General features: G+C 51.3%; 51 protein-coding genes and 6 pseudogenes (1 of these 57 running past the window's edge). 13 read left to right on the top strand and 44 right to left on the bottom strand.

The window, feature by feature from the left end; translation table 11 throughout:
- From BCM02_RS18660 to BCM02_RS18620, 9 genes and pseudogenes are all read right to left on the bottom strand, one after another.
- A protein-coding gene (locus BCM02_RS18660; protein ID WP_148930642.1) for a hypothetical protein crosses the window boundary here: on the bottom strand, positions 1-1,307 show its 5' portion. It extends 316 nt beyond the left edge of the window; 1,307 of the gene's 1,623 nt are visible here — the first part of the coding sequence; its start codon is at positions 1,305-1,307; the stop codon falls past the left edge of the window.
- Between the two features lie 206 nt (positions 1,308-1,513).
- A pseudogene (locus tag BCM02_RS18655) lies at positions 1,514-1,609 on the bottom strand (GNAT family N-acetyltransferase); the annotation flags it as partial.
- A gap of 46 nt (positions 1,610-1,655) precedes the next feature.
- The gene (locus BCM02_RS18650; RefSeq protein ID WP_148930641.1) at positions 1,656-2,963 is read right to left on the bottom strand and encodes an MFS transporter; all 1,308 of its coding nucleotides are present in this window, start codon (positions 2,961-2,963) and stop codon (positions 1,656-1,658) included.
- Between the two features lie 137 nt (positions 2,964-3,100).
- Positions 3,101-3,235: pseudogene (locus tag BCM02_RS18645) on the bottom strand (NAD(P)-binding protein); the annotation flags it as partial.
- Between the two features lie 80 nt (positions 3,236-3,315).
- Positions 3,316-4,704 (bottom strand): aminotransferase-like domain-containing protein, encoded by a 1,389-nt coding sequence (locus BCM02_RS18640; protein ID WP_148930640.1) that lies wholly within the window; start codon positions 4,702-4,704, stop codon positions 3,316-3,318.
- 46 nt (positions 4,705-4,750) lie between these two features.
- Entirely contained in the window at positions 4,751-5,593 is an 843-nt protein-coding gene (locus tag BCM02_RS18635; protein WP_148930639.1) for an MBL fold metallo-hydrolase, read from the bottom strand.
- Entirely contained in the window at positions 5,590-6,360 is a 771-nt protein-coding gene (locus BCM02_RS18630) for an SDR family NAD(P)-dependent oxidoreductase (protein ID WP_187434293.1), read from the bottom strand. The genes BCM02_RS18635 and BCM02_RS18630 overlap by 4 nt, the downstream gene beginning before the upstream one ends.
- Before the next feature lie 92 nt (positions 6,361-6,452).
- Positions 6,453-7,601: a galactonate dehydratase gene (gene dgoD, locus BCM02_RS18625; RefSeq protein WP_148930637.1), complete on the bottom strand. Its 1,149-nt coding sequence runs from the start codon at positions 7,599-7,601 to the stop codon at positions 6,453-6,455.
- Between the two features lie 198 nt (positions 7,602-7,799).
- Positions 7,800-8,573, bottom strand: a complete 774-nt coding sequence (locus tag BCM02_RS18620) for an NAD(P)H-dependent oxidoreductase (protein ID WP_148930636.1) — start codon at positions 8,571-8,573, stop codon at positions 7,800-7,802.
- A 139-nt stretch (positions 8,574-8,712) separates the two neighbouring features.
- Between BCM02_RS18620 and BCM02_RS18615 the strand changes: the two genes are divergently transcribed.
- Both BCM02_RS18615 and lspA read left to right on the top strand, forming a co-directional pair.
- Entirely contained in the window at positions 8,713-9,120 is a 408-nt protein-coding gene (locus BCM02_RS18615) for a winged helix-turn-helix transcriptional regulator (RefSeq protein ID WP_148930635.1), read from the top strand.
- A gap of 161 nt (positions 9,121-9,281) precedes the next feature.
- Positions 9,282-9,824, top strand: a complete 543-nt coding sequence (gene lspA, locus BCM02_RS18610) for a signal peptidase II (protein WP_246183448.1) — start codon at positions 9,282-9,284, stop codon at positions 9,822-9,824.
- 502 nt (positions 9,825-10,326) lie between these two features.
- Here lspA and BCM02_RS18605 read toward each other — a convergent pair.
- The 3 genes from BCM02_RS18605 to BCM02_RS18595 all read right to left on the bottom strand — a co-directional run bounded on the left by BCM02_RS18605 (position 10,327) and on the right by BCM02_RS18595 (position 12,207).
- Positions 10,327-10,530, bottom strand: a complete 204-nt coding sequence (locus tag BCM02_RS18605) for a hypothetical protein (RefSeq protein ID WP_148930633.1) — start codon at positions 10,528-10,530, stop codon at positions 10,327-10,329.
- Between the two features lie 31 nt (positions 10,531-10,561).
- On the bottom strand, positions 10,562-11,125 hold the full coding sequence (locus BCM02_RS18600; RefSeq protein WP_246183447.1) for a TetR/AcrR family transcriptional regulator: 564 nt from the start codon (positions 11,123-11,125) through the stop codon (positions 10,562-10,564).
- Between the two features lie 218 nt (positions 11,126-11,343).
- Positions 11,344-12,207 (bottom strand): NAD(P)-dependent oxidoreductase, encoded by an 864-nt coding sequence (locus tag BCM02_RS18595; RefSeq protein ID WP_148930631.1) that lies wholly within the window; start codon positions 12,205-12,207, stop codon positions 11,344-11,346.
- A gap of 153 nt (positions 12,208-12,360) precedes the next feature.
- On the opposite strand from BCM02_RS18595, the gene BCM02_RS18590 reads away from it, so the two are divergent.
- Both BCM02_RS18590 and BCM02_RS36635 read left to right on the top strand, forming a co-directional pair.
- The gene (locus tag BCM02_RS18590; protein ID WP_342791320.1) at positions 12,361-13,227 is read left to right on the top strand and encodes a LysR family transcriptional regulator; all 867 of its coding nucleotides are present in this window, start codon (positions 12,361-12,363) and stop codon (positions 13,225-13,227) included.
- A 391-nt stretch (positions 13,228-13,618) separates the two neighbouring features.
- Positions 13,619-13,834: a zinc-binding dehydrogenase gene (locus BCM02_RS36635; protein ID WP_148930629.1), complete on the top strand. Its 216-nt coding sequence runs from the start codon at positions 13,619-13,621 to the stop codon at positions 13,832-13,834.
- Positions 13,835-14,009: 175 nt separating this feature from the next.
- Here BCM02_RS36635 and BCM02_RS18580 read toward each other — a convergent pair whose 3' ends face one another.
- The 4 genes from BCM02_RS18580 to BCM02_RS18565 form a co-directional block, all read right to left on the bottom strand.
- Positions 14,010-14,204: a YgaP family membrane protein gene (locus BCM02_RS18580; RefSeq protein WP_148930628.1), complete on the bottom strand. Its 195-nt coding sequence runs from the start codon at positions 14,202-14,204 to the stop codon at positions 14,010-14,012.
- Between the two features lie 247 nt (positions 14,205-14,451).
- Positions 14,452-14,748: a hypothetical protein gene (locus tag BCM02_RS18575; RefSeq protein ID WP_148930627.1), complete on the bottom strand. Its 297-nt coding sequence runs from the start codon at positions 14,746-14,748 to the stop codon at positions 14,452-14,454.
- 131 nt (positions 14,749-14,879) lie between these two features.
- Positions 14,880-15,608 carry a hypothetical protein gene (locus tag BCM02_RS18570; RefSeq protein WP_148930626.1) on the bottom strand — a complete coding sequence of 243 codons (729 nt, stop codon included), beginning with the start codon at positions 15,606-15,608 and terminating at the stop codon, positions 14,880-14,882.
- 215 nt (positions 15,609-15,823) lie between these two features.
- The gene (locus BCM02_RS18565) at positions 15,824-16,267 is read right to left on the bottom strand and encodes a hypothetical protein (protein ID WP_148930625.1); all 444 of its coding nucleotides are present in this window, start codon (positions 16,265-16,267) and stop codon (positions 15,824-15,826) included.
- Positions 16,268-16,737: 470 nt separating this feature from the next.
- Here BCM02_RS18565 and BCM02_RS18560 point away from each other — a divergent pair, with 470 nt between their 5' ends.
- Positions 16,738-17,577 (top strand): SDR family NAD(P)-dependent oxidoreductase, encoded by an 840-nt coding sequence (locus BCM02_RS18560; RefSeq protein ID WP_148930624.1) that lies wholly within the window; start codon positions 16,738-16,740, stop codon positions 17,575-17,577.
- Positions 17,578-17,680: 103 nt separating this feature from the next.
- Here the strand turns inward: BCM02_RS18560 and BCM02_RS18555 are convergent, their stop codons facing one another.
- Positions 17,681-18,289 carry a TetR/AcrR family transcriptional regulator gene (locus tag BCM02_RS18555; protein ID WP_148930623.1) on the bottom strand — a complete coding sequence of 203 codons (609 nt, stop codon included), beginning with the start codon at positions 18,287-18,289 and terminating at the stop codon, positions 17,681-17,683.
- Between the two features lie 172 nt (positions 18,290-18,461).
- Here BCM02_RS18555 and BCM02_RS18550 point away from each other — a divergent pair, with 172 nt between their 5' ends.
- Positions 18,462-19,691 carry an MFS transporter gene (locus tag BCM02_RS18550; protein ID WP_148930622.1) on the top strand — a complete coding sequence of 410 codons (1,230 nt, stop codon included), beginning with the start codon at positions 18,462-18,464 and terminating at the stop codon, positions 19,689-19,691.
- Positions 19,692-20,053: 362 nt separating this feature from the next.
- Here BCM02_RS18550 and BCM02_RS18545 read toward each other — a convergent pair whose 3' ends face one another.
- Positions 20,054-20,494, bottom strand: a complete 441-nt coding sequence (locus tag BCM02_RS18545; RefSeq protein WP_148930621.1) for a GNAT family N-acetyltransferase — start codon at positions 20,492-20,494, stop codon at positions 20,054-20,056.
- 120 nt (positions 20,495-20,614) lie between these two features.
- Between BCM02_RS18545 and BCM02_RS18540 the strand changes: the two genes are divergently transcribed.
- The gene (locus tag BCM02_RS18540) at positions 20,615-21,997 is read left to right on the top strand and encodes an aminotransferase-like domain-containing protein (RefSeq protein ID WP_148930620.1); all 1,383 of its coding nucleotides are present in this window, start codon (positions 20,615-20,617) and stop codon (positions 21,995-21,997) included.
- Between the two features lie 173 nt (positions 21,998-22,170).
- Here BCM02_RS18540 and BCM02_RS18535 read toward each other — a convergent pair whose 3' ends face one another.
- The 18 genes and pseudogenes from BCM02_RS18535 to BCM02_RS18455 all read right to left on the bottom strand — a co-directional run bounded on the left by BCM02_RS18535 (position 22,171) and on the right by BCM02_RS18455 (position 41,429).
- The gene (locus tag BCM02_RS18535; RefSeq protein WP_148930619.1) at positions 22,171-22,371 is read right to left on the bottom strand and encodes a tautomerase family protein; all 201 of its coding nucleotides are present in this window, start codon (positions 22,369-22,371) and stop codon (positions 22,171-22,173) included.
- Positions 22,372-22,849: 478 nt separating this feature from the next.
- A pseudogene (locus BCM02_RS18525) lies at positions 22,850-24,593 on the bottom strand (response regulator).
- 347 nt (positions 24,594-24,940) lie between these two features.
- Positions 24,941-25,972, bottom strand: a pseudogene (locus BCM02_RS18520) (erythromycin esterase family protein); the annotation flags it as partial.
- Positions 25,939-26,088 (bottom strand): hypothetical protein, encoded by a 150-nt coding sequence (locus BCM02_RS36630; RefSeq protein WP_425466190.1) that lies wholly within the window; start codon positions 26,086-26,088, stop codon positions 25,939-25,941. The gene BCM02_RS36630 and the pseudogene BCM02_RS18520, both read right to left, overlap by 34 nt.
- Positions 26,089-26,173: 85 nt before the next feature.
- Positions 26,174-26,689, bottom strand: a pseudogene (locus tag BCM02_RS18515) (sensor domain-containing protein); the annotation flags it as partial.
- Positions 26,690-26,837: 148 nt separating this feature from the next.
- Positions 26,838-27,071, bottom strand: a complete 234-nt coding sequence (locus BCM02_RS36625; RefSeq protein ID WP_425466189.1) for a CBO0543 family protein — start codon at positions 27,069-27,071, stop codon at positions 26,838-26,840.
- 451 nt (positions 27,072-27,522) lie between these two features.
- Positions 27,523-28,062: a hypothetical protein gene (locus BCM02_RS18510; protein WP_148930617.1), complete on the bottom strand. Its 540-nt coding sequence runs from the start codon at positions 28,060-28,062 to the stop codon at positions 27,523-27,525.
- Positions 28,063-29,028: 966 nt separating this feature from the next.
- The gene (locus BCM02_RS18505; protein ID WP_148930616.1) at positions 29,029-29,625 is read right to left on the bottom strand and encodes a TetR/AcrR family transcriptional regulator; all 597 of its coding nucleotides are present in this window, start codon (positions 29,623-29,625) and stop codon (positions 29,029-29,031) included.
- Positions 29,626-29,689: 64 nt separating this feature from the next.
- Entirely contained in the window at positions 29,690-31,162 is a 1,473-nt protein-coding gene (locus tag BCM02_RS18500; RefSeq protein WP_246183446.1) for an NAD(P)/FAD-dependent oxidoreductase, read from the bottom strand.
- Between the two features lie 225 nt (positions 31,163-31,387).
- Complete coding sequence (locus BCM02_RS18495; protein WP_148930614.1) at positions 31,388-32,698, bottom strand: 6-phospho-beta-glucosidase; 1,311 nt, start codon at positions 32,696-32,698, stop codon at positions 31,388-31,390.
- On the bottom strand, positions 32,695-33,675 hold the full coding sequence (locus tag BCM02_RS18490; protein ID WP_148930613.1) for an N-acetylglucosamine kinase: 981 nt from the start codon (positions 33,673-33,675) through the stop codon (positions 32,695-32,697). Before BCM02_RS18490 ends, BCM02_RS18495 begins: the two co-directional genes overlap by 4 nt.
- A gap of 196 nt (positions 33,676-33,871) precedes the next feature.
- Positions 33,872-35,548: an extracellular solute-binding protein gene (locus BCM02_RS18485; protein ID WP_148930612.1), complete on the bottom strand. Its 1,677-nt coding sequence runs from the start codon at positions 35,546-35,548 to the stop codon at positions 33,872-33,874.
- A 59-nt stretch (positions 35,549-35,607) separates the two neighbouring features.
- A complete protein-coding gene (locus tag BCM02_RS18480) occupies positions 35,608-36,501 on the bottom strand; it encodes a carbohydrate ABC transporter permease (RefSeq protein ID WP_148930611.1) in 894 nt (297 codons plus the stop codon).
- Between the two features lie 243 nt (positions 36,502-36,744).
- Positions 36,745-37,698 (bottom strand): ABC transporter permease, encoded by a 954-nt coding sequence (locus BCM02_RS18475; RefSeq protein WP_148930610.1) that lies wholly within the window; start codon positions 37,696-37,698, stop codon positions 36,745-36,747.
- Positions 37,699-37,859: 161 nt separating this feature from the next.
- Positions 37,860-38,729, bottom strand: a complete 870-nt coding sequence (locus BCM02_RS18470) for an AraC family transcriptional regulator (RefSeq protein ID WP_342791318.1) — start codon at positions 38,727-38,729, stop codon at positions 37,860-37,862.
- 573 nt (positions 38,730-39,302) lie between these two features.
- Positions 39,303-39,896 (bottom strand): GNAT family N-acetyltransferase, encoded by a 594-nt coding sequence (locus BCM02_RS18465; protein WP_148930608.1) that lies wholly within the window; start codon positions 39,894-39,896, stop codon positions 39,303-39,305.
- A 64-nt stretch (positions 39,897-39,960) separates the two neighbouring features.
- Positions 39,961-40,494, bottom strand: coding sequence for a DUF1572 family protein (locus BCM02_RS18460; RefSeq protein ID WP_148930607.1), 534 nt, complete (start codon positions 40,492-40,494; stop codon positions 39,961-39,963).
- A gap of 29 nt (positions 40,495-40,523) precedes the next feature.
- Positions 40,524-41,429: a PhzF family phenazine biosynthesis protein gene (locus BCM02_RS18455; protein ID WP_148930950.1), complete on the bottom strand. Its 906-nt coding sequence runs from the start codon at positions 41,427-41,429 to the stop codon at positions 40,524-40,526.
- Positions 41,430-41,542: 113 nt separating this feature from the next.
- Here BCM02_RS18455 and BCM02_RS18450 point away from each other — a divergent pair, with 113 nt between their 5' ends.
- On the top strand, positions 41,543-42,418 hold the full coding sequence (locus BCM02_RS18450; protein ID WP_148930606.1) for a LysR family transcriptional regulator: 876 nt from the start codon (positions 41,543-41,545) through the stop codon (positions 42,416-42,418).
- Positions 42,419-42,558: 140 nt separating this feature from the next.
- Here BCM02_RS18450 and BCM02_RS18445 read toward each other — a convergent pair whose 3' ends face one another.
- Positions 42,559-46,698 carry a carbohydrate-binding protein gene (locus BCM02_RS18445; protein WP_148930605.1) on the bottom strand — a complete coding sequence of 1,380 codons (4,140 nt, stop codon included), beginning with the start codon at positions 46,696-46,698 and terminating at the stop codon, positions 42,559-42,561.
- Positions 46,699-47,175: 477 nt separating this feature from the next.
- Between BCM02_RS18445 and BCM02_RS18440 the strand changes: the two genes are divergently transcribed.
- On the top strand, positions 47,176-47,442 hold the full coding sequence (locus BCM02_RS18440) for a hypothetical protein (protein WP_148930604.1): 267 nt from the start codon (positions 47,176-47,178) through the stop codon (positions 47,440-47,442).
- A 104-nt stretch (positions 47,443-47,546) separates the two neighbouring features.
- Here the strand turns inward: BCM02_RS18440 and BCM02_RS18435 are convergent, their stop codons facing one another.
- From BCM02_RS18435 to BCM02_RS18425, 3 genes are all read right to left on the bottom strand, one after another.
- Positions 47,547-48,116 (bottom strand): SF0329 family protein, encoded by a 570-nt coding sequence (locus BCM02_RS18435; RefSeq protein WP_148930603.1) that lies wholly within the window; start codon positions 48,114-48,116, stop codon positions 47,547-47,549.
- A gap of 120 nt (positions 48,117-48,236) precedes the next feature.
- Positions 48,237-50,162, bottom strand: a complete 1,926-nt coding sequence (locus BCM02_RS18430; protein ID WP_148930602.1) for an FtsX-like permease family protein — start codon at positions 50,160-50,162, stop codon at positions 48,237-48,239.
- Complete coding sequence (locus BCM02_RS18425) at positions 50,149-50,916, bottom strand: ABC transporter ATP-binding protein (protein ID WP_148930601.1); 768 nt, start codon at positions 50,914-50,916, stop codon at positions 50,149-50,151. The genes BCM02_RS18430 and BCM02_RS18425 overlap by 14 nt, the downstream gene beginning before the upstream one ends.
- Positions 50,917-51,104: 188 nt before the next feature.
- On the opposite strand from BCM02_RS18425, the gene BCM02_RS18420 reads away from it, so the two are divergent.
- Positions 51,105-51,776 (top strand): response regulator transcription factor, encoded by a 672-nt coding sequence (locus BCM02_RS18420; RefSeq protein ID WP_148930600.1) that lies wholly within the window; start codon positions 51,105-51,107, stop codon positions 51,774-51,776.
- The gene (locus tag BCM02_RS18415) at positions 51,773-52,804 is read left to right on the top strand and encodes a sensor histidine kinase (protein ID WP_148930599.1); all 1,032 of its coding nucleotides are present in this window, start codon (positions 51,773-51,775) and stop codon (positions 52,802-52,804) included. Before BCM02_RS18420 ends, BCM02_RS18415 begins: the two co-directional genes overlap by 4 nt.
- Positions 52,805-53,003: 199 nt before the next feature.
- Here BCM02_RS18415 and BCM02_RS35335 read toward each other — a convergent pair whose 3' ends face one another.
- Positions 53,004-53,144 (bottom strand): hypothetical protein, encoded by a 141-nt coding sequence (locus tag BCM02_RS35335; RefSeq protein ID WP_187434291.1) that lies wholly within the window; start codon positions 53,142-53,144, stop codon positions 53,004-53,006.
- Positions 53,145-53,505: 361 nt separating this feature from the next.
- Between BCM02_RS35335 and BCM02_RS18410 the strand changes: the two are divergent.
- Positions 53,506-54,178: pseudogene (locus BCM02_RS18410) on the top strand (IS110 family transposase); the annotation flags it as partial.
- A 518-nt stretch (positions 54,179-54,696) separates the two neighbouring features.
- Here BCM02_RS18410 and BCM02_RS18405 read toward each other — a convergent pair.
- Positions 54,697-55,704 carry an HAAS signaling domain-containing protein gene (locus tag BCM02_RS18405; RefSeq protein ID WP_148930598.1) on the bottom strand — a complete coding sequence of 336 codons (1,008 nt, stop codon included), beginning with the start codon at positions 55,702-55,704 and terminating at the stop codon, positions 54,697-54,699.
- Positions 55,691-56,044 (bottom strand): PadR family transcriptional regulator, encoded by a 354-nt coding sequence (locus tag BCM02_RS18400; protein ID WP_148930597.1) that lies wholly within the window; start codon positions 56,042-56,044, stop codon positions 55,691-55,693. Before BCM02_RS18400 ends, BCM02_RS18405 begins: the two co-directional genes overlap by 14 nt.
- Before the next feature lie 303 nt (positions 56,045-56,347).
- On the opposite strand from BCM02_RS18400, the gene BCM02_RS18395 reads away from it, so the two are divergent.
- The gene (locus tag BCM02_RS18395; RefSeq protein WP_148930596.1) at positions 56,348-56,905 is read left to right on the top strand and encodes a hypothetical protein; all 558 of its coding nucleotides are present in this window, start codon (positions 56,348-56,350) and stop codon (positions 56,903-56,905) included.
- A 118-nt stretch (positions 56,906-57,023) separates the two neighbouring features.
- On the opposite strand, the gene BCM02_RS18390 is transcribed toward BCM02_RS18395, so the two are convergent.
- Positions 57,024-57,476, bottom strand: coding sequence for a hypothetical protein (locus BCM02_RS18390; protein WP_148930595.1), 453 nt, complete (start codon positions 57,474-57,476; stop codon positions 57,024-57,026).
- Between the last annotated feature and the right edge of the window lie 195 nt (positions 57,477-57,671).

Below are 57,671 nucleotides of genomic sequence, written 5' to 3'. Positions count from 1 at the left end.
TAGAGATGTTGGAGTTCGCCATAAGCGCGGTTCTGTTCCCGGCGCCACGTTCCCGCGGGCAGCACCCCGACCAACCGGACCGGCTCCGCTTGCGGGGCGTACAGTCCCAGCGCCGTATGCTTGCGCAGCATCAGTTCCCCGCGATCGCTCGCATGCCGCGGGTCGCCTTCGGCATAACCCGCGCCGGGCGAGAAGAGATACAGCCGGTTCGCGCCCTCCGCCTCGGACAGCGGCAGCGTAATCTCCCACCGGTGCTGCTCGTTGTCGAACTCGGCGACCCGCTCCAGAATTCCGCCTGTCGCCGCATGCGCCGTGCGGTAGATCGTCTGATGCAGCTTCGCGCCGCCATCGGCCGGGACGATCGCGTACGCGATCTCCTCCTGTCCGGAGCGCCATGCCGTTCGGCTGACCTCCTCCGAGCCGGCGACATGGAGCAAGCCGGCGAACTCCGCGCGGGGCAATCGCCGCGGAAGCTCGAAGTCCCCGAACTGCACATAGTCGAAGGCCACGTTCCGGTCGCGCGGCAGATCGACGGGCAAACTGCGCATCCGTCCGCCGATCCACGCCCCGTTCAAATAATGCCGCGCCCGGTACAGCCACAGCTCCTCCAGCAGATCGGCGATTTCTTCGCGAATCCCGTCATCCTCGACGACATAATAGGCGCTCGAGAACGCCTGGACCCAATGCCAGAACCACGGCAGCGCCCCGTATTCGGCCATTCCCGCCTCGCGAATCCGCGCAAGGGTAAGCTGCAGATCGCGCCGGCCGGCAGCGAGCAAGTCCGCGTCGCCGTAACGCTGTCCGAAGAGCAGCTTCGCCGCGGTATATTTGGCCTCATGATGATTGAAGCTCTGCACGGTCCGGCGGAAGAAACCGCTCTCGTACATGCGGCGAATCGCATGCTCGAACGCGCCGGACAGCTGCTCATCCATGGCGTCTTCATAGCGGTACTGCCAATAGACCATTAAGGCGCTCATCAGCTCGGCAGGCAGCGTATGGATGGGCGCCAGCTCCGGGCGCTCCCCCAGATGCAGCGGCCAATGTCCATAAGTCGGACTTTCCGGATTCCGATCCTGCAGCTCGAGCACGTGCATGAACACGTTGCTCGCAAGGTCGGCCGCCTCGCGCCGGTCGAAGGACGCGTCCAGTCTCTCGTCCGCGGCGGCTGCATACAAATAAGCGGCATCATAGAAATTGTTGCGGATGTCGTTATGATGCCATAGCCCGCTGTCTTGCAGAGGCCTCTCCCAAGCTTCTTCCGCCATCTGCAGCGTTATCCGGCTCATCCGTTCGGTATTCGTGTGCATGCCCATCCTCCACTCGATAGATTTGTACCTATTCTATCAAAAAACAGGACGACCGGATGGCGCTTTGTCAGTCGGCGTTCCCTCTAATTTAGCCAGCGCGGGGCTAGCCGAACAGCGAACGATTCGGGGATTGGCGAACAATGGTGCCATTTTCGCGAGAGGACTAGAATTTGTAATACCAAAAAATCGCTTTCTCGTGCGCGGTCGGCCGTTCCCACTCCCTTGTTTCGTAGATGCCGGGCCACCGCAATATCTTCTATAAGCGCAAATCCATTCCAGTTGGCACGGAGTTTAATTTGTCCATGCAGAATCTTGCCTCCTCGCTGCTTGGAAGTTTATTTAACCCGCCTATCCCTTCCGCCGGGACCACAAGACGACCGGGATCAGAAGCAAGGACAGGAAGCCGCCCGCCAAGGAGAGCGCCGAATAGCTGGACTGCGCCACCACCATGCCGGACAATGCGCCGCCGGACGCTCCGGCCAGCGCGATCAGCACGTCCACGGTTCCTTGCGTCTTCGCGCGGATGTGCGGAGGCGCGGCATCGACGATCGCGGCCGTCCCGCTGATCAAGCCGAAATTCCATCCCAATCCAAGGAGAGCGAGCGCCAGAACGAGAAGGACCATGGAGTCGCCGGGGGCGAAGGCCGCGAGTAAGCCGGCCAAGAGCAAGGTAACGCCGGAGGCATAGGACATCGGCATTCGTCCGTACTTATCGACGAGAACGCCCGTAAGCAGCGAAGGCAGGAACATGGCCGCAACATGGATCCCGATCACGATGCCAACCTCGCCCAGTCCGTGCCCGTGATGCTGCATATGAACCGGCGTCATGGTCATAATGCCGGTCATGACGATTTGGGTTAACACCATCACCGACGCGCCAACGATAATCCCCCGTTTATTCACGCTCGCTTCCGGCGTTCGCGATTGCCGCGCGCGATGCGGACGATCTTGGCTATGCTCCGCTTCCGCGATCGCTTGGGCCACGAGCAAAGGATCGGGACGCAGGAAGAGGAGCAGCGCCAAACCTGCTGCCAGATATGCGACAGCCGCCAGCATGAACGGACCCGTGAGCGCGGGAGCGCCCATAGACGCGGCTAATCGACCGGTAATCGTGACGAGATTCGGACCGGCAACCGCGCCGAACGTCGTGAAGACCATCGCGGCGCTAATCGACTTGGCCCGCTGCGTCGGGAGCGCCAGATCGGTGCCGGCGTATCTAGCCTGCAAGTTCGTCGCCGAGCCCGCTCCGTACACCAACAGCGAGACGAAGAGCAGCGCGATATGATCGAGGAGGGCTGCCAGGACGACGCCGACGGCGCCAAGGCCGCCCGCCAAGAAGCCCGCGGCCAGACCCGCGCGACGACCCGAGCGCTGGGATAGGCGGCCGACGAGGAGCGCAGCCGCGGCGGAACCTAACGTAGACAAGGCCGTCGGGATGCCGGCATAGCCATCCGTGCCGAGCATATCCTGCGCTAGCAGAGCCCCTACCGTGATGCCGGCGGCCAGTCCCGCCCCGCCGAACATTTGAGAAGCGATGACGATGATCATCGTTCTTTTGTACAAACGACGTTGTTTCTCGGGGGAATCCGCGTATTGCCTAAGCCATTCTCCCCTGCTTGATCTTTTTTCTTTACCCAGTGCCGACTGATTCGACATGTAACCCTCCCCTATCCTGTACCCTTATCAATCAACTGCCTTCGTAAATATGGAGAACGGCGCGAAACCGGGCGGAGGCCGTCATCATGTTGTCATAGGCTTCGCCGGCTCGTTCCAGCGGAAAGGTGGCCGAGCGCCGATGCGCTCAAGACTCTGCCGCCGATCCGATCTCTAGCCTCGAGCACCCTGCACGGGATGCCCTGCGAGGTTAGCAAAGAAGCGGCGCGCAGGCCGCTTAGACCCGCGCCGACAATAACGACAGGATCGTTCATCATAGTTCCTCCCTCAAGATTTGCCCCATCATAACACGCACAAAAAAACCATACAATATTATAATTGTATGGCAAACAATTTAAGCGAGCTCGCTGAGCAAGCTTTGCAGTATCTTCAATCCTTCTTCCAGTTCCTCCGCGGTTGCCGGCGCGCAGACCGCAAGCCTGACCGCCCGCTCCGGAGAGTGATTCCCGACTACGAAACGGTCGGCCGCATACACTTGTACCCCTCGCCGCGCGGCTAGCGCTTCGAATTCGGCGCCGGTGACCCCGCCCGGTAATCGCAGCCAGCGGAAGATGCCCGTATCCTCGCCCATGCACGCATAGTCTCCCAAATACCGGTTGACGGCTTGGTTACGGCGAATGTTTTGTTGCCGATGTCCCTCGATCAAGACGTCCAATTGATTCGAGACGATCATACGGGCGGCCAGTTCGGCAAGCAGCGGCGATACGGAAACGTTTAAATTGTACAGCGCCTTTGATAAGCGCTCCTTGAATTGGCTCGGTACGGCCGTATACGCGAGACGCAGCCCCGGCGCGATCGATTTGGATAAACTCGCGATGTAGATCGTCTGTTCCGGCGCGAAGGATGCGATAGCAGGAGGCGGTTCCTCATCAAGAAGACTATACGACGCGTCCTCGATTATGAATTGATTATAGGATTGGGCGATTGCCGCAATCCGTCGTCGATTCGCTGCCGACATCCGGCCGGCCGTCGGATTATGATAATCGGGAATCAAGTATAGGCCTTTGATATTTTCGTTCCTGCACGCATACTCCAGAGCGGCCGGACTCATTTCGTCGTTCTCCGATTTGATCGGGATGATCTGCACGCTGAGCATGGCCGCAGCCGTCTTGAGGCCGGGATACGTATGCGGATCGGCGCCAATGCGGTCTCCGGGCTTACATAGACTCGCAAGGGTGGCCGCGATCGCATTTTGACTGCCGCTCGCGAATAGAATCCGATCCACGGTCGTCTCCAGCCCGCCTCTTCGGATTAGCTTGACCGCCGCATCCTTCTGCCACAGGCTCTCGCCTGGCCGGGCATACCCGAACCACTTGTCGTAATCCGCCTCTTGCAGCATGCTTCTCAGCTGGAGCATCAGCGGCTCATAGGACACCCGATCCGGCAGCGTGGCGCCCATCTCGATCAAATGCGCCGGCTTCGCGTCTTCCAGCAAATACGAATTCGACAACGCATCGTACGCGACGAACGTCCCGCTGCCGACCGCCGCGCTTAATAAGCCTTTCAGCTCGCACATCTTGAACGCTTTGGAAATGGTGCTTAAATTCAAGTCCAGAAAATCGGCCAGTTCGCGCTGCGATGGAAGTTTCGTGCCGGGCACTAAAACGCCGCTGAAAATATCCTGCTGCAGCTGCCGGGCTAGCGCACGGTAAATCGGCTTCTTGGTTTTATCGATGGATGGCTTCCAACTCATCGGGTAATCGTCAAAAGAGTTAATCGGCATTGATCGGCATCCTTTTTGTCACATGGCTCGTTTATGATAAATTCTACTAACGCAGCGCCGCGGCCGAAACATACGCGTACCGCTCGAACCGGGCCATGACATGGCTCTTCCGCGTCGGATACCGGTCGTACAGATAGTCGACGAAATAACCGGGGTGCTCCGAATTACCCGCGAACATATCGTAATGCAGCGGAACGACGGTATCGAAGCCGGCCGCGACCGCGAGCTCCGCCGCTTCCCGGTAATTCATGTTGCCCACGATATTCTTCGCATTGCGGAACGGGTCCCGCCCGTTGATGGGCAGCATGCCCAGATCGATCGATTCGGCTTGCAGCGCTTCGATCAACCCGGGGTAGACGGTCGTGTCGCCGGCGTGGTACAGCGTAACGCCATTCAGTTCGATCACGTAACTTACGAAACGATGGTCCAGCTCTTGATCGTATTCCAGCTCTTCATGCGCGGCGGGCAGCGGCTTGATCCGGAACCCCGGGCCCTCCCACCATGCATTCGTTCGAGCCCCGATCAGCTTGTCCGGTTGGACGCCGAGCCGAAGCATCGTTTCCCGGCAATATCCCGGAGCCATATATACCGTATCGCCATGCGTCTTCGCCAGAGCGGCAATCGTATCCGAATCCAGATGATCCGAATGTTCATGCGTAATGAGTACATATTGCGCATTCGTCATTTGCTCCGGCGTAATCGGCGGCTCGAAGGCCCGATGCGGCGACGGGCTCAAATACGGGTCGACGTAGAGGACCACGTCTCCTCCTTTCACGACGATGCTGCATTGGCCCAGAAACCAAATCGCCAGCATGCCATAAGGAACGCGCGTCTCGTCGATCTCCCGGATCAGCGCTTCCCCGATCCGCGTATGCGGTGTGTTCGTCATAAACCTATCCCTCCGTTGATGTGCAGCTCGGTGCCGGTCACTTGACTGGATTCATCCGACAATAAATAGACGGCGCCATACGCGATATCTTCCGGCGTTTGCATGCGGCCGGAAGGAATATGAGACGCTGCCTTCCGCTGTAATTGTTCCGGGCTCACGCCCTTGCTCTGATGGAGTTCGATTTCGCCTTCCGAGGCTACCCAACCGACCGTAATCCAGTTCGAGCGAATGCGATCCTCGCCGTAATGGGCCGCAATGTGACGGTTTAACGTCAGCATGGCCCCTTTCGAGCAGGAATAGGCCGCCAAATCCTTCGGGCCTTTGTAGCCGTTCGTCGAACCGATATGGACGATGGAGCCTCCGCCGGATTGCCGCATGGACGCGATGGCATGTTTGGCACAGAAGAAGGCGCCTTTCATATTAACGGCGAAGATCGAGTCGAACAGCTCCTCCGACGTATCCAGCATGGAGCCTCGAGGGAAAACGCCCGCGTTGTTGACCAGCCCGTCGACGCGGCCGTACCGGTTCACCGTTTCCTCCATCAGCCGCTTGCACGCCGCTTCCCGGCCGATATCCCCCTGGACGAACGAAGCCTCCGCATGATGGGATGCTTCGATCTCCCGTACAACGCGCGCGCCGTCTTGTTCATTCCTTCCTCCAAGCACAATCGTAGCACCCTCTTGGGCGCACAGCAATGCGATTCCCTTGCCGATGCCCTTCGTTCCGCCCGTGACGACAATGACCTTGCCTTGAAGCCGGCTTCCCAACGTTCCCGCCACCTTTCCTCTAAGCGCTCGCCAATTCGTCGCTCTACCGACAAATACCCGCTATCGCGGCTGACGAACATCCGTTGTCATCATCACCACTCCGCCACCGTACCGTCCTGATGTCTCCATAATGGATTGCGCCAGCGATGACCGGTTTGGGCCATCTTGCGGACCACGTCTTCATCCACCGAGATCCCAAGGCCGGGTCCGCTCGGAATGCGAACATGACCGTCTTGGTAATCGAATACCGCCGGGTCGGTCAAATAATCGAGCAAGTCGTTGTTCTCGTTATAATGAATACCCAAGCTCTGCTCTTGAATAATGGCATTATAGGCGGTCGCGTCGACCTGCAGACATGCGGCGAGCGCGATCGGTCCAAGCGGGCAGTGCGGAGCAACGGCCACGTCGTAGGCTTCCGCCATCGCGAATATTTTCTTGCACTCCGTAATGCCGCCGGCATGGGACAGATCAGGCTGGATAATATCCACGTAACCGCTCTGCAGCAGCGCCTTGAAATCCCATCTGGAAAACATCCGCTCGCCGGTCGCGATCGGCGTGCTCGTATGCGTCGCGATATCCCGAAGCGCCTCGTTATGCTCCGGCAGCACCGGTTCTTCAATAAACATCAGCCGGTAAGGTTCAAGCGCTTTCGCGAGCGCCTTCGCCATCGGCTTATGGACGCGGCCGTGGAAATCCACGCCGATGCCGAAATGCGGCCCCGCCGATTCCCGAATCGCGGCGACGCGTTCCGCTACCCGATCGATCTTCTCGTAGGAATCGATGAACTGCAGCTCCTCCGTCGCATTCATCTTCACGGCTGTAAATCCGGCCTGCTTCTTCTCGAGCGCGGCCCGGCCCACATCGTCGGGTCTGTCTCCGCCGATCCAGGAATAGACGCGGATCGTATCGCGGCAAGCCCCGCCCAGCAATTCATGAATCGGGGCATTGTAATATTTGCCCTTGATATCCCACAGCGCCTGGTCGATGCCGGCGATCGCGCTCATGAGTATAGCGCCGCCCCGGTAGAAACCGCCGCGGTACATGACCTGCCAGTGGTCCTCGATCCGCAGCGGATTTTTGCCGATCAACGCGTCCATGAGCTCGTCCACGGCGGCCTGAACGGTATGCGCTTTGCCCTCCACGATCGGTTCACCCCAACCGACGATCCCCTCGTCCGTCTCGATCTTCAGAAACAGCCAGCGCGGCGGCACGATAAACGTCTCATAGCTTTTGATTTTCATCGTCTAATCATCACCTTCACCTAGGATACTCCATGTATTATAGTCCCTCCCCTACGATTTGTTTGTCGCATTCTAAAGCAGACAGGCGCTTATTTTGTCGGAATGATAGCCTTCATGTAGTTGGAGTTCTCCTGTTGCTTCAATGAAACAGGGAGCAGCGCCGCGGCGATCTGCTCCCTGAAGCACCGTACGTCTGCGCTATTGCGCAATGTGAGCCAACAATCCGGTCTGTCCGACAGCGACATGGTCTGCGAGTATGTGACGGTCTGGGTAGTCCCCCTCATTTTGACGCCGGAAGGGGATTGGCTCTTCTTCGAAGAGACGCACGAGACGTGAACGCCAAGCTTCCTTCGCTGCGTCTACGCTAGCTGCCGTGATGCGACCGGTTCCGTAGACCGCATGGGTAGGGAGCACATCCATGCCGGAGAAGAAGAGCGTGCCGTGGGTGATCGGGAACAGCAGTTGCTCAAGCGGCCCGTTGATGCCTCGCGGTGAATAATCGATCTCCGGTCCTCCGACGGTCACGGACAGCATGACCCTCTTTCCTTTCAAGCCGCCATCGCCGTAACGATAACGATTACCTTCATCTTGGTAGCCATAGGCCAACCCATAAGCGAACACCCGGTCAACCCAGCCCTTGAGGATGGCTGGCATGCTAAACCACCAAAGCGGAAATTGCAATATCACGGCGTCGGCGGCAAGCAGTTTCTGCTGCTCGGCTGTAACGTCTGCCGTCTGTTGGCCTGTCGAATAGGCGTGCCCCGACTCTGCCATAAAGGACAGTCGATCGGAATTGGCTCTGGCCGGGAAGTCGCGTTCATCGAACACGGCCTTCCAGTTCATGCCGTACAGATCCGACGACGCGACTTCGTGCCCTTGCTCCTGAAGCGTCCGCACAGACACCTCAACGAGCTGGCGGGTCAACGACGTTGGTTCGGGATGCGCATAAACAATCATCACATTCTTCTTCATGATCTCACGCTCCATTTATTTTGGTGTCCTGCATTTACTGCGTGGCTCATGAGTTATCGTATAATGTATAATATTTTTATGGAAGTACGCACATTAATTGTATATAGTATCAAAAATTATACCATTGGGAGTGAACAACATGAGAAATCGAAAAATGGGAGTCGATTACTCTTCCGCCTCTGAAGGAGATCCAACGGAGACAGCATTAGAAATAATCGGGAATGAAGGATGTCCGGTCGAGACAACATTGAATGTCATTGGCGGGAAATGGAAAGGGATTATCCTTTTTCATCTTATCGACGGCAAGAAGAGGTTTAACGAATTTCGAAAACTACATCCTTGCATCACCCAACGCATGCTTACTTTACAGTTAAGGGAGTTGGAACGAGATGGAGTCATTCATCGCGAGGTTTATAAGGAGGTCCCTCCAAGAGTAGAGTATTCTCTGACTGAGTTCGGCCAAACGTTGGAACCCATCATTTTACTTATGAAGGACTGGGGGCAGAGGCATAAAAACAGTGTTAGTTCAATCGTAACGCCTCATTGACGCATGTCTGATTCATTGTCTTTCGTTTCTCCGAGGGCGGGGCTCGGTTTCTGGCCGGAAGGCTTCCGGTTGGCTTGCCCGCTGGGTGTATGGTACAATAATATGGAATATTTTTGCAGATCAAGGCCATTGTCCATGTTGAATGAATGGGGGGGAACGTAGTGAAAAACTATTACTACTGGGTTGCGCTTGTCGTTCTTGTGTTGGACCAGATTACGAAGAGAATCGTCTCTGGCGGCATGGAGGTAGGCGATCAGATATCCGTGATCGGCGAGTTCTTCAAAATTCATCTGTACAAGAACAACGGAGCGGCATTCAGCATACTGCCCAACCAAAGGTTGTTCTTCATTGTTATGACAATCGCCGTCGTGATCGGCATCATCTGGTACATTCGGAAGAACCGGAGCTCGGGCCGAGCACTGCTTATGGTCTCGCTGGGGTTGATCCTCGGCGGCGCGATCGGAAACTTGGTCGACCGGGCGCTATACGGGGAAGTTGTCGACTTCTTCAAGCTGACATTCGGCAGCTATATCTTCCCGATCTTCAACATTGCCGACATCGGAATCACGATCGGCGTCGTACTCATCCTGCTCGATACGATGTTAGACGCGAAAAATCAAAGAGCCAAGGCTCCAGGGAACGGAGACATACAAAGACGGCAGCCGATCGAGAGGTCATCTGCCGTCGTGTCTGGATTCAGGTAACGTTCTCTGTTAGTTGAATGATTACACTCTATTTTGGGAGAATACATACCCGAGTAAGCTTAATCCTGACAAAGTCAGCCAAAACAGACCTATATTATACAGGTCATGAGTATCAACTTCCCAAAACAACATGTATGTGATTCCATTCAGTTCGGAATCTCTAATTAAAGAAACATAAGACAAATTTATTAGGGAAAAGAAGAGTAAGCAACAAAATAAAAACTTGAGCCTGTACTCTTCTTTCTTAACAATACCGACCAAAATTGCGCTAATCAGAATGATATTAAGGATAATTCCCGTAGTACCTCCTCCTTTAAATGACTAACACTTACACAAAGTATTTTCTCGTCTATGATACTACATATTAGAATTTCCGTGTCCGTTGCTTCAACAAAGACAGCCGATCAGACTGATCGGCTGTCGCTGTGATATATTGAGCTATTCTCTCCCGATAGTCGAGTCCCCTTGCGTACGTGCGTTCACGTTTCATCATCGGATACCCTCAAACCTTCTTTTTACTTTTCGAAACGCCCAGAATGAAAATGCCGATGATAATAAACAAGATATTGGCATAAAGCTCCATGTTATCCGGCAGATTTTTGTACAGAAGAAATGAACCACCCGACCCGTGAACAAAACCAACGATGATTCCACGAACGCCTAAGCCAAAAAAAATGACGCCGAGGATTAATAAAAGTGTTTTCATTCGATCGCTCCTTTTTATACAAGTTGAACACTCAAACCGGAGATTTGCGGGTTGCCGCTTCAAACAATTGGATCAGTTCGTCGGCGTACTCCTTCATATTAAAATCAGGGTTTAGGACTAACTGCTGACTCGCGAGATCAATGGCACTTCGAATCGTCATGGCCATCACTTGAGCACTTGCCGGCATAATAGGCCGGAAGCTTCCGTCCTCTTGGCCCCATTGCAGGATCTCGATCAGCGGCGCATATATCGCGTTATCTGTCGGCTTGTGATAAATCAGCTTTCCCTCTTCATCTCGTAGATTCATTACGATGTCGGCGACGGCTGCCACATGCTGTTTGTGAGCAAGAATATATTCTAAATTCGTCTCAATATAGCTCCGCAGCATGGTAGAGGCAGTAGACTCCGTTGCAATCTTGGACATAAACGACGCGCCCTTCACGTACAAATCCTCTACAATATGCTGCATGAGTTCATCCTTGCTGGGAAAATGATACGTAATTACCCCCTTGCTAACCCCAGCGCGTTTAGCAATTTGCCCAATCGATGCCTGTGCATACCCAATATCGCATATGGTTCCAATTGCGACTTCCATGATTTGCGCTCTTCGCGCTTTTTCAATAAACGACTTTTCGTTATTATTAGTACTCATGGATAAATTTTAGCACGATCGTACTAATTTTTCAATGACAAATCAGTAACCCTTGTCTTATAAGTTTCGAAAAGGCGCAAAGCCGGTTATGCGGGAGCATCGAGCCTTCCGCATAACCGGCTATTTCGTCTTGCATTCGAAGCACGGGGCGTTTTGTGGCCTTATCGCAGTACTTTCATAATTGCGGCGAGTTCCTCGTTCTCATAACCCGCCGCTTTCGCTTTCGTATAGAGTCCCATTGCAAAAGTCGGAAACTCGGAATTAATCCCGGCTTCGCGAGCATGTTTCAACCATAATTCAGCGGTTCCCATACACGTTTTGACCGTGCTTTGAGCGTGGTCATAGCTCCCTGTTTGAATGACCGTACCCTCGTATTTAATCATCTGACCGAATACCGGAGAAATATCGGCGATCAAGGAGCCGAACGCCTCTACAGGGTGACCCTCTGCTTCCATAATGCGAGCACCATGAAAGAAACCAAACATCGCACCGAACATCGCGGAGAGCGCAGCCAGATCCCACGCAGACGCTGCCCCCACGGATTCGCCCATATACATCAGGTTTCCGGCAAGTATCGTAAGAATGGGCTCGCTCCGGCGGAATGCCGCCTCTACCCCCGAGATGAAGATGGGCGTGTCCGGCATCCCTATTTGAGCTGGCGTCGCCATGATGGCGCCATCCAAATACTCCGCCCCTTGCTCACGCGCCCATGTCTCGCTGTTTCTGGCATCTTGCGGAGTTCCTGTGCTAAGCTGCACCAGAACCCGGCCTGCCAGGGCTGCAGCCGCCTCAGCGGTTCCAAGCAGGGAATGTGATATTTCGTAGTTGGCGACGCATACGATGACAATCGGGCTTGCGCTTACTGCGTCAGCAATTTGGGGGGCAAAGGCCGCTCCCTCCGCTACGAGCGGGTTGACTTTCTCGCTAGTCCGGTTCCAGACCGTAATGCGTAACCCTTTCTGAAGCAGCGTCCTAGCCAGCGCTGCCCCCATCGGACCTAAACCGATCACCGACACATCACTCATCGTATCCCTCCTCTTTCTAAGTACAGCGAATTTCTATCCCCCGTTGGATTCGAATGTCCATCGGATAGGTTCATTGTAATTCGGGTTTGGCTATACGTATAATGATTGATAATTATGGATGTATCATTTATTTTGATATCATCTTGGAATGGGGTGACCAGTTTGGAATTAACCGATTTAAAAGTGTTTGTGGCGATCATCGAGGAAGGGAACATATCAAATGCAGCCAAGCGGCTCGATTATGTACAGTCGAATGTGACGGCACGAATACGCAAATTGGAAGACGAGCTTGGGACATCGTTATTTCACAGACATCCGAAGGGCGTTACGTTGACCGAAAAAGGAGCCCTTTTCAGCGAATATGCGCATACCATTTTGAACTTATCCGCCGAAGCCGTTAAGATGGTGCAGGAAACCCCCTACCCAAGCGGTCCGCTGGCGATCGGGGTTGTGGATACGGTGACTTGTCTTAACTTCATGAACACATTGGCGGAGTATCAACAGCGATACCCTGATGTTTCGCTCTCGATATGGACCGGCAACTCGCCGGAGCTCCTCGCAAAGGTATTAAATCATCAACTGGATGGCGCATTCGTCTTTGGCGACGTGCAATCCCCTCATTTGATCGCCGATCAGATCCAACGCGAAGAAATCAAATTAATCACGCGGCAACATCACGATGAATATCCGGATTTAGCGAACACAAAATGGGCCGTTTCACCCAATCAGTGCCCGTTCAGACAAATTTTAGAGGAATGGTTGCGTAGCGAGGGGATATCGCTCGTGAATACGATTGAGATTAGCTCATTGGAAACCATCGTAAGCAGCGTGCGATCCGGGCTTGCGGCCACTTTGCTGCCTGCGTCCGTCTTGACCGGAGAGTACGCTGACTTTGGCATTTATTCGATCCCCCAAAAGTTCAGATATTCCCAAACAAGTCTTGTCCGCCGCAAAGACAGGTATGCCAGCAAAGCGTTCACGGCATTTGCCAAGTTGATTCGTGAGTCGCTGGCTGAATGAACAACACTTGATTTGGATCACCGGAAGTGCTAGTCCCGCAAGTCGGACTGTCCAGACCGAAATATGCAATTGCGGGAACCGAATTTGCCGGAGAGGTCGAAGCAGGAGGCAAAGAAGTAAAGCATTTTATAGCAGAGGATCGCAGCGCCAAAAACTTCGGCGCGCATGCGGAATTAGCCAGATACTATGGCGCGAATTAACCGGCGTTTGCTCGGCTGCCAACGAAGCTCTCGTAAGAAAAGCAGGGGCCGATTATGCTATAGATTATTACCGAGAGGATTTTACGAAGGCGGATAAAGCGTAGGATGTTATTTTTGATGCGGTCGGCAAAAGCTCCTTTGTACATGCAAACGCGTACTTATGAACAAAGGGATCTATCTGTCTTGTACACATGTTGTGGACTTCCTTGTTTAAAAGCAAACGGGCTATTTTCGCAACAACCGGCCTTTTGCAAAACAAAGCGAATTTGGCGTTTCTCTTGGAACTCGTAAAAAAGGGAGCGATTAACGCCGTGATCGATCGTCGATATCTTCTGGAACGCCTGCCGGACGCTCACATGTATGTTGAGACCGCACGTAAAAGAGGTAACGTGATTATTAAAATTTAAGATAACCTATTCGTTCAATGAAAAAGTGAGCAGCGCCGCGGTGGTCTGCTCACTTTATATTGCTGAACTATCGTTCCCCTATGGTTCAATGACCAAGCTTCTCTGTGATACGGTTCACCGCGCTGACTGTAACGGCAAGTCTTATGGCCACCCTTTATGGGGTGCCCATAAGTTCTTAGAGTGAGAGCTTACACGAATTACGGCCCAACAATTTATTCATGAAGCAGAACCGTGTAACCCCCGTCCATAAAGGAAATATTCCAACAAGTCCAATAAATCGAACAGATCCTGATAAGAAAACCAATAGCGAGAGTATTCCTAGCCCCAAAATGATCCGAAACCCACGCTCAAAACCGCCAACATTCTTCATACCACGGTTACTCCCTTCCCTATCAATGATTGGCCTGATCACAATATACATGTTAATGGCGTCTCGGTCTGTGACATAATCACAAACACATCTCCGAACCCGCACGGTATATTACACAGCCATATAGAGGGAGCGCGTGATAAAGGATGGTATGGTTACATCGTTGTATTGAGCATAACTCGTTACTTCAATGAAAACGGCTGCCGCATTGTTCATCAAGCTATCGTTCTCCGATAGCGTAATGGTGCTATCGAAGTTTCTCAAGAAGTTGTTTTATTTCACTAATTTCTTCTGATAGCTGACTTGCCAAAATCTTATTTCTCTGGTCATTCCGGTCCTTAAAATTCATCCCTCCAAAAAACTCAATATGAACCATCACTATACGATTTTTTATTGCTGACTCTTCATCTGTACATTTTCTATCATAGAACTTGTTTATCCAGTCTAATTCTGATTGGGGGAATCCGATATGTTCTATGCTCATCTCAAATATTTGCAGTAGTTCTAGTGCTTGATCCTTAAATGACTTTCTTGTCCGTGCCATATACAACCCCTCAAAAGTTCATATTCTACAAGTAACCATTCGACCAGTCATCGAATTATCCTGCCCGTTACTTCAATGACAATATGGCTGGTTGCCTCTGATGGATATATCGTTGGTTCAAGCTTAGCCACTTAATGATTCATTAAATTCAAATACAATTCAAACCGGGAGGTAAGCCATCCTTTTCTAGGATTATTGACGAAAGATAATATACTTCTTTCGGGACGTAATAGTTGAGCGATTGACGTTCCCCCTATATCACGGACAATTGGTACTCCGTCCTTTGTCACTTCCCAAGCTCCCCCTAAGAGGTTTTTAACAATCTCACCAAGAATGAATGTGGAATAAAGCAAGGTATCATTGTCTGATTGTTTTATGAGCAGCTCTTCTAAAATTTGAATCGTATCAGACCGATTAAGGTCTATATTATTTTGCTGTATATAGTTCATTGTCTTGACTTGTACTTTTGGAGAGAGCAGCTGATCTAAATTTTTGATTTCTTTTATTCTATCTGCGGCCTCCACATTATTCTCAAACCATGCAATAGCATGTGTTTCCGTTACTTCAATAACATGATCTAGGATTCGTTTGACGTCCTGTTCGTTTTCAAATATATACCACTGATCTACGGTTTCCCCAATTAAGGAACGGCCACAAGTGCTTTTTCCAGCTGTGTAATAATTAACTCTAATAGCATTTTTGGTCCAATCACTCTGTTCAAACTCAATGTATTGCGGTTTGAATCCGTTCAATTCTCTCAAAAACATGCAGGTAGGTTTGCCTGGAATCTTTTCATGATGAAATCCTAGACTTGCAAAAGCACCACTCACGTGGCTATTTATCATCTTTATTACACTCATTAAAGCACCCCCGACGTCAGCTCGCATATTCAATGACCAACCCTTAGTAGGGCACTCTTATTCTAACATATATTGGAACTAAACTGCCCGTTAGCGCAACGAAAAAGCAGCCGGTCTTCGTGGCCGGCTGTTGCTGATTGTATTGAGCTAACGTTACCCGTTTAGGTTAATGGATAAGGCTCCGTTTGTTTCCTCACTCATCGCATCAACCCGAATTACTCTCTTTCCGATGAATCCTTCAACGGATATGGCAAAATGATCGGTTGATAAGAGATGATTTCTTCAACTATTTCCTCTGATGAAAGCCCATCATGACTTCGATCCAATTTTGAAAACCATTCAGGATCAGCTACGCTCCGATTGATATCAAAATACCATCGGAAGAAATCAGGGTCATTGTATTCACAGGAAATCATTCTGCCAACCAACTCTGTGATTTCCTTCTTAGTTAGCTTGGGCGGCAGGACATCAGGAACGTAGTTATAAATCATATCCATAATGACATGCGTAGACGTATCTTTATCAGCTTCAAAAATGAACTTAATCGCCTCTGGATAATACAAACTACTTTTTATTCTTTCGATAATATCAGGATTTTCTTCTCCTTCACGGATCGCATTGATCAACTCAGCTAATTCATCAGCATCCAGTTCTATCACTGCTTCTCCCCCTTTGTCCATATCCTATATGTATACCATTTTTTTGAGCATGAAAAGAATACACGAAGATCCCTCTTATTCGTATCCTTCCATTCATTGCGTGATACTACTCTATTGAATGCTGCCCGTTACCTAGTGAAGTTGCCGGTGGTGCCAGCAGCTTCGTCCTGGTTGCTTATCCAACTATCGTTCCCAGATAGCTCAACCATGACAGCCCTCAATCCTTATCCTTATCTTTGTTGTTGGCCGGCGTTGGCAGAAGCTTCCGGACTCCGCCACTTGAACAAAAGTCTTCAGTTGCTCAATCATTCAGGAAGGCTCCTCCTTTTGCGTAAACCATAAGTTAATACCATGCTAACTTATTTGAAATTCCGCACCAAGCTGCTAAGCCGTAACATTAGAGAAGAACGAAAGAGAAAACAGAAGCTTGAAAAATACTACACACAGAAACTGTATTGGAGGAGAATACGATGGAAAACAAAGTCTGGTTCATTACAGGAGCCTCTCACGGATTAGGGCGCATTTGGGCGGAGGCCGCACTCTCTCGCGGGGATAAGGTTGCCGCGACCGCGCGCACACCGGAAAGCATCGCCGAACTTAAGGAACGTTTTGGAGACGCTGTTCTCCCCTTAACGCTCGATGTAACCGATTCCCGGCAGGTCGAGCATGTCGTTCAGCAGGCTCATGCGCATTTCGGCAGGCTGGATGTCGTCCTAAACAATGCCGGTTACACACTGGTTGGCACGACTGAGGAGGCTAACGAATCCGACGTCCGCGAACTCTTTGACGCCAATTACTTTGGTATGCTTCGTGTCATCCAAGCTGCTCTGCCTCTGCTTCGACTACAGGGCAGCGGGCACATTCTCGGCGTCTCAAGTGCCATGGGGATTGTTGCGGCACCGCTCATCGGCTTCTATTGCGCTTCCAAATGGGCAGTCGAAGCACTGCACGATAGCCTTGCTCAAGAGGTAAAAAGCTTCGGCATTAAGGTCACGTTGCTCGAGCCGGGCGCCTTTGCAACCGACTTTGGAAGCCCCCTTTCCATGAAGACATCACAGGAATTGGAAGTCTACGCTGAACTTCGAAATCGGGTGTCCGTTCGGTTATCGACAGAAGAACGAGGCGATCCGAATGCGACGGCCGAAGCGATTCTTCAAATCATAGACGCCGAGGACCCACCTCTGCGGTTTGCGGTCGGCGCAGGGGTCTTGCCTTTAGTGCGCGGAGTCTATGCTGATCGTTTAGCCACTTGGGAGACATGGGAAGCTTTTTCGAACGGAGCGCAAGGAACGCCGATAAGCCGACGTTAGATTTGGAATTAGCAGAAAGCATGGAAACAGGGTGCAGCTGCCAAGGCAGCCCGTCCCCTGTTTTTTGCAATGCTTCCAACTGAGCCGATACGCAGACTTCCATTCAACTCTTCTGCCCGTTACTTAGTGTGGGAGCGGTGAGTAACGACAGCGCTGAGTTGACGCAGTTATCGATCCATTCCCGATTAGGATTTGATTTCTTTAATACGGTTATTCCGATAAAAGCTGCCACAAGGGAATGAGCTATTGCCCTGCAGTTGACCGATCCATCGATCTCTCCGGAGGTTACCCCCCGTTCAAGCGTATCTTCAAATATCGCTGCCAAGTATTGTTGATGCTCTCGTGTTAAAATTTCAAACTTCGCATCGTGCGGAGCTAACTCCACCATTGTATTAATGCAGAAGCAACCATTCCGCTCATGCGTTCCGTTAGGTAAAGCCCCTTCCAGAAACAAGAGCTCGAAAGCAGTCTTGACACTAGTCATTTTGTTAAGCTTCAAGCGAACGGATTTAGCATGTAATTGGTTATAAGTACGAAGCGCTGATTCAAACAAAGACAATTTGTCTCCGTATGCAGCATATAAACTAGATTTCTGAATCCCCATGCGAGATGTCAAGTCACTTAGCGAAGTAGCCTCGTACCCTTTTTCCCAAAAAACATGCATGGCTTCTGTCAGTGCCTTTTGTTCATCAAACTCGCGAGCTTTAGCCATAACGCCTCCCAATAAAAAACCGATCGGTACATTAAACGTGATATATAAACATAAGTATATGATACCGAAGCGTTTCGTAACAGTCAATATTTCGTTGACATCATTGAATTTTCATGAGTTAATTAGACTCGAAAATAAAAAACCGATCGGTACAAATGAGGGAGGTTTATCAATGTCAAGTTCCCCGAAGCTCCGTGCGAATTACAGGGAGTCAGAAGCTCAACTTTCGAGAGCAGCGCTTTTACTGTATTCGGTCATCTGCGGTTCGGCTGTAGCCACGGTTTATTATTCCCAACCTTTGCTTGATGCGATTGCTTTAGAATTTGGCATCCATAGCACGATCATCGGCACGGTAGTAACAGTGACACAGTTGTGTTATGCGTTTGGGCTGTTTTTCCTGGTTCCGCTAGGGGATTTGCTTGACCCGCGCCGGCTTGTAACCGGGATGCTGGTGTTGATAGCGATCGCTTTAAGTATCGTTGCGTTAGCTTCGAATACTTGGTTTCTGTTCATCGGCATGGGAATGGTTGGGTTCCAAGCTGTAGTTGCGCAAGTCCTTGTTGCACTTGCCGCTAATCGGGCACCGTTGCACAGTCGTGGCCGGGCCATTGGGGTCGTTACGAGCGGTATCGTACTAGGGATTCTACTTGGCCGCACCTTCTCAGGCACCTTAGCGGATATAGCCGGATGGCGATCCGTTTATATAGTCACGGCAGTAATCATGATCTGCATGGCTTATCTATTCCTGACCGTTACACCTGCTACACGGCGTCCGCCAAGTCAAAACACGTATCGGGGAATGCTTAGCTCCTTGAAGGATTTATTCGTTCAAATACCGCTATTGCGAATTCGCGGACTACTTGCCTTCTTCATTTTTTCGGACTTTAGTATTTTATGGTCCTCAATGGTATTGCCGATGAGCTCCCCTCCACTTTCGTTCAGCCACAGCGTCATTGGATTGTTTGGCCTTGCTGGTATAGCGGGGGCGTTGGCCGCCAGCAGTGCGGGACGAATGGCAGACCGGGGGTTAGGGCAACGGACGACGGGCATCGCTTTGTTACTGTTAATGTTTTCTTGGCTACCAATAGGGTTGCTACAGCATTCCATGTTGCTATTTATCATAGGTGTCGTTATGTTGGATTTCGCGGTGCAGGCGGTTCACGTTACGAATCAGAGTATGATATTAAGTGTTCGTCCAGAAGCGAGGAGCAGGCTAACCGCAGGGTACATGATCTTTTATTCCTTTGGAAGCGCAACAGGTGCAGTAGCGTCAACCTGGGTGTATTTTTGGGCGGGGTGGTTCGGCGTGTGCATACTGGGGGCCTTGATTAGCATGATAGCGGTGTTTTTTTGGGCATGTACTTTGAAAATGTCCTACCGCTCTACTCATGCACAGCAATGATGTGGAAGCCGGCCTTTTCGAGAACATTCGTATAGCCTTTGAAACTCTTTCATTTTACTCATATTCTCTTCCTCCCGATATATCATATTTGGACACCCAATGCTAACAAGATTAATACCATATATCGGAAATCCGCTGCCCGTTAGCGCAACGAAAAAGCAGCCGATCAGAGTGACCGGCTGCCGCGGCGTCATATTGAACGTTCTCCGTTAACTCAACGCCCACTGCTCCATATAATTGTTTATCCATTTGGCCAAACAGTCTCAGATAAACGGTCATAAAGCGCCACGTTGGATACTCGAATCCTCTTTCCCGTTCCGCTGCACCTTTGCTCCTGGATCGGTTCAAGATGCCCTCTATAATCAGTTAACAGAGCTTAAATTGTTCCAACACTTAGGGTCATGTACTACCCGCTGCATGGTGTCCACAGATTTGAAATTATACTGCTCATAAAATGTGTGCGCATCTTTTGTGAAAAGTCCGGTTGTCTTCACTTGCAAATCCGGATGTTCCACTATACAACTCAACAGCCATTTACCAAGTCCTTTCCCACGAAAATGAGGATCAATAATGACATCACAAACCCAAGCGAAAACGACATGATCCGTAATAACTCTTGCAAAACCGATCTGTTTCCCATCTTCAAACAAACCAAAACATATGGAGTTGCGCATACTTTGAACAATAACATCCTTGGGTCGCTCTGAAGCCCAGTAACTATTAGACAGCAGCTCATATACTGCATCTGTATCCATTCTTTCAAAACCGCAACAAATTAAATAATGATCTTTGTGCCATTCCATATTTGAACCTCCTTGTTTTTTATATCTATCTCCGTACACTTAGAGTATACTAACACTTCGAAAGTTAATATATGGTGATTATATTCATCTGTACAGGTACAGAAAAGAGGCCTCTCGCTAATGGATACAAAATACAACCAAATCATGGATGTAATTAAGGGACAAGTGATAAGCGGACAGCTGGGAGCTGGGAATAAACTTCCTTCTATTCGACAATTGTCCGAACGCTTTAGTTGTAGTAAAAACACGATAATACGAGCTTTTAACGAATTAGAAAAAGAACATTTGATTTATTCTGTTCCTAAAAGTGGATATTACGTTGTAAATGAATCTCAATCGACTAAATCCGATATCATGAACAAGAAGATCGATTTTTTGTCTGCTGGTCCGGATAAAGAAGCAATGCCCTACCTTGATTTCCAGCATTGTTTAAACCAAGCGATCGACATGTATAAAGATGAACTGTTTAATTACTCGGATCAACAAGGGTTTTACTCGCTTCGCCTCCAACTCGTAAAACATCTACAGGATTTACAGGTATTCACTGTTCCGGAGAGATTGTCTATTGTATCGGGATCGCAACAAGCTCTTAATCTGTTGGTGTCCATGCCATTTCCGAATGGAAAGGATAATATTTTACTCGAACAACCTACCTATTTTGGTCTTATCGATTCCGTTCAACTCCATAATAAAACCGCTTTTGGAATTGATCGTACAAGGGATGGCATTGATTTGAATCGCTTAGAGTTTATATTCCGAAACAATCAAATTAAATTTTTTTATACTGTACCAAGGTTTCATAATCCACTCGGATACAGCTATACAAACGAACAAAAGAAGAGAATTGTAGAGCTAGCACAAAAATACGATGTTTACATCGTTGAAGATGATTACTTGGGTTCACTTGATCCAAACCCGAAATCCGACCCCATGTTCGCTTATGATCCTTCCGGCAGAGTCATTTATATGAAGAGTTTCTCCAAAATCATGCTTCCTGGATTAAGACTTGGAGTAGCGATATTGCCTCATTTAATGGTTAGCACATTTTTGAGATACAAATTCAGCGCAGATTTCAATAGCTCGGCTCTTTCTCAAGGAGCATTGGAAATTTACTTAAAGAACGGTATGTTTAATGCGCACATCAAAAAAATCAAAGAACGATATCAAAGAAAAATGCAGTTACTTCAGGATGCATGTGAGCGATATTTACCTTCTGATACTTCCTATTCAAAACCTACTTCAGGATTTTATTTAACCGTATTTCTTCCTGAACTAATAAAGGCTAAACAAATGGTTCATTTATTGTTACAAGAGAATATCTTTGTAGATGATTCAACAAGGATGTTTTTACCCGAATACAGAAAGGAAAATATGCTTCGTTTGAGTGTTTCTCAAGTTGAGGAAAACCTGATCACGCAAGGGGTAGAACAAATTGCTCGGTGTATCACTCTCATCCATGAAAAGAAAGGTGTATATTTTCAAAGTCCCTCTTCTTTAATATGAACAGCTTACCTTTTTCAACTCGGAAAAAGGACAAGTTATAAGTAAAGCTAAGATTTAAGTTTCATGGCAAGTAAAGAAAGAGCAGCTGCCGCGATGGCAAGCTGCTCTGTGGCTCTAAGCTATTGTTCTCCGTTACTCCAACAAGCGAAGGAGAGTAGCTGCGACGACGGTATTCATTTTTCTCTCTTTCGGTAGTCATCAGTTAGAACACCTTCAAATCCCCAATTTTCCTCTTCGATCTCCTGTATAACGATATGAATATGTTCAGGCTTTTTGCCAAGAACAGTTACAAGTGTTTCCGTAAACTCCTTAACTATCTGCGCCTTTTGCTCGCGATTAGCACCTTTGGTTACCTGTAAGTTGATATATGGCATGTTAACTCCCCTTTGCTATAACGAATTAATCATCATTATACACTTCTCCGACAATCAACTATCGTCTCCTGTAAGCTGAATCAATCCTTCTCCAAAACATAGGTCCAAATTAGTTTAGTTCCTTCAAAAACGTAAATCCTTTCACATCGAGGACATCTCCACCAATCGTTTTTCGGTAACGGGATATCATATACGGAGTCCAATTTTAGAACTTCATCGAACTCAGAATCAGTAAATACTCGTAACTGTATATCATTTGGACATGCGCTAGTAGAAAGCAAATTACCACATTTACAAGCTAATTTAGCCAACAATAACACCTCGATTTTAACAATAATGGTTCTTACCATATTAACACATATTTGAAGTATCCTGCCTGATTCTCGACGACGGAAGGAGCAGCTGCGCGGCGGCACACTGCTCCTAGAGAAGTCTGAACTAACCCCTTCTTTTCGCCGGAATGCATACAAGTCCTAACTTAATGAATGATCCCGATATCCAGTGCTTTCTGGGAAGCCTCTTCCCTATTGTGTACGCCTAGCTTGATATAGGCAGAGGAGGCGTAGTTTCTGACCGTACCGTCCGACAAATTCAGTTTGGAGGCGATCGTCTTGTACCTCAGCCCTTTGGCAACAAGCTGCAAGATTTCGACTTCCCTGACGGTCAGCTCATAGTCGGCGGCAGCTTTCAATGGCGGAGATTGGCTGCTCCCATCGAATTCGGTGAACAAGCCGAATCGTATCCGCCACCTCAAGCGGTGCGGCCGATTTCAAGAGGAAACCGTCCGCGCCGTGACGCAATAAGTCCAACGCTTGGTCCGTATCCTGAAACGTCGTAAAAATCAATACACGGATATGCGGCCATTGCTGCTTGATCAATTTGGTTGCCTGTACTCCGTCCATGCGCGGCATATCTAAATCCATAAGCACCACGTGGGGCTGAAGCGTTTCGCACAGGTCGACGGCTCGCTCGCCATCCTCAGCCAATCCGACTACGTCGAGATCTTGGTCATCGTCAAACAATGCCCGCAGACTTTCCCGAATAATCGGTTGATCGTCGGCAACCAGCAGACGAATAAGTTCTTCCGCCTTTTCCGCTGGTCTGGGCAAATTACAGACGACAAGCGTCCCATCTCCCGGCCTCGTATAGATGGACACTTGACCTTGCAGATTCATCGCCCGCTCCTTCATCGCGTTCATGCCAAAGCCCTCTCGCCATTCTTCCATCCCTCTTCCGTTATCCTGCACCTCGAGCCTCGTATATTGCTGCGCGAATTGCAGCGTAACGGTAATTCCCGTTGCCTGGCCGTGTCGAACCGCATTGGTCAGCGACTCCTGCAAACAGCGGATGAATGTCATTTTCGCTTGCCGGGACAGCGGGTACTCCTCGCCGTACGCGCTAACGTTCACGTCGACTTGGGCATGCGCTTGAAATTCATCGCCAAGCTTTTGCAAAGAATTGACCAAGGAGAGCGGTTGCTGCGCAGACTCCATTTGATGCAGGTATCGCCTCACTTCCTCGATACTATTGCGGCCCAGCTCCAACAAGGAATCCAGCCTCTTCGTACCGGTCTCGGTAGCAAGCTCGGAACGCAGCGTTTCCATTCCCATGATGATGGATGTATAAGCATGACCGACGGTATCGTGAAGTTCCCTCGACAGCCGGTTTCGTTCTTCTGCCAGCGTAATGCGTTCGATTTGGGACATATATTGCTCAAGCACCTTATTTTGCTTGCGGATCGTTGTATTCTGCCGATGATTGACGATCAACAAATGAAAAGCGAATCCCATCACATAAGCAAGTCCATAGTAGGTGACCATGAACCAATAGCCGTTGCTTGGCGCAACCGCATGGAAAATTCCCGGCAATATAAAGACGGTTGCCGGGGCCGTCCAACGATAGGACTGACGAGCGCTATTCGCCGCGGTAAGAAAAGCGGATACCAGGAATGTAAGATAGGCTCCCGGAAATAGCGAAGTTAAATGAATGCATAGTCCGCCAAATAGCAGGATTTCCGTGAATAGATAATATTTATAGTTCAGCTGCAAACAAACCCATGGAATAGAGAAAGCGGCAATCTCTAAAAAAATGACGATCCACAGAGGCAGCGCCAAACCGTCACGAAAACTTATCGTCGTAAAGATGAGTGAAAAGCTAGTAATAAGGCGGAGCCCCAGCATAATCCAATCATACCAAACCCATTGTTTCACCATATCCAACAAGTCGTTCCACCACTAAGCAGCATCTGTTTTGTTTCCCATCCTATTATAGTCTAAACCTTCATGCGGGCACGACCATTGCATGAACCTATAGACGGTTTATAGTGTCATATCCGCATCATGCGGCTTTTTGCGTCAACCCTACCAGTGTAAAAATGTCATATGACATTTTCGGCTGTGCTCTATCGCCTAGGGGAGATGGCAAACAGCAAAAGATGGACGCTATCGTATAGCGGCCATCTTGAACATTATCTATCTACAATATTAACCTAAATGGAGGGTATAGTTTCCCCCGCCGCACGCGCATTGGATTTGAGCAAGGAACTTTCGACATTGAGGTAACGATTTTATTAATTCAGTTGATATGGATTCACGTTCTGAATGTGAACGAGGATATCGAATGTTTGACCTAATGATACATCAACCGCTGTTGGGATATCCGGACCTACGGTAGTTATGCCGGCGAAAAAGGGATGCTGCTCGTTTAGCCACGTTTTTGTCACCCCGCTTGCCTTACGTAAATCAACAACAAACTGGTCGTAATCGACTTGTCCAAACGTATGGTTGTAACTATTCGGATCATCTAATTTTAATGTTCCATAGGGCCCGAATTGTTGGCTACGGTTATAAACATTGTAACGTCCTTCAAAGACAGATGTTCCAATGGATACATACCGTTCTCCATAATGTTCGGCCAAATGCTGCCCCGCTACTTTAGGGTATATGAAAGGGATCAAATTCGTTTTCGACACGTGTCCATTATGGCCCCACACGATTGTTTTGCCTACCTGTTCTTCGGTCCACTTCGCATTTTCATACATGGCAATATCATGTTTCAAATAGAAGTCTTCCGGGTTATCCGGATAGGAAGCGGCCATTGTCGTAAATTGCTCGATAATCCGAGCATTTTGTTTGATCCACGCGAACTCTCGGGATTTTCCATTCCGTTTACTTTTATTTTGTTCTAGTAACGCGCTGATTTGTTTCGCATCAGCAACATATCGCTCTTTATATTCTTTCTTAAGGCCGCCAAAGGTATCGATATCCTTCGTTACCGGAATAAGGACTTTCATCTTTTTTTCGAAACGAGTTACAAGTTTTGGATGATGTTTCTTTACATACGCGATGATATTGTTATACACATTCTCATTTACGGTTTGGATATCCATCCCGATGATCCGTATTTTGGATGCATGCTTCGGATCCGCATTATATTGGCGCATCCATTGAAGCAAATTTATGATTTCTTTCGTGTTAAATATAGGCGTTAGATATTGGCTGGGGTCCCCTTTACCCGTAAGAACATAGCGATCGAGTCCCAATGCTCTGTCCCATCCCTCTTCTAACACTAGGGCGTTAAAGCCCATTTCAAGTACCAAATACAGGGAATTGTAATAGAAGCTTCTGCTTTCGAAGTCGCATTGGTATTCCCCATAAAACTAGTCAGTGTCAATGTAATCATCGAAGCAGCAATTGCGATAACGATTTTCTTGTTCATATAATCCTCCTAAAATACTGTATGACTTGGTTGGATACGTTATATTTCAGTTCAGGTACAAAGGCAAAGACAGGCGACAAAACAGCTACCGGTTGAGCTCCCTAATCATGCTGCGTGTATAACCGCCTATTTTTTTCGCCAAACCATCAGCCAGCTTGGAGCTAAATGCTGCAAGCACGACTCCCACAGCCATGAAAAGAAGGGCATTCGCAAACGTGTCGACCTCTATGAAAATGAAATTCATCTTGATGTGCCGATACAACAGCGGTGCCAACAGGCACGCAAAGGGGACTACATAGATGACGGCCGCACAGGCGAGACTAACGAGTCCAATCAAAAACTTTCGCATTAACCAAAAGACGGCGCGCCAGTTGCGGCGGTCCGTAAGTTCAAATTTGGATTGAGCCCAGACGGATGCGCCTGTTGTTCCTTTGCTCTCGTAAGGCTCTGTCGTGATATCCGTATACAATTTCGTCTGCGTCCGTTCGAATTGAATGAACGTTGTCGTCGTTGACAATACGCGTGTAACCAGGGGGATGCCGATTACTGTGAATGCAAGACTTAAACCGAACGACAAAGCCACCATGTAAAAGCAAAAGTATATTTACCCACCCAGGCTACTTCATCGGGTCTTCGCTATCCCACTCTCTCGCTGATCAGAAAGAGGACAAAGTAAATGGGGACGGAATAGAGCAAGTTCCAATGAACCAACCGATAAAACCCGAGCCATAGAAAAAATGTTTCTCCTACTATACTAGTGAGCGAAAAATGGCTGCTTTCCAGTACGCCGACAGCTGCGGTTTAACTTGAATGAGGAACATGATTAATACAGGGAGAAGACAAAAATCCCATGGTACATAGCTTGGAATCGTCGGTATGGCGAGTCCTGTGTAATACCATAGACCAAGTATAACTCCGTTAAAATCGAGCCATGAGGAAATGATGAGCGCCGTAAAACTCGCAAGCAGTAACTGTCCGCGCATTTTCTTATCGTGACAGCACGCCCTTCCCGACCTCATTTAGCTTTTCAGGATCTTGTATAGGTTTAATGTTCATTAGACGGCTTCACCTCAATTACCAAAAAGCGTTATTTTATTTAGTTACTATTTCCTAAAATGCCTTTTTAAACACATTACTGTAGTAAGGAAAACTGCGCGTAGCGTAACGAAAAGAAGCCGATCCTCATGGCCGGCTTCCGCTGTCTGTATGGAGCTAGCGTCTCCATTTGCACGACAAAGGCCGCCGATCTATCCCATCGGCAGCCTCGTTTTGTTGGGTCATTTCGCTATCGCACCTGTTACGGAGCTGTGTTACTAATCTGCTTTAGAAAACCATTCTTTGAGGCTGTATCAATTAACTGCTAAATATCTTGACTTGCTGTTAACCCCTGCACTATTGATATCGATTCAACATAACCTCCTTTACATGATTGGATCACAGTTGTTGATTGCACAGCAGGCACCCGTGGCAAGACAAGTAGATCCGATGTACAGCGCACTTGGGAAAATCAACCGGTATTGTAGGGCGCGAATCGCCCTCATCCGCTGACGACCACTCCGCGTATTCACCCGGGTCGACGTCCTCCAATTGGAACGCATCAATTAATAACCGGAAGTGTTTCAGCATGCGGAGCGCTGACTCTTCTGCTGGTACGTACTCTAATTCGGACCACCGGTGTTTATTTGCGGCCCGGTCAATGACTGACAATAAGAATGCTTTATGTTCATGAAAATCTTCCACTGTCCAAGGCATTTCATCAATGCTGAAACTTACGGTCCCGATGCCGACGACGGACTGGTCGCGTTGATTAAGCCAAATGATGAACTCTTTTTCTCTATCCGCGATGGCGCTGTCAGAGCCGCTCAGGGCAAGTAAGTCGAGCAAAAGGGAAGTGGCGCCATTTGACATGTACAGGTCAGGCGGCTCTCTATCGATCCCCGTTAAATTGCGTTTCAGATCGATTGTATTGGCCATCTAGCCAGTCCCCCCAATAAATTCAAAAATGGTTGGTTGAGTTAACGTTTCCCGTTAGATGAATAATTTTTCCTCGGATTTTTATATTTAAACAAAAGGATTACTTGAGCAACTAAACTTAGAAAAGTACAAATACAAAATAGTATAAAGGTAAACTGGTGCAGCCAATATTTTTCGGTCGCATCGTTCATATCATTTCCAATGATGTATTTAGAAGTGCAAAAGTAACTTAAATGATGTCCTAGTAGGAGTACAATTATCGTCGCTATATATTCGACAAGGAAGAATTTCTTGTTCCCTTTCCGAGCGTTAGAAAAGTTGGTCAGAACAAGTAAGCTTGGTAACAGTAGAAGAATACCCAAGAGAAATAACAAACTACTCCACCAAACAGGAACAATGTATGAATGAATAAGTGATACCAACCAAAATACTAAAATGAATGGCAAGTTAGTTTTTATCAAGGTTTTTATTTCACACACCACCCTATAGACAATGAGCTATCTCTAGAACAATACCACGCTATGCTGCCCTTCGACAGAAGGAGCAGCAACCGCGTTTTGAAAATGCTCCTCCATCTGACTGATCCAAATAAAATCCAATTTCCTTGTCATTTTTATAGGTTATAGCAGTGTATTGTTTGTATTTTACTTATTCGACAACTTCGATGTTGTTCGAGCTAATAAAATCTTCAATAACTTTATCACTAGGACTGTCTGTTAATGCTCGATTGACATCCAGTAAGAACAACCCAGAGCGAAATGGATACAAAGGTTATCTTTATTCGAATAATGGTTAACCTCCAAAATCCAGTGTATTATGATCCAGGACATTCTCGCATCCAGTTAGACGCTCGATTGCTAACTTAAGTTGCATTGCCCCGCCTGTTAACGCAATGAAGCTGCCGATCATGTCGGCAGCTTCGTCCTGGTTGCTTTCACTTCTTATGCTCCTTCATATAAGCGAAACCTAAAGGGGGCTAATTAACCGCAGCAGCATATCTACCTTCGGCATCCGATAGTCCTCCATCCCGTTCGAATGGATCACCATGATCCCGGAGAGAACCGTTAAATAACAAGCAATTAACTCTCCGGGATCCCCTGCCCGTAATTCACCGGCTTGCTGACCTTCTTGGAATATCGGAAGCAGGACATCGATATACCGCTCCATTGAATATTGCTCCAGAAGCTGCTTGACTTGCTCCGGTACGCCATCGGACGTACGCGCTTGGTGGATAAGCATGAAGTACGGGGCTCCGCTTACATCCAGAATTCCTGTCGTCAACGCCCTGATTTTCTCGATAGGCGTGCCCGGTAGTTCATAGATGCTTCGGATACCCATCTCCGACTCGGACATCGCCTCTTGCACGAGAGTCGTGAACAACTCGTCTTTCGATTTGAAGTAATGGTAAAGCAATCCGCTGCTAATGCCCGCGGTTTCAGCGATCATGCTCATCTTGGCGCTAAGAATGCCTTTACGGGCAAAAACCTGTATAGCCGCCGCCTTGATTTGCTCTCGTCGTTCGTCGCGGATCTGAATCAATTGTTCATCGTTTAACGGTGCCACTATCTCGAGCTCCTCTACCTGGTTGTTTGATTCCTCCATTATACCAGATCTTATCGCGGCCTTTTTACTCAAAAGGAGCTTCCGAGAAGCGAGGCAGCAGTTCCTCCAGCATCTCCTCGACCGTCTCTCCGTTTGCCGCCTTCTGTTGTAGATCGGACAGCAGCACCTTTCCTTCATCCGAGTCAGATAGAACCTCGACAACCATTTGCGGATTGAAAATGTGACGAGGGGATACGGTTAGCGTATTCACAGCCCAATAGAGCCCGTAAAGCCGCCAATCCGGCTTGCTCGTCGCTTGTTTGAGAAACAGCTCCATATATTCCCGGCTAAAAGCATTGCCCGCGCTCGAATCCGAACCATCGTAGGCAACGCCCTCCCATCGAAGGTCGGCCGTACAGTTCAGCCAGAACGCCGGTTCGATCGCTTCTTTCATGCGTTGAAGCGCGTTCCGCTCCCAATCCGGACGTTCATTGTCGCGGCGTTCCAGCAGGCAGGAATTCAGTATTTCCGTCGCGATCGCGGCAACGGTCATCCCTTGACCGAAAATCGGGTCATAGATACAGTAAGCATCTCCCAATACCAGCAAACCCGCAGGCCAGCGGGACATCTGCTCATAACGGTGACAATACAGCTCCGGGACTCGGAAGCCTCTAGGAGAAGTGATCGGTTCCAGCTCGCGCACGATTTCTGATATTTTGGGACTCGGCAGCTGGCTCAAGGCGTGTTCGAATTCGTCGGCATCCGTCGGAGGGTAGTTCCCGCCCGGACGGTAGAGCAGCACTTCGGCCGTTCCGTGCTCAATAAAGGAGAACACGCCTGTATAGGTACCGGCGGCAGGCTTTCCTTGAATGTTGATGACATCCCACTGGTCGATTAGGGTAGTTAGATGCGGCGGCACTTTATATCGGCGGGTGCTGTATCCAAGCGAAACCTTCAACCGATCCGGTTGAGGGACTTCGTAATCCAAGTCTTCCAGCCATTCCGAAAGTTTGGACGACCGCCCGCTCGCATCTATAACGAGATCAGCTCGAATCGCTTTCTCCTGAAGGGATTGATCGCGATCTCTAGCTTGAATACCGGTCACGACTAACCGATCGGAGGTCGTCAATAACCCGATGACATCGTGCTTGGGCAGGAAGTCTACGTTCGGAATCGCGTATACGCGCTGGCGGATAACCCACTCCAACACGGCCCGGCTGAATTTGTAATCATCCCGGTCATACTTCATCTCCAGACTCCCGTGTTGGTTCATGAAAAACAGGGCTTTGTTCAGCGATGAAGGGGAGCCTTGTGCCGCCAAATCCTGCTCAAACCCGGGAAAGAGTCGTTCCGTGATTGCTTTGCCTCGCGCCGTGAAGCGATGCGGATGGAAAGCCTGCGGCGTACCCAGGCGAAGACCAGGCTCGGATGGAAAATCGTCCTTCTCGACGATTACGACCTGCGCGTAATGATCCGAGAGTACGCGCGCAGTCATTAGTCCCGCCATACCTCCACCGATAACGATCGCTTTGCTGCGGTTCAGTTGATTTGTCATCATAAATCCCCTCTCCATTTTCAATTGACTCGCTCAATCATAAATTCGGGAGGAAAGATGCCTGGGTGGGTTTAGGTTTTTTGATTGAACGGTTCATTCAATGTTATTATATGGAGGGACCTAGATATTGTCAACTCGCATATTTCTCTCCGGACATTCAGGACCGCTACCACGCTAAAAAGCCGCCCGCCTCCGAGCTCAGTGCTCATGAGGCGGACAGCCATTGCGTTACGAAGTGGTCTGGAAAAATTGCGGCAAGTAAGCTCGGTTCCGATTCAGCATCTCGTCCAGCATCTCCTCGGCCATGCTCGCGGAATCGATCAGCGGATGGCTGGCCAGCGCGAGCAAAGCCGTATCGCGGCTGCCGGTGACGGCCGCTTCGATGGCGATACGCTCATACGTCTTCACCGCTTGGATGAGACCGACCGCCGCCGCGGGAACGGTCGTCACCGGCTGTACGAGCGGCCCGGCCGACGTCACCTTGCAGTTCGCTTCGATGCAGGCGTCGGCCGGCAGGAACGGCAGCGTATCGCCATTGGCGACATTGAGCGTCTGCATATCGCCCGCGTCGTTATAGAGCGAATTCATTAGATGGACCGCCGCCTCCGAGTAATAGGCGCCGCCGCGCTGCTCGAGCTGAGGCGGCTTATGGGACAGCTCCGGATCACGATACACCTCGAACAATTCTTCTTCGAGCCGCTTCACCGTCTCCGCCCGGTTCTCTCCTCTGCCGTGCGCTTCGCGCTGCTCGGCAAGCATCTCGCGATGGAGGTAGAAGTACTTCAAGTAATAGGACGGGATCGCGCCCAAGGACCGGATCAACCGCTCGTTCCAGGCAAGCTGGGGCACGTTGCTCGCCGAATACGCCTCCCCGCCGCCAAGGATCTCTTCCAGCTTCGACGCGCCGTCCACCTCGATGCGGCTGATCCAATGCAAATGATTCAGCCCCACGAATTCGCAGGCGATCCGGTCGACGGGCACGTTATAGAGCCCGGACAACCACTTGTACGCGGCAATCGGCGAGTTGCACAGCCCGATCGAGCGGATACTCGAATGCTTCAGGATCGCTTCCGTCACCATCCCGGCCGGGTTCGCGAAGTTAAGCAGCCACGCATCCGGGCACAGCTCCTCCATATCCTTGCAAATATCCAGCAGGACCGGGATCGTCCGCAGCGCCTTCATCATGCCGCCCGCGCCGGTCGTCTCCTGCCCCAGGAATCCGTACCGGAGCGGGATCGACTCATCCCAGCCGCGCGCCTCGAGCAGTCCGACCCGCAATTGCGTCAGCACGTAGGCGGCGCCCTCCAGCGCCGAACGACGGTCCAGCGTCAATCGGACCGCGATCGGCAATCCAGACTTCTCGATCATGCGCTGCGCGAGCTGGCCCACGATCGACAGTTTCCGTTCTCCTTGCTCGATATCGACAAGCACGATCTCCGTCACCGGGAACGACGGATAGTTCCGGATGAAACCTTCGATCAGCTCCGGCGTGTAGGAAGATCCGCCGCCGATGACGGCGATTTTCAGATGATGCGTCATGACTCAACCCGCTCCTTTATCGCCAAGTCGAGATGAAGCTGTTCGTAGACGGCTTCCCGGACGTCGCGGCCGTCTCGCTCCATCGCCAGCAGCAGGGCGCCGGCGGCCGGTTCGAGTTCCAACGTGCGCAGCGTGCAGCCAGGCGCTTCGGGCAGGACGAGTTCCTCGATGGCGGCGACCAGATGCCGGTTGTCGCTGCGCGTCAATACGCTGCCGACCATGACGAGGTCGAACGCATCCCGCTCCATCCCAAGCTTCCGGATCACGGCGCGCGCGGCCAGTCCAAGCTCGGTTCCCTGCTTCGCGAGCACCCTTCTCGCCGCGTCATCCTCGTCGGCCGCCTCGAAGAGCAGCTTCGCCAGCGTATGCGGCGCCCGCTTGCCCTCGTCCAAGTAGTGATGGAACATCGACTCGACCGAGTCATGGCCTAGCGCTTCGAGCGCGAGCGCCGTCAGCTTCGTCGGTTCTTCTCGGCCTTCCCAAGCGCGAACGACCGTCCGGAACACCTCGACCGCCAGTTCGCTCCCGCCGCCGAAATCGCCGAATTCATAGCCGAAGCCGCCGACCTGTAGACTCTCGCCGCTTGCGTTGACGCCATAGCAGTTCGTGCCGCTGCCGCATATAATGACGACGCCGTCCGGCTGCCTCGTCCCGGCGCGAAGGCCGATGACCGTATCGCACACCACGTCATGCCGCTCGAATCCTAACCCCGTCGCCAGCGGACGCAAAATTCGAAAGTCCGCCTCCCTGTCCGCGCCGGCAAGGCCGAACATCGCATAAGTGATGTCCGACTGCGCAAGCTCCGCTTCCCGCAGCGCAAGTGCGATCGCTTCCCGGATGCTCTGTTCGGCGATGGTTACGCCAATCTGATGGTTGCCGCAGCCGCTCTTGCCTCGACCAACTACCCGCCCCTTATCATCCGCGATAACCGCGAGCGTCTTGCTGCCTCCGCCATCCACGCCCAAATAATATGTCAATTCCAATCGCTCCCATTAATCGAAGATGAGACGGGCCGGTTGCACGCGCGGCTGCCGCGCCGGCCCGATCGGCTCGGCTGCCAAGCAGCGACACGTGCGTCGGCCCATCCTGAACGCATTGCTATTCTGCTATTCTGCTATTCTGCTATTCTGCTATTCTGCTTCCCGCACCGCCATTACCTGCTGGCGTTCCGTATTACTTGCTAGCGTTCAGCTTTGCCTTGTTCTCCTGCCACTTCGTTGTTTTGTAGGCGAGCAGCTTCTCGTAACCGGCCTTCATCGCGTCGGCCTCCGCCTGGTCGAGAATGGCGTTCACTTCATCGTCGTTGCCTGCGTTCTGCACCGCTTTGGCGCGCGCTTTCTCGTAGATTTCGAGCACCTGCTGGGCGGCAATGCCTTCTTCTGTATCGCCGGCCGGATCGAGGTTCACGTATTCCGTCGTATTGAACTGCGTCTTCCACGTAATCTCCGACTGCCAGCGCGTCTCCCAGTTCTTCTTCTCCGGCGGCAGCGTCGATTCGAATTGCATCTTCGCGTTGTCCACGTAGACCGTGTTGCCGTTCCATTGGAAATTCACGGTGGCGCTCATCATCTCCTCGCGGCCGTGCGGATCGTTCGTGAACGCCTCGGTGAAGAGCGGTTGATCTTCTTCGTTGACGCCGTCCCAGTACACCCCTTCCGGTCCCCACATAATCGTGCGCTGTCCTTCCGGTCCCGTGAACCAGTCGAGGAAGGCGAAGATCGCTTCGGGGTTCTTGGCCGACTTCGTGATGACGCTGACGTTCCAGCCCAATTGCTTGTAATCGCCGGGGAAAATCTTGTTCTTGTCGAGCCCCTGCTTGCGAACCGGCCACACCATGATATAGCCGGCGTTCGGGTCCTGCTGCGTCAAGGCCGCATGGCCCTTGGCGCCGAATTCGGTCGGACTCGACGCGACATAGACGGCGACGTTGCCCGTGACGACCTTCTGCTCCACCTGCTCGAGCTTCTGCGTGAACGTATCCTGCGAGATCAGCTTCTCGCGGTACAGCTTGCTGACGAACTGCAGCAGCTCCCGGTAGACCGGGTCGGCGAAGAGCGAGGTCAGCTTGTCGCCATTGGGCACGGCTTGCATCGTATTGAAGGTATAAGGACGGTTCTCCGCGAAAGCCGATACCATGACGTCGATGCCGGCGCCGGTCTGACCGACCTCGAGCGGCACGACGTTCGGATACTTGGATTTGACCAGCGTTAAGTAGTTGTAGAGATCGTCCGTCGTCTCGAGGGATGGGCTGCCCAGCTCTTCATAGATCTTCTTGTTCACGAGGTAGCCGGAATTGCCGTTCGGCTGGGTCGTATACCAGTTCGGGAATTGGTACAGCTTGCCGTCCGGCGACCGCAGCATATCCAGCGTCGATTCGCCGGCCCATTTCTTCAAGTTCGGGTATTTGTCGAGGTAATCGTCGAAAGGCACGAGCATGCCCTCCGAACGCAGCTGTTCCACGTCGGGACCGCGCTCCATCCAGATCACGTCGGGCAGTTCGCCGGACACGATCATCGTGGACAGCTTGTTCTTCGCCGCCCCGCCGGAGCTGATCGGCACGACGTTCACCTTTTTGTTCTCCTTGATCCATTTGGTCGCCTGATCCGCGCCCCACTCCGGCATCGTATACCAGTCGTAATGGCCGTAGAACGAGAACTCGAGCGGTTCTTTGCCCAGCTCGTAGCTTCCTCCTTCATTCGTCTTGCCTTGATTAGAAGCGCCGTCGTTCGTCTTTTCCCCCTCGCCGCCGGGCGAATTCCCCCCGTTCGAACCCGTACAAGCCGTTAACGCGATTACGAGGATCAGCATGACTGACATGGCTGCGAGCAAGCCGGACTTCATTCTTCTCATTTGCCAAAACTCCCTTCCCCGCCTTCTTCTATGTCAACGCAATTGCAGTAAACCCTTGCCTATTCCTTCAACGAACCGATGAGCACGCCTTTGACGAAATATTTCTGGACGAACGGATAGACGCACAGGATCGGCACGGTCGCCACCATCATCGTCGCCATCGACAGCGACTTGGTCGTCACGGCCCGCATTTTGTTCAGCCTGCCTTGCGCGGCGGAATCCATGTTGGCCATTTGATCGAGCATGATGTTCGAATTGAGAATCTGCTGCAGCTTCGTCTGGATGGGGAGCAGGTCGACGTTGGAAATATAGATGCTCGGCGCGAACCAGTCGTTCCAATGATAGACGGCCGTGAACAGCGACAAGGTCGCGATGACCGGACCGGACAGCGGCAGTATAATGCGCATGAGCACGCCCCAGTTCGAAGCGCCGTCGATCTGCGCGGATTCTTCGAGCTCCGTCGGCATCCCTTTGAAGAACGTGCGGAAGATGATCATGTTCCATACGCTGATCACGCCGGGCACGACCATGACCCAGAACGTGTTCATCAGCTGAAGCTCGCGAATCAGAAGGTAGGTGGGAATCAGTCCGCCGCCGAAGTACATCGTGAAAATACTCATGATCATATAGAACTTCCGGCCGATCAGCTCCCGCTTCGTCATGCCGTAAGCGAAGATGGCCGTCGCGATGATGGACAAGAACGTGCCGATCGCCGTCCGAAACACCGAGATGACGAAGCCGTCGATCAGACGCTCGTCGCGGAACACGACGTCGTAATTCTGCCAGGTGAACACCCTCGGCCAGAAGGTGATGCCGCCAAGCGACGTATCGCTGCCGAGATTGAACGAGATGACCGCCGCATTCCAGAACGGATAGAACGCGACGAAGCCGAGCAGCAGCAATACGGCGTAGTTAAGGCCGATGAACGTACGATCTCCCCGCGTCAAATACATGCGCGCCCTCCTCTCTCCTCCAATGTTGTCAGGTTAAGAACAGTCGTACGGGTGAAGAATCCGCAACCTGCGGTTGGTGTGGGCTTTCACTCGCTGTTGTCTTCGGATTTCATGAATTTGGTTGGATGGAGGAAGAAATCCGAAGACAAAGGCGATCGCTGACGCTGTTCCATCTCCACACCAACTCTCCGGCAGCTCTTTCACCCGCTAAGACTCGATTAACCTGACAACATTGCCTTTCCTCTACCATAAACTGTTCCCCGATCGTCTGGCCGCATAGTTGGCGAAAGCCAGCAGCGCGATGCTGATGACGGCCTTGAACAAACCGGCCGCCGTCGCGTAGGAGTAGCGGTTGTTCTGAATGCCGACGCGATAGACGTAGGTGTCGAGCACGTCGCTCACGTCCCGGAGCACCGGGTTGCCGGCCAACAGCAGGATGTCCTCGAAGCCCGCGTTGAGCAGATTGCCGATCGCGAGAATGGAGAAGACGACGATGACCGGCGTGATCGAAGGCAGCGTAATCGAGAACATCTGGCGTAATCGGCTTGCGCCATCCATCGAAGCGGCCTCGTACAGCTGCGGGTTGATGCCCGCGATCGCCGCCAAATAGACGATGGACGAGAAGCCGATTTCCTTCCACACGTTCGTCGTGACGAGGATGCTCCAGAAATATTTCGGCTCGGACATAAAGTTGATTGGCTCATCAATAACGCCCAACTTCTCCAGCAGCATGTTCAAGCTCCCGTTGTCGGTCGACAGCATGGAGACGATGAACCCCGACACGATGACCCAGGAGAGAAAATGAGGCAAATAGCTAATTGTCTGAATGCCGCGCTTGAACATCCGGCTGCCGATCTCGTTCAGCATGAGCGCCAGCACGATCGGCGCCGGGAATCCGATGACCAGCTTCAGGAAGCTGATGACCAGCGTGTTGCGCATGATGCCCCAGAACTCCGGCGCATGGAAGAACATCTCGAAGTGCTTGAAGCCCACCCAGGGACTGCCCGTCACTCCTTTGAACAAGCTGTAATCCTGGAATGCCATCACGACGCCGTACATCGGGATGTAGCTGAAGACGAAGACGAATAAAATCGCGGGCACGACCATTGCTTGTACGTCCCATTGCCGAATGATGCGGATGATCAGCGGCGCTTTCTTGCTCCGCTGCATCGCTTTCGCGGTAGCAGATTGGCGCATCGACTTCCCCCTTAGTCGTAATTTCGAGTCACTTTTACGTAACTTTATCTAACACCAATTGTTGCTTCCATATGTCTATTGTAGCTCGATCCCTTTACGATTTCTTTGCTTATACGATTAATAACCGGCACTATCTTCCTGTTTTCAGATTATTGAGGCGATTAATGCTTGCGGGAAGTCATCGGGGTGACGCCGATATGCTTCTTGAACAGCCGGTTGAAATTCGTCAGCGTCCGGAAGCCGCATTCGAGCGCGATGTCGGTAATTTTCATCTCGTTGCGCTCGAGCAGCATCACCGCATGCTCCAACCGCAGATGAATGAGATAGAGGAGCGGCGGCATCCCGACCGCGCGTTTGAAAATATCGCTGAAGCGCGACGGGCTGAGGTATACGAGCGCGGCTAGCTCCTCCAGCGTCCACGCATAAGCGAACTTCTCCTCCATCTCGTGGAGGACGAGGCGGATCTTCTCGAGCTGCCGCTCGCTAATGACATGCGGGTGGGCGTCGGGGCAAGGGATGCGGAATTCGCGATTGACGATGGCTAAGAATTGCAGCAAATGGGCGTAAACAATGGAGGTGTAGGAGCGCTGCTGCGCTTCGTGCTCGCGCTGAAGATCGAGCAGAATGCCGCGCAGCTTCTCAATCCGGGGATGATCGCGATCGAGCAGGTTCGTGAAGTGGATGTTCATTTCGCGGAAAGGACTTAAAATCTCGGGGTCGAGCCGCAAGCTGCTGATGAGCCAATTGCCGTCGAAGCTAATGACCTGCATGACCAGGTCTCTCGTCTCGTAAGCGCAGTGCAGATCGTTGGAGTTGATGAGCAGGATATCCCCCTGCTGGAACTCGTATTGCTTGCCGTTGATGATGTAATACCCGGTGCCGGATTTGATTACGTTGATCTCCAGCACGTCATGCCAATGGAGCCGCTGATAGCCGCTGTCGACCCCGATCGTATCTTCTACAAGAATCGGATAATTTCGAGCCAATCTTACTTTTTCCTTGGCAATATCCGCCATCTTCGCCATCGCCATCTCCATAACCTCCCCTAAGGAATCGAGCCTGGAAATATCTCTACGCTATCACAAGCATGTCACAATAGGTGTCATCCAGGCAAGAGGGAGTTCTCCCTCCGCCGAGGGGAACCAAAGGACTTCGCCCTCTGGACTCCCTTCTTCGTGCTGCCATCATGGTTCGCGGTCGGCGGGTTGCTTCGAGCTGGCACGCTTTTGTCCTCGCGGACAAAGCTTCATGCGTATGTGGTGCTCTCGCGAACAAACATGAACGGTTGCATACCAAAAAGAGCTATCCTGCCTCGCCACGGTGACGTGTGACGTTGGATAGCTCCTTGATCGTTTGGCTATAGATTGACCTTCACCGCCGCCTCACCACGGATATGGACCCCACGGTCCGCCGGACCACGGCGGTTTCTGGCCCATAGGCGCGCCCTGCCACGGGGATTTCTGACCCATGAACATACTTTGCAGCGGCGAGCCCTTCCCTAACTGTCCGCCCAAGCCGGACTGCCCCAACATGCCGTTTAGAAGGAATGAACGTGATTCTTTCTTGTTTTTCACCGATCTCTTCCCCCTCTCCCGGTAAGGTCGTTATAGGGTATGTGACTGCGGGGAAGTTGGATTGGATGAATGGCGGGATCGGGGCGATGATGGATTCAATCGCATTTGCGACCATTCCTTGTCCAACATACTCATTTCCCACACGCTCCAGTATTCGTTGCCCATTTTGCGTTTATCTCGAATAAGACCTTCTTTTACGAACCCCGCCTTCTCGTAACAGGCGATCGCGGAAAGGTTAAAATCCAACACGCCTAGGCTAACTCGGTGCAATTTCAATTGTTCGAAAGCAATCGTTAAAACCTTCTTTAGCATCCATTGCCCGATGCCTTGTCCTCTTAAGCTTCTTTTTCCAACCAAAACTTTACCGATCCTTGCGGATTCATTGATCCGATCGATCTGCAAGTTGATATGTCCGATGACCTCGTTATGTTCTTCATGGACGACCCGATATATAAGGGTTTGCGCAGCGCCGGCATTCGCGTTGTCGAGGTAATCATCCAATTGCCGCTCGTTTAACGGATAGCGAAACGTTTGGCCTCCCCATTGAAATAGAGCTGTCGGCGAATCCATCCATTCCATAAGCTGCGCAAAGTCGGTACGTTCGAAAACCTCCAGTTTGATCACTAGCCTTCATTCCTTCTCTCGTTAATCACCGCTAATAGCGATCACGCATCCGTTTAACTATAGGTTAGTGGTATTGATCCGTTACATGCTCGTCGGTATTGCGTAACAGTTTGGCGAGCAAGACGATCTGCCCCGCATGGTATCCGTAGTGGGCGGACACCTGAACAAGCAGCCGGCCGATTAATCGGGTATCGCAGGCCCCGTGGGCAGGGGGATCGCTTCGGTGCATTCGCTTCCAATCCTCACGGTCATAGCGGATGGCGACCTCTCGGGATAGATCATCGGGAAGCAAGGCCGATAATACGCGTTCCGATTCGGATCGGGCATTGCGCAGCAGACCGATCAGCTCCTCCCTCGATAAGCCTCCATCCGTCGTGAACTCGCGGGAACGCTCCCGGATGAACGGTTGGTTTCCGATGGCGCTCGCCATATTTTGATATTCGTTACCCGCCAAATGCAAGCAGAGATTACCGACGCTGTTCATGGACGCGTTCACTCGCTTCCAGATGAGCTCATCGTCCAGCAGGTTCAGGCTTCGTTCGATTCGAGCCAGCTGCTTATTCATATCCTCCAAGACGTTCTGAACAAGTTCCACCATGAGAGTCCCTCCGACATTGGATTTGGGGGTTAGCTTTCCGGTAAACGCAGCACGCCTTCAAGCGTGACGTGCGCGAATCCGCCGACTTGGATCACGACGTCCGATTCCGTTGAATGGACGGTTACATAAAGCGTGCCGGGACGGCCGATCGCATCGCCTTGCCCGATCGTAAGGCGAGTTTGCTCTTTACCGAGTATGTTCTCCAAGACGAGGTAGCCGGTCAATGCGCCATTGGCCGCTCCGGTTACGGGATCTTCGGGAATTCCGATGGCAGGCGCAAAATCTCGCGTGTACAGATCGAATCCCGGTTTGGCGTCGAACGTAAATAAATGCGTGTTGCTGATGGCATATTGCCGGTTAAACGCGGCCAACTCGTCCATGTTCGGTTTGGCTGCATCGATTGCCTGATGCGTTTTCACCGGTACAACTAGCGTCCAGTTCCCCGTGTAGGCAAGCTTGATCGGATAGCGCTCATCCAACTGATCCGCGTCCATGCCGATCAAGCGAGCGATTTCAGCCTGATCCCGGAAGGGGGCTTCCTTTACTTGAGGCGTAATCTGCGTCATCGTCACCTTGCCAACCTTGCCGTCGCGTTGTTCCCACTGCACGGGAATCAGGCCTACATGGGTTTCCAGCGTGATTCGCTCCGCTCTGTCCGCCCATCCGTACTCATTAGCGAGCAGCCAGACGGAAGCAATCGTCGCATGTCCGCAAAAATGGATTTCTTCCTGCGGCGTGAAATAACGGACTCGAAAATCCGCCTTCGGATCCGTCGCCGGCAATAAAAATGCCGTCTCCGGCAAATTTAATTGGTTGGCAATTTTTTGCATGTGCGCTAAGGTTAGATTACCGGCATCGGGCACGACTCCAGCTGGATTGCCCTCGAACGGATTCTGGGTAAAAGCATCCACATGATATACGCGTATCGGTCTCATCGTCATGAATCACTCCTTCATCTCCCATCATGATAATGAAGTTCCCATCTCCCGTAAAATGAAAATGCGCCATACCCTGCATGAAGAAAAATTCATGGAAGCGAGGATCTGCAATGACGCTGTTTCAATTCGAAGTATTCCTAGCGATCGTACAGACCGGCAGCTTCACGAGAGCAGGGGAGCTGTTGAATGCAAGCCAATCGGGCGTAAGCCACACCATTGGCGACTTGGAGAAAGAACTAGGCACTACGTTATTTGCGCGCCATCGGAATGGCGTTAAGTTAACGGATGCGGGCGAACAAATCTTAGCGCATGCTCGCGAGATCATTCACCATACGGAGCAGATCACTCAAGTCGCCGCCGCGTCAAGAGGCGTGAATAGCGGGACAATACGGATCGGGGCATTCCCCAGTTTCTCGGCCCATGCCATCCCGGGCATTTTTCAAGCGTTTCGCAGTCTATATCCGGGCGTAGAACTGATTCTCTTCGAAGGAAGTTATGCGGAGGTGGAAGCATGGATCCGGGCAGGCGTCGTTGATCTTGGATTTCTGGCTGAAGCGCGCGATGGATTAGACATGGTGCAGCTGCTTGACGATCCCTATGTCGCGGTCCTCCCCGCCGATCATCCTTTGCGGGAGCAGGACATCATCGCCATCGAGCAGCTTGCGCGGGAACCGTTTCTTTCGCTCAAATCGGGATGCGAACGCCTTGTGATGCAGGCCTTTCAGGAGAGTGGACTGCGCCTGAATACGCAGTTCGAGGTTGCGGAGAACGCCACTATTCTCTCCATGGTGGAGGCCGGCATCGGCGTATCTGTCGTACCATCCATGATTCTGTCAGCTATGCCGGCCAATATCGCGGTGAAACCCTTGCATCCTCCTATTATTCGCCAGATCGGATTAGCCGTACGGACCCAGCACATCGTCTCTCCAGCCGCAGCGGCCTTTATCAAAGCGGCGCGGATGCAGCTGGCGGAATCGCCAGTCTAATCCGATATGCGCTTCCACCCCAAAAGTCGACGACCTTCATGATTGCCGCTACAATAACGCCAAACGTCCCCGCACCGAAGCTCCTTCGGTACAGGGACGTTACTTACTCGTTAATCGCCGCGCGGCTTAGGCTTTGTCGCCTACTTGCCCAGATTGGCGCGCCACGCCTCCATGAGCGCGTTCACGCTCCGGTTGAGCGTTGTCTTGGCTTGATCGAACACCTCTTGCTGCTTCTTCTCTTTATTCAGCTGCTTCAGCAAATTGTCCAGATGCTTGATCCCCTGCTTCCAGTCCGGCTTCTTCTTGCCGACCGCATCGGCTGCATGCTCAAGCTCCTTATCCAGCTGCTTCCAAGTCTTCTCGTCTACCTGTCCGGCCGAGCCGAACCAATCCAGTAACTGACCGATGGCAGGCACGTTAATCGGGGCAGGGAGAACCGTGAAATTGTCGTAACTCGTTTCGTTCATGAACGTCCGCATGCCGACCTTGCCGTGCGTGAATGGATAGCCGCTACGGTCCGTATAGTCGATCACCGGCTCGCTCTTATCATCAACATAGATTTGAATGCGGGCCCCCTGCGCAACGACTTTCACATGCTTCCATTCGCCTGTCTTCACCTCGAGCGGCGCCCCTGTCAAATAGGTCCAGCCGTAATTAAGTTTGCCGAGATGAACGCCTTCTTTGTTCAGGTACGCGACATAGCCTTGCACGAAGTCCGCATCGTTCTGATTCAACTCCTTGCCATGAGCCGGGTTGCTCGCCCGCAGCAGAATGCCTCCGTCGCCGGAATCGCTGATTAGCTTAATATCGGACTCCACGCTGTAATCCGACCAATCGTCATCCCCGATCGTCGTCTTCGCGAAGCTGCCGACCGCTGCCTGATATTCGCCGGTATGTGCAATCTTCGGTTCGACCGGATTCTGATGAATCCGTATCCCTTGGAAGTCGAATTCGCCTTTCACGGTTTCGACCTTCAAGGTGTGCACGCCCGCCGGGAGCAGGATGCCTTGCTTCGTTGTGGTCGTCCAGTTCTCCCAGGTGACGGAATTCGGAATGTCGACTTCACCGGTTAGATCGGTTGCATCGTCGAGCCACAGCCGGACCTTCGCACCGTCATTCGACGTAGCGGTCACGAAATCGACGTTGTACACGCCGGCCTCGGCAATATCTACGTTGTAGGCCAGCCATTCGCCGGTCGCGTTCCACCCTACATTGTAGCCGCCGCCCGCATTCCGGCGGATGTCGACCGCTTCATTCCGGTATTCCGTTCCGATGTTAGCGGGAGTCAGATCATGGTAGCCCTTACCTTCTCCGCCTGCCTTGTAATCAGCAGCCTGGATAAACCCGGGCAGCGCGTGCGGCTTATCGAATTGGGCGAGCGACAGTCTCGTCATATCAAATTCGCCTTTGACGATTTCGACTTTCAGCTCATGATCGCCGGCCGGCAGCAGAATACCGGATTTCGTCGCCGACTTCCACTTATTCCAGTCGCCGGAAGCAGGAACGGTAAGTACGCCTGTCAAATCAGTCGTATCATCCAGCCAAAGCCGGACTTGCGCATCCGTGAACGTCGTCGCCGCCCACAAGTCGAGATCGTACAGCCCCTCTTCCGCGACGCGGATGTTGTACTTCAGCCATTCGCCGGTTTGATTCCAGCCGACGATCTGATCGCCGGATGCAGCGGATCGAATGTCGACCTTATCGCCGCGGTATTTGCCCCCGATGTTTGCAGGCGTCAAATCCTGGTAGCCTACGCCTTCGCCGCCGGGCTTGTAATGCTCAGCTTCTATGACGCCGGGTACGGGTATCGGCTGATCCGTCCTCGTCAGCGCTATGCCTGCAAAGTCGAATTCGCCGCGGACCGTCTCGGCTTTCAGCGTATGCTTGCCTGCCGGCAGGGTAACGCCGGATTTGAGCACCACGTTCCAAATGTTCCAGTCCCCGGTCTTCGGAATGTCCACGATGCCGGTCAGATCCGTCGTATCGTCCAGCAAAAGCCGAATCTGACCTCCATCCAGCGTAGTCGCCACTTTGAATTCCGCGTTATAGGTTCCGGCTTCCGCTACGTCGATGTTGAACTTCAGCCATTCGCCCGCCTGATTCCAGCCGACGTTGTACCCGCCGCCGGCCGGATTGGAGCGAATGTCGACCGAATCTCCCCGGTACTGGCCGCCGATGTTCTGGAGCGTATTCTCATGATACCCGACGCCTTCGCCGCCGGAGATATAGTGGACCGTACCTATCGCGCCCGGGATCGGATGATACGCGTCGTAAGCCTGCTCCTCCTCGGCGACATCGCTCTTCACGTTCCAGAAACCTTCATACCGCTGCCAGCCGTCATCCTGGCCATCATCGAAGTTATCATAGAGGACCGGAACGTCCGCGTGCCGGTGGAACGTCAGCTTATCCAGCGAGATCGCGCCCGATACGGCAGCGATCTTCAAGGTATGCTCGCCTGCCGGCAGCTCGATCCCACTCAGCTGCGCGGTTTGCCACCCTGCCGCAGCAGTGTCCGCAACCCCTGCCAGTTCAACCTCGCCCAGCGGCTGTCCGCTATCCAGCGTGAGCCGTACCTTGCTGCCCAGGGCTGCATCCGCGTAAGAAAGATCGATATCGTACTTGCCTGTTTCCGCGATGTTCAGCCGGTATTGCAGCCATTCGCCGTTCTCGAAGGCGGTGATATGCGAGGTGCCGTCATCCGCTTGGCCCGTATCCACGCCGTCTCCGCGGTAATCGCCGATTGTGCCCGATGTCTGGTCGTGATACCCGACCCCCTCGCCGCCTGACAAGTAATGCGCGGCTTCGACTTGACCTGGAACCGGTCTCGCCGCGTCGAAATCGCTGCTACCGTTCACGTCGTTGCTGAAAGCGGCGTAACCGAAATTCGCCTTCGCGTTCTCCGCGACGTAACCGATGCTGCCCCCGCCAAGCGTCGCGCCGCGCGTCTGCTTAAGCATGCCGTCGACGTAGATCTTGAACATATCGCCTGCTTTCTCCACCCGGATATGGTGCAGCTTCGTATAATCGTATCCTTCCGGCAGCGGGCTCGCCTCCCACCCCAGATCGGCGCCGTTCACCCGGAACTGCGTCCGCAGCGAATTGCTCGCCGGGTCTAACAGCGCTGTGCCGTAATCGTTGTCGCCCTTGTACGAGAATACGACCCCGAGCCGCGAGCTGCCGGTATCGCCGGACTCCGCGAGCTGCAGGTTGAATTCTGCCGTATAGCTGCTTCCGGCAGCGGCAGTGCTCACCAGTCTGCTCGTTCCGACGGCTTGCTGCCGCAGAAGGCCGGAATCAACGGTCCAGCTGCCACCTTCCGAACTCGTCCACGCCGGGCTAAGATCCGCGCCATTGAACCGCTCCTCGAAATCCGACAGCTCCGGATCCGACTGCTCGGTCGCCGTCGGTCCGAGCACCGACATTTTATCCCCGTTGAACACGATCCGGTCCATCCCCATATGGCGAAGAGGTCCGACAATGCCCTGTCCTTCGAGATTGTGGTAGATGATATAGCGGGCATCCAGGTTCGGCCCAACGACGACCGTATTATGGCCGAGTCCGACGGTCGGACCTTCCGTGCTGATCAGAATCGGGTTATCCGGATCACGCACGAATCCCGTGAGCGGATTGTCGCTGACCGCGTAGTCGACCCGATAACCTTTGCTGAATACATGGTTGCCGGTATACGTCATATAGTATTTGCCGTCGCGCTTGAACAAGGTCGAACCTTCCGTCCAGCCGTTCATGTTTGCGCCTGTATTGACGCTTGCGCCGATCGTCGTCGGCGTCGGCATCGGAGCCGCGAGAATGCCCGCTCCGTTCGCGTGATAGAAATACCACTTGCCATCATCGTCGATGAAGACGTTGCCGTCGATCGAATGGCCGAGATTGCCCGTCTGCACCGTGAACGGACCGGTCGGGCTCTCGCTGCGCAGCACGTAATGGCCATTGCCGGCAGGAGAGGTATACATGTAGAAATATCCGTTCCAATACACGACCTCGGGAGCGTAAGCTCCCTTCGTAACCGGATCGGTTGCGGCCAATCCGCCATAGCTCCAATTGACCAGGTCTGGCGAGCTCCACACTTTGACCCCGGTATCGGTATCTCTCGTGCTCACATACAAATAATAAGTACCGTTAAACTTCAGTACGTAAGGGTCGCCAAGTCCATATTGTCCCCATTCGTCCGGCAGCGTTGTCGGATTCTTATAGGCGAATGCCGCCTGAGGGGCCAACAAGAGCAGCACGCACAGCATAGCTGCTAAACTTCGTTTCAACATCAAACTTATCACCTCATCGATTTTGTTGAAGCGCTTTCATATTGTTGCGGAAATTCAACTGACTGATCCTGTTGATTCCTCTGACACGGGGATCTGATCACCTCATTTTATCCAATTGATCTAATATATCGAGATTATATGGGCGTTTTCTAGGAAAAGTCAATGATTTGTTACAAGTATTTTGAATGATTCAATGATATTTTCGGAATTAAAGCCTTTAAAACAATATTTTTGTAACAAAAACAAGTGGGTAAGAGGTCTGTTCCTTTCGATTCTCGATCCACGGCACATTATTCCGCGAGCTCCCGAGTTCCTTCGCGCTCTCCGGCCACATCTGCACGCCCCCCCCTCGTCGAAACCTAGTCCGATACCAATATTTTTGTTTTTATATCAATTTTTCAACCTCTTTGCGGTTGGCTATTTCACTTTTGGATATTTATAGTAATATCTAGTTACAACCATTTTGGAGGTGTAATTATGAAAATGTTCAAAAAATCCATCCTTGCTACGGGCGCGCTGGCATTGGCGTTAAGCCTTCCCGTATCTGCTTTCGCACAAGAGTCCAAATATGTAGATTATGGAATTTGGAGAAATCAATGCGGAACCAGCACCTGGTACTCGGATGCACAGGGTTATAGCGGCGTTGTGTATCTGTACGACGGCGGCGGCTGGCAATATAACGGCGGCTATGTTCCTGGCGCGATGTATTACTGCAAATTTGCGGGAACGGTGTACAAGCAATAATAACCATGACCGACGGGCGGATGCTCTAGATTCATAAAAGACAGCCCTCTCAAGTGAACCACTTGCGGAGGGCTGTCTTGTTTCTCGTTTTCTCGCTGTCCGTATCACAACGTGCTAAGCCGCAGCGCATAGAAATACTGCACGACCGGATGCCGGGATTTGATCTTCTCGCTCATGTTCAACAGTCGTTTTTTCCCGACGCGTCTGTCCGCCAAGGCCAGAATATTGAATAAGATCTCCTTGCTCTCTAGACTCTCTTCAATGGGGCGGGATAGAAATTGAGTCGCGACGACCGTAAAATTGGATTTACTCAGGGCAGTCTGCGCGGACAACAGCTCCTTGGCAAGTTCTCCTATTCTTCTGCCTCTTGCCATGACTACTAGCCGTTCCTCCGGCACTAGCCCCTTCGTCTCTTTTCGGAGCGCTTCAATTTCTTCCTGTTCAATCGCAATTTGGATATGCGGATCATGCTTGATTTCCTGTTCCGTCTGATACCACCTGATCGATGTCGTGGCATCACTCATATTCATGACGTTCTTCTTATCTACCGCAATATAGCAAAGCCCTGCTTTATCAGGTAAATAACGGTAGCCGGTTGCCCGGTATTCGAACCGCCCTATTAACGCAGGACTAAGAAAACTCTCCAGTTCCTGCTTCAATTTGCTCCAGGACATGCCATCCCCCTATGTTCCATGCTTCGTCGTTATTTAAGCGTCCCGCTCTTATTCATCATACAATAACCGACACCTCAATCCTACTAAGTACTGCATATGCCTCCCCGGCATTATCGAAACTCAAGCCTCCACGATGCGCCTGCAAGATTGAACGGTTAACCCATAATAGCCTGTATAAATGATCGCATAGGCGGCTATCGACATGACAATCGGGATGGTTGCTTCCTTGCCGATCAGATTGAAATTCATGAGTACCTGCAGGAACAGCGCGCTATGCAGTATACCGACCGCAAGCGGAAGTCCGAACACGAACAGCGATTGCATCGCGATGGAAATCGATATCTCCCTTCGGCTAACGCCGATATTCCGCAAAATGGCATAACGGCTGCTATCCGATTGCGCCTCCGTCAGCTGCTTGAAATAGATGATGCTTCCCGTGGCGGCCATAAATACGAGTCCCAGAAAGCCGAGCACGAACAAATTGACGCCGCCCGCTTCCAGAATCCCCCGATATTCCGCGTAATGAACGGTCAGCTCGGCCTCCTTCGCATCCAACCCTAGCAACGCTTCGGATGTTGCGCGAGCCGATCTCTCATCCTCTACTTTATAAGCCTTGTAGATCGCGGGCGCCGACTGGCGGGCGAATTCGCCATACAATTCTTCGCTCACGACGACGATGAGGTCTGGGAAGCTCCAATTCATGACCCTTTCGTCGATGAAGCGGCCGAACGTTACGTTCCGGTCCTCCCCGGCTTGCTTCAGCGTGATCGATCTCCCTACGTAATCATCGGATGCATGATCCGTATCCAACGGTTGGACGATCGCCGCCTCCAGCCCGGTCAGCCGGACCTGCTCATCTCTGCCCAACGCGTCGGCGATCGCATTGAAGGTGGCGGCCGACATCAGCTTCACCGGCACATCCTGAACCGTAAATTTCGAGGGGACAACCGCCAGCTCCGACGCATCGGCCGTTGTGCCCAGGATCGGAATATCCAACTTGGCGATGATCGGGTGCTCCTTATCCGCGGTTATTACCCGCTCGATCTCCGCGTCGAGCTTATCGCCCTTAGATAGATGCGCGTAACTGAATGGAGCCGTCCTCGCCGCTTCTCGCTCGATTTCGTAATACGCGCTTGCTCCGATGCTGACCGCAATGATCGTGACCGCGCTAAGCAAGGAGACCACCGTCAGCATGCGTACATGGCCTGCCATTCGAAATAGCAGCTGAGCGGCTCCAACGAATCGGACGCCCTGGTAATAGCTCGCTTTATTCTTGGCTAGCACCAGGAGAAATCGCACGGCGCCGAATCGGAACAACAAGTAGGTGCCGGAGATGACGCCGATCATGAACACGAGCAAGGTGATGCTAAATTGTTGGCTGGTGGCGATCGGCTGAAGGATAAGCCAGTAGCTGGCCGCTAGTACCACGACCGCCAGAATCGCGACAATCGGCGAACCCTTAGGCCGTGATTCCGCCTGCTTCTCTGCCTGAAACAGCTCGATGAGCCGGAACCGATAGATGAGCAGATAGGCACGGATTGAAGTGACCACGATCAATATCGCGAACACGATGACCGTATTCCCGATTGCCGCCGGCGATAGCGCGAAGCTGATTTCCACCGCGGAATCGAGCAGCCGGAGCATCATCAAGGTGAACAGCTTGGATAAGAGCGCCCCGATGACGATGCCGACCGCCAGCGCCAATGCGCCCATTATCATATTTTCATAAAACATCATCCATCCAATCGTTCTCTTGCGCACCCCGAGCAGCGAGTATAAGCCGATCTCCTTTTTTCGCCTACGGTTGAAGAACGAACTCGAATACCAAATGAAAACCGCCGCGAACAAAATAAGCAAGATCGACGCCTGCAAAAAAATCGATTGCACGCCGCGGGACGACTGAATCGCGCTTGCGATCTCCGTGCTGTATTGCAACGATACGAACGTAAAGTAAATGACGATACTGAACACCATCGACACCAAATATAATAGATAGCTTTTGAAATTGCCGGCGATGTTTTTGCGCGCTACGCTAAATAACGTCATTCACGCCACCTCCGAACACGTTCAGCACATCGAGCACTTTCTTGAAAAACGCCTGGCGGGTCGCGTCGCCCTTCACCAACTCGGTGAACAGCCGGCCATCCTTGAGGAACAACACTCTCGTGCAATAGCTGGCCGCGTAAGCATCATGCGTCACCATTAAGATCGTCGCCTTATCTTGCCGGTTCAGCCCTTGCAAGCTGTCCAGCAGATCCGTCGCGGACTTCGAATCCAGCGCGCCGGTCGGCTCGTCGGCCAAGATGAGACGCGGTCTGGCAATGATCGCGCGGGAAGCGGCCGTTCGCTGCTTCTGACCGCCGGATAGCTGCGTCGGATACTTATCCAAGATGCCGCGTATCCCGAATTTGTCGGCGATTTCATCCACGCGCCGTTCCATCTCGCCGATCGGGGTACGGGACAAGGCCAACGGCAGCCATATATTTTCTTTGACCGTCAGCGTATCGAGCAGGTTGTAATCTTGAAAAATAAACCCGATTTTCTCGCGCCGGAACGTCGATAACTGCTTCTCGCTCATGCCCAAAATATCGGTTCCGTCAATCCGGATGTCGCCGGACGTCGACTGATCGATCGTCGCCAACAGATTCAGCAGCGTCGATTTGCCCGAGCCCGATGGTCCCATGATGCCGACGAATTCGCCCTCCCGCACCGTCAGATCGATATGCTCCAACGCGGTGCTTACGATGCCCTTCGCGCCGTAAACCTTCGTCACATTCGTCGTTTCTATAACGTTCTTCATAACGTCCCGCCTCCAGTTCGTAAGAGGTTGTTCAACTCTCACTTTATGCTTATGACTTCATTGTATCGAAAACTTTCCTCGAATGGTCTTACAGCTTACCGGCGCTGCCTTACATTTTTGTCACCCTGTCAATTCGATTGTACGGGTATGGGATTCATGTTACTATTTTTTGGGAGGAGGGATGTACGATGAAAATCATGATTGTGGAGGATGAGCCGACGATCCGCGACATGCTCGGCGAGACGCTACGCAGATGGGGCTTCGAAACCGTCGAAGTCGAGCAGTTCGACCAGGTGCTGCAAACGTTCCAGACCAGCAATCCCCATCTCATCCTGATGGACATCAACTTGCCTTCGTTCGACGGCTTCTACTGGTGCAACCAGATCCGGCAGCTGTCCCAGGTGCCGATCCTGTTCCTTTCGTCCCGCAATACGCCGATGGACATGGTGATGGCGATGAATACGGGCGGGGACGATTTTATTCAGAAGCCGTTCTATACGGATGTCCTCATGGCCAAAATTAACGCGATCCTTCGCAGAACCTATACGTATGTGGATACTTCGCATAGCTTCATCGAACACGACGGGGTCGTGCTGAACGTGAAAGACGCTACGCTGCAATGCGGCGACCGGAAGGCCGATCTGACGAAAACCGAGTTCATTCTGACGCAGATACTCATGCAGCATAAGGGGTCTATCGTGACCCGGAAGAAAATGATGCGCGCGCTCTGGGAGGACGAACATTTCGTGGACGACAACACGTTGACCGTCAACATGACCCGGTTGCGCAAGAAGCTGGCCGAGCTCGGGAAAGAAAGCTTCATCGCGACCCGGAAAGGCGAAGGGTATATGATCCCATGAGCTTCTATGATTACGTGAAAGATAAGCGGTACTTCTTGGCGTTGTACGGCGGCATCATGCTGTTCGTCTCCTTGCTGATGGCCGTCAGCGTCAGCCCGCTGCGCGGCATGAGCAACATCCTCTATATGAACGCGGCATGTCTCATCGCGGTTTCTGCTTATTTGGCGGTTGGCTATGGGTATCGACGGTCCTTCTACCGAGAGCTGTCCAACCTCCCGACCAGGGAAGGGGAACAGACGGCAGCCGCGCTCCCCGAAGCGCAAACCGCCGAGCAACGGCTGTTCGTCGGCGTCATCCATAAGCTTGAGCGGGAGCATATGAAGCAGATGCAGCGGGCGACCGCCGAGCACCGGGATCATCAAGATTTTATTCTGTCGTGGATTCACGAGGTGAAGCTTCCCATCGCGGCAAGCCGCCTCGTCATGGAGAACGGCTCGAACAAATCGCCCGATGAGCTGATCGACAAGCTGGAGGACGAGCTGGGCAAGATCGATAATTACGTCGAGCAGGCGCTGTACTACTCCCGCATCGACTCGTTCTCGAAGGATTACCTCATTGCGGAGGTGTCGCTCGAGGCGGTATGGAAGGAATCCGTCAAGAAATTCGCCAAGTTGTTTATTACGAAGCGGATCCGCCTCCGTCTGGACGAGACGTCCCCCTACATCCACAGCGATCGCAAATGGCTGGGTTATATCATCGACCAAATTGTGGCGAATGCCTTGAAGTATACGCCCGAAGACGGCGCGATCACGATTCGCTATGAGGAAGATGCCTATGAGAGACGGCTTCTGATCGAAGATACGGGAATCGGGATCAAGCCGGAAGACCTCCCGCGCGTGTTCGACAAAGGCTTTACCGGCGCGAACGGCAGAAGCTACGCGAAGTCAACCGGCATGGGGCTGTACTTGGCCAAACAGATGGCGATCAAGCTTGGGTCTGACTTGTCCATCCAGTCGGAGGAAGGTCGGTATACGCGCGTGACGGTCCATTTTCCAAGAGCGGGGACTTACTTGCACTGGAAGGCGTAACGAAAGGATGGCAGCTGCGGGACTTCACGCCAAATAAACCGACTTCCGCCACGAGACGGAAATCGGTTTATACCCGCGACTCATATCACCTCGTGATCATCGTCTTGAGGAATGGATATAAAGTAGGCAGGAACGAGCAATCCGACAAGCACCAAAGCAAGCATACCGAAGAAGTAGAGGTATATGGCCATCGCATCCATTATTTCACGCCTCCATTCAACGTTTGACCGGTCGGATAAGTTTGATCCATCGGTTCCATGTCCAATGCGCCCTTTACAAGAATCCCCATGACAACGATCAGCGCTGCGTTGAATCCCATGATGACGAACATCACTTCCATTGCTCCCACTCCTTTGTGAATGCACCGTTTAACCTCTTGCTAAGACTATTGTAGCTCTGCTTCGACGTTAGGGATGTGATTAATATCACAATCCTTCCCGCGAACTCAATCTCCCGCTCTTCCCCCACGACCCGGCGTCCGCGCTGTAGGCGTGAAACTCCGGATCTTGATTTCGTCACTCCGCACATCGAATTAGAAAAAGAACTACTTCTTAATCAAACCGATAACGTAATTCGATGCTCTTCTGTATGTATCCAACTAACTTTCCATTAGGATAACAAAACAGCCCATCACATGATCGGCTGTTTCTTTGTTCGTTTTATGCTATTGTTCTTCGTTAGCTGAATCACATATTTAACACCTTTCTCCGTATAGCCTCAACAATGTTCTGGTTAATCCTCATCTCGTCAAAAAGAACAAGGAAAACCGGGACAATACACCTTCTAAGAGTGATCGCAAGGATGCGCTTGTCATTGCAGATATGATCAAAAACGGGTACTACTCTCCTGTTCGCTTTCATCCGGAAGCCTACGAGGAACTACGAATTCTTATGGCAAACCGTGAGACGGTCACTAAGCGCTTGAACAGTGCAGTTAACCAAATTCATCGCTGGGTAGACATCGTCTTCCCTGAGTTGCGGCAGGTCTTCAAAATCCTTACCTGCACCAGTGCAATAGCAACGCTCAGACTCTTTCCTTTGCCGAGCGAAATCAGACAGTTAAGCACCGAGCAGGTTTTGGCCGGTTGGAAGCAATACGTGAAGCGTCATGCTGGCGTTAAACGTGCTGAACTGCTCATTACACTCGCAAAATCCAGTGTTGGCACCACTCAGGCCCTCCACGCATACAAACATGTGTATGGTTATGACGAACCCCGAAATTCGAGCTTTGCATCGTTTTAATGTAGAAGAAAAGAAGCTAAAGAAGATGAAATCCATCATGAAACTATGCAGCAAGGTAGCTCGTCTGCTAATCGGCCTGGCCAAGAGTAGCGAAGCTTACGATTCAACCAGAGTTTTCCCACAGGCTGCCTAGATTCGGACCTTCCTCACCAGCTCAAGCATTCGCAGGATGACAAGATGCACGGAGTATCGGGAGACGTTACGCAAAAGGGCACGGACCCGTTCCGATAGATAGACCGACCTCCACCCCGTAGTTAGATGTGACGAAGGAATGAAAGGGCTATGACCCGTTGAGACATGGGAGCGAGAATCGCTAGGGAGACGTGGAGACGTGCGTATATGGAACAATATGGGTGAGGCATTGTTCACCTTTATTTCCGCATGCCCATTTTTACGTCTGCCCGCCACCGACTCTTCCCACATCCTCTTCTTCATTCTAACTACAGGATGAAATCCTGCGAATTCATGAGTCTGAGTGAGGAAACTGAATCATTTCGAGGGAGCTTAATGATCTGTTTTTAGTTTATCGTACGATTCTCGGCGTTACCTTTACAAGTTTTAAAGGCCATCCGCATTGGATGGCCTCTTTCCTTATGCTGGACACTCTGGACCTGCTCGCGCAGTTGCCTTAGTCGATTCATTGTGAACAACTTAAGACTTATGCCGGTATGCGGTTACGATCAGCGAGATAACTTGAATCACGGAGACGAGTCCGATGAGATAGATGATGCCGTTTGTCGCGCGTCCCCAGATCGTATTAACCGTATTGTATCCTTCGCTGCCAGCTGTTACGAGACCCGAATCAACCGCTTGCTGCATGAAGTCTGCGTTCCAGATCACCGGATCCCAGAACATGAAGGTCGCCAAGATTAGATACAGAATGGTTACTGAGATCTCCATACCGACGAGACGCGTTGTCCATCGCCTCGTATTCAACTTCATGATCTCCTTCAGAATACTGACTGCCAAGAAGAACCAGATGTAGGGCAGGAACCGGTTGAACACGTCCGTGTTGAAGAATGGGATTACCATCCTATCGCCACCAGCGAATCTCCACACACCGAGCAGATCGATGGAATAGCTGAACAACACAACGAACAAGACCGAGAAGATGATGCTCGCAATCGGTTCCGCAGGACTGATTCGCGACTTATTGTCCGGCAGCTGCGGTAAATCTGACGGCTTCCAAACCTGTTCGGCATTCTTCCCTTTTGCCTTCTGTGCGCCCGTATATTCAATTACGCCGAAGACGACCGTTACCCATGCGAAACCTTGCATCAAACCGATCACAATCGAGACTATGCCATCAATAAAATGGTCCAGTATGTTCGTCGGGTCCATGAACGACTCGATCATAAACATGACGCCGAGTGCGATGCCGATCGCTGTCCATACGATTCGCAGCACTGTGATATAGCTCGCGAACAACCCTGGACCGATCAAGTAGCGCTTACTGCCGCGGTACCGATCCGCCATCTCGCTCGGATTGCCGAGCTCGGCGAGCACATCTTCCACTTCCTTCGGTGAAGGCGAGCCCCCATGGGTTCGCACTTCCAACATATCCTCGATCAGTCCCCGTAATTCCTTCTCGATCTCCGCTCTCTGTTTCTCCGGAAGCTTCTGCGTGACGGCATAGATGTACCTGCTAATAAGCTCCATATCCTTCTCCTCCATCCATTAATCGATTAACGCCCTCAGCCAGACTCGCCCACTCCTGACGCAGATGCTGGTACACCTGTTTGCCTGACTCGCTCAGCTGGTAATATTTTCGCGGACGCGCCTCATTAGTGTCCCAACTGCTTACGAGCAGCTCCTGTTTCTCCAATCTGCGCATAAGCGGATACAGCGTACCTGGGTCAATGCTAAGTCCCTTCTCCTCCAGAATGGAGACTAGCGAGTAGCCATACTGCGGTTCGGACAATTGACTAAGTACGCTTAAGACGAGCGTCCCGCGCCTCAACTCCTGCGTTAAACTTTGAATCGTCTCTTGGATATCCATCTCATTCATCAACTCCTATTCACACTATACTGTATGTCGTACACTATTGTAAAGTACACAGTAATAATAAATTCACATTAAAAAGGGCCACCCCTTATAGGATGACCCAAACCTTTTGTTTATTTGCCCGGAAATCCGCCTTCGCCGCCGCGGCGGCGTGCTCCCTGTATTGGTTCAACTATCGTCTCCCGATAGTTGAACAACTTTTGATTCTGAAATAATATTAATAAGCTTTGGAATTCTGAGGCCATTTGTTACAATGGCTCAATAGAATTTACATTTTGAAAATAAGGGGAAACGAATTTGAAACAGAAGGCGATCGTTGCAATTTTTACAGTAATGGCTTTATTTATTTTTCCCGCATGTGGGAACTCCAGTAACAACAATGAGCAATTACATTTGGGGGGCAATAACTCACAGACACAACTAAAGACATCCGATCCTGTTATTACTGCTCAAGTTGAAAACGACGATAAGTTGGTTAACGAGGTAACCAGCTTATTTAAAAGCTATATCAAAATGACCAATGAATATGATGATTCGATAGCTGATCTTTACGCAGATCACGCCAATATTACGTTTAAAATCCAAACGGATACTGAAGACATTTCGAATCAAGCATTTACTGGCGCCACATACAAGCAAATGATCGTTCATGCCATGCCAGTCGCTAAAGAGCGGGGGGATACTGACACTTTTAGCGACATCAAGTATACCGTTATCGCGAACAATACTGTAAAAATTGAGGCCATGAGATACAACCATTTCTATAAATACACAAGTCCTTATTCTTCAATTCTAGAGAAATCAGACACGGGTGAGTGGCTTATCACAGCCGAAATGCTCGAAATTCATCGATAAAGTGTGCATGATGGTTTAATGAAAGGGAGCAGTCGCCACCGGCAAACTGCTCCTTTTGTTTCAAACGTCTCCCGTTAGTTGAATACGAATGATTTGACTGTCATTTCGTTAGAAAAATTCAACCATTAAATTCAGGATGGTTATGCCTTGAACATCCAAATAAATAGCAACTTGAACTCAAAGATGTTGAAAATTTCAAAGGTGGAACAAAGCCATTAGAAATCATATTTATAAAATTCTCATATTCCTGTTTGTCATCTTCTAATTGCTTAATGTATGAGGCTTTTTCGCTCTCTGTCCAATTCTCATTGCATTGAACTGCGTTTTCTTCCTGAATATCGTTTGTTTTTAATTTAATACATTCGTTCATGATTTCAATCGCACGATTCAATGCATTTGTTTTCATTAATGAATAAATATACCTACTAACCCAATCAGGTGTCTTATAATAAGTGTTCCATGATTTCTCAAACCAACGGACGGCCTCGGAGAAACATTGCAACTCAACGTACAGTTCAGCAACATGAACTTCTCCAACGAAATCATCATCATTTTCCGAAAAAGCATCCAACTTAAATTTTGCCTCGGTCGTTTTTCCGAGCTCGATCAAACATTTGATGTGACTATACATGGTGTAATCAGAAGGGGTGGCTCTTTTTAGAAATAAAGTTTATGGTGCTACAAGATGTCAAGACAGCTTTTTTGATATTTTAAGGTGTGAAATAATGCACAATGGACTGCTCTTTTATCCTTCAGCTCTGCTCAG

The organism is Paenibacillus methanolicus (genome assembly GCF_008124765.1).
Taxonomy (GTDB): domain Bacteria; phylum Bacillota; class Bacilli; order Paenibacillales; family Paenibacillaceae; genus Paenibacillus_Z; species Paenibacillus_Z methanolicus.
The sequence above is the reverse complement of the archived record's forward strand: the minus strand, read 5'-3'. Positions and strand labels throughout refer to the sequence as shown.

Excerpts from the sequence above, each read along its gene's own strand:
- BCM02_RS18650 (WP_148930641.1), bottom strand. The coding sequence starts at position 2,963 with ATGTCGAATCAGTCGGCACTGGGTAAAGAAAAAAGATCAAGCAGGGGA.
- BCM02_RS18640 (WP_148930640.1), bottom strand. The coding sequence starts at position 4,704 with ATGCCGATTAACTCTTTTGACGATTACCCGATGAGTTGGAAGCCATCC.
- BCM02_RS18635 (WP_148930639.1), bottom strand. The coding sequence starts at position 5,593 with ATGACGAACACACCGCATACGCGGATCGGGGAAGCGCTGATCCGGGAG.
- dgoD (WP_148930637.1), bottom strand. The coding sequence starts at position 7,601 with ATGAAAATCAAAAGCTATGAGACGTTTATCGTGCCGCCGCGCTGGCTG.
- BCM02_RS18620 (WP_148930636.1), bottom strand. The coding sequence starts at position 8,573 with ATGAAGAAGAATGTGATGATTGTTTATGCGCATCCCGAACCAACGTCG.
- BCM02_RS18615 (WP_148930635.1), top strand. The coding sequence starts at position 8,713 with ATGAGAAATCGAAAAATGGGAGTCGATTACTCTTCCGCCTCTGAAGGA.
- BCM02_RS18605 (WP_148930633.1), bottom strand. The coding sequence starts at position 10,530 with ATGAAAACACTTTTATTAATCCTCGGCGTCATTTTTTTTGGCTTAGGC.
- BCM02_RS18600 (WP_246183447.1), bottom strand. The coding sequence starts at position 11,125 with ATGGAAGTCGCAATTGGAACCATATGCGATATTGGGTATGCACAGGCA.
- BCM02_RS18595 (WP_148930631.1), bottom strand. The coding sequence starts at position 12,207 with ATGAGTGATGTGTCGGTGATCGGTTTAGGTCCGATGGGGGCAGCGCTG.
- BCM02_RS36635 (WP_148930629.1), top strand. The coding sequence starts at position 13,619 with ATGTTGTGGACTTCCTTGTTTAAAAGCAAACGGGCTATTTTCGCAACA.
- BCM02_RS18580 (WP_148930628.1), bottom strand. The coding sequence starts at position 14,204 with ATGAAGAATGTTGGCGGTTTTGAGCGTGGGTTTCGGATCATTTTGGGG.
- BCM02_RS18575 (WP_148930627.1), bottom strand. The coding sequence starts at position 14,748 with ATGGCACGGACAAGAAAGTCATTTAAGGATCAAGCACTAGAACTACTG.
- BCM02_RS18570 (WP_148930626.1), bottom strand. The coding sequence starts at position 15,608 with ATGAGTGTAATAAAGATGATAAATAGCCACGTGAGTGGTGCTTTTGCA.
- BCM02_RS18560 (WP_148930624.1), top strand. The coding sequence starts at position 16,738 with ATGGAAAACAAAGTCTGGTTCATTACAGGAGCCTCTCACGGATTAGGG.
- BCM02_RS18555 (WP_148930623.1), bottom strand. The coding sequence starts at position 18,289 with ATGGCTAAAGCTCGCGAGTTTGATGAACAAAAGGCACTGACAGAAGCC.
- BCM02_RS18550 (WP_148930622.1), top strand. The coding sequence starts at position 18,462 with ATGTCAAGTTCCCCGAAGCTCCGTGCGAATTACAGGGAGTCAGAAGCT.
- BCM02_RS18545 (WP_148930621.1), bottom strand. The coding sequence starts at position 20,494 with ATGGAATGGCACAAAGATCATTATTTAATTTGTTGCGGTTTTGAAAGA.
- BCM02_RS18540 (WP_148930620.1), top strand. The coding sequence starts at position 20,615 with ATGGATACAAAATACAACCAAATCATGGATGTAATTAAGGGACAAGTG.
- BCM02_RS18535 (WP_148930619.1), bottom strand. The coding sequence starts at position 22,371 with ATGCCATATATCAACTTACAGGTAACCAAAGGTGCTAATCGCGAGCAA.
- BCM02_RS36630 (WP_425466190.1), bottom strand. The coding sequence starts at position 26,088 with ATGAACAAGAAAATCGTTATCGCAATTGCTGCTTCGATGATTACATTG.
- BCM02_RS36625 (WP_425466189.1), bottom strand. The coding sequence starts at position 27,071 with ATGCGCGGACAGTTACTGCTTGCGAGTTTTACGGCGCTCATCATTTCC.
- BCM02_RS18510 (WP_148930617.1), bottom strand. The coding sequence starts at position 28,062 with ATGGCCAATACAATCGATCTGAAACGCAATTTAACGGGGATCGATAGA.
- BCM02_RS18500 (WP_246183446.1), bottom strand. The coding sequence starts at position 31,162 with ATGATGACAAATCAACTGAACCGCAGCAAAGCGATCGTTATCGGTGGA.
- BCM02_RS18495 (WP_148930614.1), bottom strand. The coding sequence starts at position 32,698 with ATGACGCATCATCTGAAAATCGCCGTCATCGGCGGCGGATCTTCCTAC.
- BCM02_RS18485 (WP_148930612.1), bottom strand. The coding sequence starts at position 35,548 with ATGAGAAGAATGAAGTCCGGCTTGCTCGCAGCCATGTCAGTCATGCTG.
- BCM02_RS18480 (WP_148930611.1), bottom strand. The coding sequence starts at position 36,501 with ATGTATTTGACGCGGGGAGATCGTACGTTCATCGGCCTTAACTACGCC.
- BCM02_RS18475 (WP_148930610.1), bottom strand. The coding sequence starts at position 37,698 with ATGCGCCAATCTGCTACCGCGAAAGCGATGCAGCGGAGCAAGAAAGCG.
- BCM02_RS18470 (WP_342791318.1), bottom strand. The coding sequence starts at position 38,729 with ATGGCGATGGCGAAGATGGCGGATATTGCCAAGGAAAAAGTAAGATTG.
- BCM02_RS18460 (WP_148930607.1), bottom strand. The coding sequence starts at position 40,494 with ATGGTGGAACTTGTTCAGAACGTCTTGGAGGATATGAATAAGCAGCTG.
- BCM02_RS18455 (WP_148930950.1), bottom strand. The coding sequence starts at position 41,429 with ATGAGACCGATACGCGTATATCATGTGGATGCTTTTACCCAGAATCCG.
- BCM02_RS18450 (WP_148930606.1), top strand. The coding sequence starts at position 41,543 with ATGACGCTGTTTCAATTCGAAGTATTCCTAGCGATCGTACAGACCGGC.
- BCM02_RS18445 (WP_148930605.1), bottom strand. The coding sequence starts at position 46,698 with ATGTTGAAACGAAGTTTAGCAGCTATGCTGTGCGTGCTGCTCTTGTTG.
- BCM02_RS18440 (WP_148930604.1), top strand. The coding sequence starts at position 47,176 with ATGAAAATGTTCAAAAAATCCATCCTTGCTACGGGCGCGCTGGCATTG.
- BCM02_RS18435 (WP_148930603.1), bottom strand. The coding sequence starts at position 48,116 with ATGTCCTGGAGCAAATTGAAGCAGGAACTGGAGAGTTTTCTTAGTCCT.
- BCM02_RS18430 (WP_148930602.1), bottom strand. The coding sequence starts at position 50,162 with ATGACGTTATTTAGCGTAGCGCGCAAAAACATCGCCGGCAATTTCAAA.
- BCM02_RS18425 (WP_148930601.1), bottom strand. The coding sequence starts at position 50,916 with ATGAAGAACGTTATAGAAACGACGAATGTGACGAAGGTTTACGGCGCG.
- BCM02_RS18420 (WP_148930600.1), top strand. The coding sequence starts at position 51,105 with ATGAAAATCATGATTGTGGAGGATGAGCCGACGATCCGCGACATGCTC.
- BCM02_RS18415 (WP_148930599.1), top strand. The coding sequence starts at position 51,773 with ATGAGCTTCTATGATTACGTGAAAGATAAGCGGTACTTCTTGGCGTTG.
- BCM02_RS35335 (WP_187434291.1), bottom strand. The coding sequence starts at position 53,144 with ATGGAAGTGATGTTCGTCATCATGGGATTCAACGCAGCGCTGATCGTT.
- BCM02_RS18405 (WP_148930598.1), bottom strand. The coding sequence starts at position 55,704 with ATGGAGCTTATTAGCAGGTACATCTATGCCGTCACGCAGAAGCTTCCG.
- BCM02_RS18400 (WP_148930597.1), bottom strand. The coding sequence starts at position 56,044 with ATGGATATCCAAGAGACGATTCAAAGTTTAACGCAGGAGTTGAGGCGC.